At 69.0% G+C, this 41,607-nt stretch carries 40 protein-coding genes (1 of these 40 running past the window's edge); 28 read left to right on the top strand and 12 right to left on the bottom strand.

What is annotated here, in order from left to right; translation table 11 throughout:
- Positions 1–620: 620 nt before the first annotated feature.
- The 5 genes from mihF (at position 621) to metK (ending at position 4,593) form a co-directional block, all read left to right on the top strand.
- Complete coding sequence (gene mihF, locus A5744_RS17210) at positions 621–935, top strand: integration host factor, actinobacterial type (RefSeq protein ID WP_076063029.1); 315 nt, start codon at positions 621–623, stop codon at positions 933–935.
- Between the two features lie 56 nt (positions 936–991).
- Positions 992–1,618, top strand: a complete 627-nt coding sequence (gene gmk / locus A5744_RS17205; protein WP_076063027.1) for a guanylate kinase — start codon at positions 992–994, stop codon at positions 1,616–1,618.
- A gap of 79 nt (positions 1,619–1,697) precedes the next feature.
- Positions 1,698–2,030 (top strand): DNA-directed RNA polymerase subunit omega, encoded by a 333-nt coding sequence (gene rpoZ, locus A5744_RS17200; RefSeq protein WP_076063025.1) that lies wholly within the window; start codon positions 1,698–1,700, stop codon positions 2,028–2,030.
- 15 nt (positions 2,031–2,045) lie between these two features.
- A complete protein-coding gene (coaBC, locus tag A5744_RS17195) occupies positions 2,046–3,284 on the top strand; it encodes a bifunctional phosphopantothenoylcysteine decarboxylase/phosphopantothenate--cysteine ligase CoaBC (protein ID WP_076063023.1) in 1,239 nt (412 codons plus the stop codon).
- Between the two features lie 97 nt (positions 3,285–3,381).
- Positions 3,382–4,593, top strand: a complete 1,212-nt coding sequence (gene metK / locus A5744_RS17190) for a methionine adenosyltransferase (RefSeq protein ID WP_076063021.1) — start codon at positions 3,382–3,384, stop codon at positions 4,591–4,593.
- On the opposite strand, the gene A5744_RS17185 is transcribed toward metK, so the two are convergent.
- Genes A5744_RS17185 through A5744_RS17175 form a run of 3 tightly spaced genes read right to left on the bottom strand, consistent with a single transcriptional unit; the run spans position 4,586 to position 8,050 of the window.
- Positions 4,586–5,149 (bottom strand): pyridoxamine 5'-phosphate oxidase family protein, encoded by a 564-nt coding sequence (locus A5744_RS17185; RefSeq protein ID WP_076063019.1) that lies wholly within the window; start codon positions 5,147–5,149, stop codon positions 4,586–4,588. The two genes, metK and A5744_RS17185, sit on opposite strands and share 8 nt — an antisense overlap.
- A gap of 40 nt (positions 5,150–5,189) precedes the next feature.
- The gene (locus A5744_RS17180; RefSeq protein ID WP_076063018.1) at positions 5,190–6,668 is read right to left on the bottom strand and encodes an NAD(P)/FAD-dependent oxidoreductase; all 1,479 of its coding nucleotides are present in this window, start codon (positions 6,666–6,668) and stop codon (positions 5,190–5,192) included.
- Positions 6,665–8,050, bottom strand: coding sequence for a cytochrome P450 (locus A5744_RS17175; RefSeq protein WP_076063016.1), 1,386 nt, complete (start codon positions 8,048–8,050; stop codon positions 6,665–6,667). The genes A5744_RS17180 and A5744_RS17175 overlap by 4 nt, the downstream gene beginning before the upstream one ends.
- Before the next feature lie 75 nt (positions 8,051–8,125).
- On the opposite strand from A5744_RS17175, the gene A5744_RS17170 reads away from it, so the two are divergent.
- Entirely contained in the window at positions 8,126–9,160 is a 1,035-nt protein-coding gene (locus tag A5744_RS17170; protein ID WP_076063014.1) for an AraC family transcriptional regulator, read from the top strand.
- On the opposite strand, the gene A5744_RS17165 is transcribed toward A5744_RS17170, so the two are convergent.
- Positions 9,157–10,119, bottom strand: coding sequence for an alpha/beta hydrolase (locus tag A5744_RS17165; protein WP_076063012.1), 963 nt, complete (start codon positions 10,117–10,119; stop codon positions 9,157–9,159). The two genes, A5744_RS17170 and A5744_RS17165, sit on opposite strands and share 4 nt — an antisense overlap.
- A 22-nt stretch (positions 10,120–10,141) precedes the next feature.
- The gene (locus A5744_RS17160) at positions 10,142–11,110 is read right to left on the bottom strand and encodes an alpha/beta hydrolase (RefSeq protein ID WP_076063009.1); all 969 of its coding nucleotides are present in this window, start codon (positions 11,108–11,110) and stop codon (positions 10,142–10,144) included.
- On the opposite strand from A5744_RS17160, the gene A5744_RS17155 reads away from it, so the two are divergent.
- From A5744_RS17155 to A5744_RS17145, 3 genes are all read left to right on the top strand, one after another.
- Positions 11,109–11,843, top strand: a complete 735-nt coding sequence (locus A5744_RS17155) for a lysoplasmalogenase (protein ID WP_076063007.1) — start codon at positions 11,109–11,111, stop codon at positions 11,841–11,843. The genes A5744_RS17160 and A5744_RS17155 overlap by 2 nt on opposite strands.
- A 21-nt stretch (positions 11,844–11,864) precedes the next feature.
- Complete coding sequence (locus A5744_RS17150) at positions 11,865–13,868, top strand: primosomal protein N' (RefSeq protein ID WP_240563075.1); 2,004 nt, start codon at positions 11,865–11,867, stop codon at positions 13,866–13,868.
- 108 nt (positions 13,869–13,976) lie between these two features.
- Positions 13,977–14,459, top strand: a complete 483-nt coding sequence (locus A5744_RS17145; RefSeq protein WP_076063005.1) for a MarR family transcriptional regulator — start codon at positions 13,977–13,979, stop codon at positions 14,457–14,459.
- A gap of 10 nt (positions 14,460–14,469) precedes the next feature.
- Here A5744_RS17145 and A5744_RS17140 read toward each other — a convergent pair whose 3' ends face one another.
- Positions 14,470–15,285 (bottom strand): class I SAM-dependent methyltransferase, encoded by an 816-nt coding sequence (locus A5744_RS17140; RefSeq protein WP_076063003.1) that lies wholly within the window; start codon positions 15,283–15,285, stop codon positions 14,470–14,472.
- A 118-nt stretch (positions 15,286–15,403) separates the two neighbouring features.
- Here A5744_RS17140 and fmt point away from each other — a divergent pair, with 118 nt between their 5' ends.
- Genes fmt through ribD form a run of 4 tightly spaced genes read left to right on the top strand, consistent with a single transcriptional unit; the run spans position 15,404 to position 19,447 of the window.
- Positions 15,404–16,333 (top strand): methionyl-tRNA formyltransferase, encoded by a 930-nt coding sequence (gene fmt / locus A5744_RS17135; RefSeq protein WP_076063051.1) that lies wholly within the window; start codon positions 15,404–15,406, stop codon positions 16,331–16,333.
- Positions 16,330–17,694, top strand: coding sequence for an rRNA small subunit methyltransferase B (locus A5744_RS17130; RefSeq protein WP_076063001.1), 1,365 nt, complete (start codon positions 16,330–16,332; stop codon positions 17,692–17,694). The genes fmt and A5744_RS17130 overlap by 4 nt, the downstream gene beginning before the upstream one ends.
- A gap of 32 nt (positions 17,695–17,726) precedes the next feature.
- Positions 17,727–18,425 carry a ribulose-phosphate 3-epimerase gene (gene rpe, locus A5744_RS17125; RefSeq protein ID WP_076062999.1) on the top strand — a complete coding sequence of 233 codons (699 nt, stop codon included), beginning with the start codon at positions 17,727–17,729 and terminating at the stop codon, positions 18,423–18,425.
- The gene (ribD, locus tag A5744_RS17120; protein WP_076062997.1) at positions 18,422–19,447 is read left to right on the top strand and encodes a bifunctional diaminohydroxyphosphoribosylaminopyrimidine deaminase/5-amino-6-(5-phosphoribosylamino)uracil reductase RibD; all 1,026 of its coding nucleotides are present in this window, start codon (positions 18,422–18,424) and stop codon (positions 19,445–19,447) included. Before rpe ends, ribD begins: the two co-directional genes overlap by 4 nt.
- Here the strand turns inward: ribD and A5744_RS17115 are convergent.
- On the bottom strand, positions 19,444–20,994 hold the full coding sequence (locus tag A5744_RS17115) for an MFS transporter (protein WP_139331393.1): 1,551 nt from the start codon (positions 20,992–20,994) through the stop codon (positions 19,444–19,446). The genes ribD and A5744_RS17115 overlap by 4 nt on opposite strands.
- A 5-nt stretch (positions 20,995–20,999) precedes the next feature.
- Positions 21,000–21,713 carry an LppX_LprAFG lipoprotein gene (locus A5744_RS17110; protein WP_240563074.1) on the bottom strand — a complete coding sequence of 238 codons (714 nt, stop codon included), beginning with the start codon at positions 21,711–21,713 and terminating at the stop codon, positions 21,000–21,002.
- Positions 21,714–21,776: 63 nt separating this feature from the next.
- Here A5744_RS17110 and A5744_RS17105 point away from each other — a divergent pair, with 63 nt between their 5' ends.
- Positions 21,777–22,385 (top strand): riboflavin synthase, encoded by a 609-nt coding sequence (locus A5744_RS17105; protein ID WP_076062992.1) that lies wholly within the window; start codon positions 21,777–21,779, stop codon positions 22,383–22,385.
- 74 nt (positions 22,386–22,459) lie between these two features.
- Here A5744_RS17105 and A5744_RS17100 read toward each other — a convergent pair whose 3' ends face one another.
- The gene (locus A5744_RS17100) at positions 22,460–22,741 is read right to left on the bottom strand and encodes a hypothetical protein (RefSeq protein ID WP_240563073.1); all 282 of its coding nucleotides are present in this window, start codon (positions 22,739–22,741) and stop codon (positions 22,460–22,462) included.
- A gap of 427 nt (positions 22,742–23,168) precedes the next feature.
- Here A5744_RS17100 and A5744_RS17095 point away from each other — a divergent pair, with 427 nt between their 5' ends.
- Genes A5744_RS17095 through A5744_RS17050 form a run of 10 tightly spaced genes read left to right on the top strand, consistent with a single transcriptional unit; the run spans position 23,169 to position 33,818 of the window.
- Positions 23,169–24,446, top strand: a complete 1,278-nt coding sequence (locus A5744_RS17095; protein ID WP_076062989.1) for a bifunctional 3,4-dihydroxy-2-butanone-4-phosphate synthase/GTP cyclohydrolase II — start codon at positions 23,169–23,171, stop codon at positions 24,444–24,446.
- On the top strand, positions 24,443–24,925 hold the full coding sequence (gene ribH, locus A5744_RS17090) for a 6,7-dimethyl-8-ribityllumazine synthase (RefSeq protein ID WP_076062988.1): 483 nt from the start codon (positions 24,443–24,445) through the stop codon (positions 24,923–24,925). Before A5744_RS17095 ends, ribH begins: the two co-directional genes overlap by 4 nt.
- Positions 24,922–25,383 carry a PH domain-containing protein gene (locus A5744_RS17085; RefSeq protein ID WP_076062985.1) on the top strand — a complete coding sequence of 154 codons (462 nt, stop codon included), beginning with the start codon at positions 24,922–24,924 and terminating at the stop codon, positions 25,381–25,383. The genes ribH and A5744_RS17085 overlap by 4 nt, the downstream gene beginning before the upstream one ends.
- A gap of 18 nt (positions 25,384–25,401) precedes the next feature.
- Positions 25,402–26,070 carry a sensor domain-containing protein gene (locus tag A5744_RS17080; RefSeq protein ID WP_076062983.1) on the top strand — a complete coding sequence of 223 codons (669 nt, stop codon included), beginning with the start codon at positions 25,402–25,404 and terminating at the stop codon, positions 26,068–26,070.
- Between the two features lie 32 nt (positions 26,071–26,102).
- Positions 26,103–27,542, top strand: a complete 1,440-nt coding sequence (locus A5744_RS17075) for an HNH endonuclease signature motif containing protein (protein ID WP_076062981.1) — start codon at positions 26,103–26,105, stop codon at positions 27,540–27,542.
- Between the two features lie 19 nt (positions 27,543–27,561).
- Positions 27,562–29,490, top strand: a complete 1,929-nt coding sequence (uvrC, locus tag A5744_RS17070; RefSeq protein WP_076062980.1) for an excinuclease ABC subunit UvrC — start codon at positions 27,562–27,564, stop codon at positions 29,488–29,490.
- Between the two features lie 3 nt (positions 29,491–29,493).
- Positions 29,494–30,369, top strand: coding sequence for an RNase adapter RapZ (gene rapZ / locus A5744_RS17065; protein ID WP_076062978.1), 876 nt, complete (start codon positions 29,494–29,496; stop codon positions 30,367–30,369).
- Positions 30,366–31,403, top strand: a complete 1,038-nt coding sequence (locus A5744_RS17060; protein ID WP_076062976.1) for a YvcK family protein — start codon at positions 30,366–30,368, stop codon at positions 31,401–31,403. Before rapZ ends, A5744_RS17060 begins: the two co-directional genes overlap by 4 nt.
- Complete coding sequence (whiA, locus tag A5744_RS17055; RefSeq protein ID WP_076063049.1) at positions 31,400–32,377, top strand: DNA-binding protein WhiA; 978 nt, start codon at positions 31,400–31,402, stop codon at positions 32,375–32,377. Before A5744_RS17060 ends, whiA begins: the two co-directional genes overlap by 4 nt.
- 52 nt (positions 32,378–32,429) lie before the next feature.
- Positions 32,430–33,818, top strand: a complete 1,389-nt coding sequence (locus tag A5744_RS17050; protein ID WP_076063048.1) for a wax ester/triacylglycerol synthase family O-acyltransferase — start codon at positions 32,430–32,432, stop codon at positions 33,816–33,818.
- Here the strand turns inward: A5744_RS17050 and A5744_RS17045 are convergent.
- Genes A5744_RS17045 through A5744_RS17035 form a run of 3 tightly spaced genes read right to left on the bottom strand, consistent with a single transcriptional unit; the run spans position 33,815 to position 37,446 of the window.
- Positions 33,815–35,080 (bottom strand): alpha/beta hydrolase, encoded by a 1,266-nt coding sequence (locus A5744_RS17045; RefSeq protein WP_076062973.1) that lies wholly within the window; start codon positions 35,078–35,080, stop codon positions 33,815–33,817. The genes A5744_RS17050 and A5744_RS17045 overlap by 4 nt on opposite strands.
- Positions 35,080–36,702, bottom strand: a complete 1,623-nt coding sequence (gene fadD12, locus A5744_RS17040) for an acyl-CoA ligase FadD12 (RefSeq protein ID WP_076062972.1) — start codon at positions 36,700–36,702, stop codon at positions 35,080–35,082. Before fadD12 ends, A5744_RS17045 begins: the two co-directional genes overlap by 1 nt.
- Before the next feature lie 3 nt (positions 36,703–36,705).
- A complete protein-coding gene (locus A5744_RS17035) occupies positions 36,706–37,446 on the bottom strand; it encodes a 1-acyl-sn-glycerol-3-phosphate acyltransferase (protein WP_139331395.1) in 741 nt (246 codons plus the stop codon).
- A gap of 164 nt (positions 37,447–37,610) precedes the next feature.
- Here A5744_RS17035 and A5744_RS17030 point away from each other — a divergent pair, with 164 nt between their 5' ends.
- The 4 genes from A5744_RS17030 to gap all read left to right on the top strand — a co-directional run.
- Positions 37,611–38,015, top strand: a complete 405-nt coding sequence (locus tag A5744_RS17030) for a hypothetical protein (protein WP_139331392.1) — start codon at positions 37,611–37,613, stop codon at positions 38,013–38,015.
- 44 nt (positions 38,016–38,059) lie between these two features.
- A complete protein-coding gene (locus A5744_RS17025) occupies positions 38,060–39,817 on the top strand; it encodes a DUF3556 domain-containing protein (RefSeq protein ID WP_076062966.1) in 1,758 nt (585 codons plus the stop codon).
- Positions 39,814–41,229 carry an NAD(P)/FAD-dependent oxidoreductase gene (locus A5744_RS17020; protein WP_076062964.1) on the top strand — a complete coding sequence of 472 codons (1,416 nt, stop codon included), beginning with the start codon at positions 39,814–39,816 and terminating at the stop codon, positions 41,227–41,229. The genes A5744_RS17025 and A5744_RS17020 overlap by 4 nt, the downstream gene beginning before the upstream one ends.
- A gap of 98 nt (positions 41,230–41,327) precedes the next feature.
- Positions 41,328–41,607: the 5' portion of a type I glyceraldehyde-3-phosphate dehydrogenase gene (gap, locus tag A5744_RS17015; protein ID WP_076062963.1), read on the top strand. The gene runs 740 nt beyond the window's last position; the window shows 280 of its 1,020 coding nt (coding positions 1–280); the start codon lies at positions 41,328–41,330; the stop codon falls past the right edge of the window.

The following is a 41,607-nucleotide window of genomic DNA, read 5'->3' as shown; positions in this document are numbered from 1 at the left end:
CCCCCCCGCCGCGGCCCGGCCCCGTCGCCGGCGACGAATTCGGCGGCCATCGCGGCCGCCCCTCGGGCCCGGCGCGTGGCAGCCCGCCCGCGCGGTCGGGCGGGTCGGGGTGCGCCGACTCGTCCGGGAAGGCGGGCGGCGGCGCGCGAAATCTGCGATTCCCGGCCGCGGCGCGGGTGCTTCGGCGGGCTGAAACGCGTCCGAAATCGCCGTCGCGGGGTCGCCGACCTGCCGCTGACCACCGCGCGACACGCGCGACACGCCACGCGAAATTGTGTGAACCGCGGGACGAGTTCTCGCGACGGTCCGTGCCGCCGGCCGCGGGGCCCGACGGTTCGGCACCCGACGGCGGCGCCGCACCATAAAGCCCCAGGTAGAGGGCCGGAAACGGCGCAAAATCGGCGGGTTGGGGGCCCGCAAATGGCGCCTCGTCCAGTCGGTTTCGGGCCGCCGAACGCACCCCCGGTCTGACCCGCGCGGTGGGTCGACCTGCCTATTTACCCCAATAACCAGGGGGGTCGGGTTAGATTTCGTCAGGAAGCCTGAGTACGGTCGTCTCCGCTGGCTGAAGTACCCGGCAGAGACACAAGATCGAGAGATTGATCAGATACGGAGGAATCGTGGCCCTTCCCCAGTTGACCGACGAGCAGCGCGCGGCCGCGTTGGAGAAGGCGGCTGCCGCACGTCGAGCGCGAGCAGAGCTCAAGGACCGGCTGAAGCGCGGTGGCACCAGCCTGACCCAGGTGCTCAAGGACGCCGAGACCAACGAAGTCTTGGGCAAGATGAAGGTTTCTGCGCTGTTGGAGGCTTTGCCGAAGGTGGGCAAGGTCAAGGCGCAGGAAATCATGACCGAGCTGGAAATCGCGCCGACTCGCCGTCTGCGTGGTCTCGGCGACCGTCAGCGCAAGGCCCTGCTGGAAAAGTTCGGCTCCTAACCCGGCCGCGCGATGCAGGCCGAACGGCCTGTGCGGGCACCGACCCAGGAGCGCCGATGAGCGCGAGCGGGGGACCGGACGTCGAGTGCGGAGCGCGTCCCGAGCCGATCGGCAACGGACGCGTGGTCGTGCTGTCCGGTCCCTCCGCGGTCGGCAAGTCCACGGTGGTCCGCTGCTTGCGCGAGCGGATCCCCAACCTGCATTTCAGCGTTTCCGCCACGACGCGGGCGCCGCGGCCCGGGGAGGTCGACGGCGTCGACTACCACTTCGTGAGCCCCGCCCGCTTTCAGGAACTGATCGACGAGGGCGCCCTGCTGGAGTGGGCCGAGATCCACGGCGGGCTGCACCGATCGGGCACATTGGCCGAGCCGGTGCGCGCCGCCGCGGCGGCCGGGCGCCCGGTGCTCATCGAGGTCGATCTGGCCGGGGCCAGGGCCGTCAAGCGGGCGATGCCCGAGGCCATCGCGGTGTTTCTGGCGCCGCCCAGCTGGGAGGACCTGGAGGCCAGGCTGGTGGGCCGCGGCACCGAGACGCCCGAGGTGATCCAGCGCCGGCTGGACACCGCCCGCGTCGAGCTGGCGGCGCAGGACGACTTCGACGAGGTCGTGGTCAACAGTCGATTGGAGTCTGCGTGCGCGGAATTGGTATCCTTGCTGGTGGAAACCGCGCCTGGCTCGGATTGAGTCGCCTGGTCAGAGCCGGACCCAGACCGATCAAGCATCGACTTTCCCACCGCTCTACGCCGCCAGGAGATTTTCTTAAGTGAGCAATTCGCAGTCCGACGCGTCGCTAGCCGCCGTCCCCGCCCTGGATCAGTTCGATCCGTCGTCACCTGGGCAGGGTGCCTACGACACCCCGCTGGGAATCACCAACCCGCCCATCGACGAATTGCTGGACCGCGTCTCGAGCAAGTACGCGCTGGTGATCTACGCGGCCAAGCGGGCCCGGCAGATCAACGACTACTACAACCAGCTCGGCGAGGGCATCCTCGAGTACGTGGGTCCGCTGGTCGAGCCCGGGCTGCAGGAGAAGCCGCTGTCCATCGCTATGCGCGAGATCCACGCCGACCTGCTCGAACACACCGAGGGCGAGTAACAGGCCGGGCGCGCTGTGGACCGCAAGCGGATCGTCGTCGGCGTCTCCGGTGGCATCGCCGCCTACAAGGCGTGCACCGTCGTTCGTCAGCTCGCCGAGGCCGGCCATGAGGTCCGCGTCATCCCCACCGAATCCGCGTTGCGCTTCGTCGGGGCGGCCACTTTCGAGGCGCTTTCCGGACAGCCGGTCCACACCGGCGTCTTCTCCGACGTTCCCGAGGTGCCGCATGTGCGGCTGGGTCAGCAGGCCGACCTGGTCGTCGTGGCGCCCGCAACCGCCGACCTGCTGGCGCGTGCCGTGCACGGCCGCGCCGACGACCTGCTGACCGCGACGCTGCTCACGGCGCGATGTCCGGTGCTGTTCGCGCCGGCGATGCACACCGAGATGTGGTTGCACCCGGCCACCGTCGACAACGTGGCGACGTTGCGCCGCCGCGGGGCCGTTGTGCTGGAACCCGCATCCGGGCGCCTCACCGGCGCCGACAGCGGGGCCGGACGGCTGCCCGAGGCCGAAGAGATCACCACGCTCGCCCACCTGCTGCTGGAGCGACACGACGCCCTGCCCTACGACCTCGCCGGCTGCAAGCTGCTGGTGACCGCCGGCGGCACCCGCGAACCGATCGATCCCGTCCGCTTCGTCGGCAATCGCAGCTCCGGCAAGCAGGGCTACGCGGTCGCCCGGGTCGCCGCCCAGCGCGGCGCCGAGGTCACCCTGATCGCCGGGCACACCGCCGGACTCATCGACCCCGCCGGTGTCCACGTCGTCCACGTCAGCTCGGCGCAACAGCTCGGAGAGGCGGTGTCCAAGCACGCCCCCGACGCCGACGTGCTGGTGATGGCGGCCGCGGTGGCCGACTTCCGGCCCGCGCAGGTTGCCGCCGCCAAGATCAAAAAGGGTCCCGACGACCCGCCCACGATCGAGCTGGTGCGCAACGACGACGTGCTGGCCGGCGCGGTGCGGGCGCGCGCCCACGGCGAGCTGCCCAACATGCGGGCCATCGTGGGGTTCGCCGCCGAGACCGGCGACGCCAACGGCGATGTGCTCTTCCACGCCCGAGAGAAGTTGCGGCGCAAGGGCTGTGACCTGTTGGTCGTCAACGCCGTGGGCGACGGCAGGGCGTTCGAGGTGGACAGCAACGACGGCTGGCTGCTGGCGTCCGACGGCGCCGAGTCCGCGCTGCAGCACGGTTCCAAGACGCTGATGGCCAGCCGTATCGTTGATGCGATCGTGGCGTTTCTGCACCACACGGGCTAGCGATACTCTTGCATGCGCCCGGCTGGGCCGGTTGGGCCTAGGGCGTAAAATAATTTGTCTAACTAAGTTTTGGGTGAGGGACTGGAAGGATGACAGAGTGAGCGAGAAGGGTCGGCTGTTTACCAGTGAGTCGGTGACCGAGGGACATCCCGACAAAATCTGTGACGCGATCAGCGACTCGGTCCTCGACGCGCTTTTGGCGGAGGACCCCCGCTCACGTGTCGCGGTCGAGACTCTGGTGACCACCGGGCAGGTGCACGTCGTTGGCGAGGTGACGACGACGGCGAAAGAGGCGTTCGCCGACATCACCAACACGGTGCGCGCGCGCATCCTGGAGATCGGCTACGACTCGTCGGACAAGGGCTTCGACGGTGCGTCGTGCGGCGTGAACATCGGCATCGGCGCGCAGTCGCCCGACATCGCGCAGGGCGTCGACACCGCCTACGAGGCCCGCGTCGAGGGCGAGCAGGACCCGCTGGACGCCCAGGGGGCCGGCGACCAGGGCCTGATGTTCGGCTACGCGATCAACGACACCCCGGAGTTGATGCCGCTGCCCATCGCGCTGGCGCACCGGCTGTCGCGCAAGCTGACCGAGGTCCGCAAGAACGGCACGCTGCCGTACTTGCGGCCGGACGGCAAGACGCAGGTCACCATCGAGTACGAGGACGACGTCCCGGTCCGGCTGGACACCGTGGTCGTGTCCACCCAGCACGCCGACGGCATCGACCTGGCGAAGAAGCTGGATCCCGACATCCGGGAGCACGTGCTCAAGACCGTGCTCGACGAGCTGGCCCACGAGACCCTGGACTCGTCGTCGACCCGGGTGCTGGTCAACCCCACGGGGAAGTTCGTCCTCGGCGGCCCGATGGGGGACGCGGGCCTGACCGGCCGCAAGATCATCGTCGACACGTACGGCGGCTGGGCCCGCCACGGCGGCGGCGCCTTCTCCGGCAAGGATCCGTCCAAGGTGGACCGTTCGGCGGCGTACGCGATGCGCTGGGTGGCCAAGAACATCGTCGCCGCCGGGCTGGCGGAGCGGGTCGAGGTGCAGGTGGCCTACGCCATCGGCAAGGCCGCGCCGGTGGGATTGTTCATCGAGACGTTCGGTACCGCGATCGTCGACCCGGTCAAGATCGAGAAGATCGTGCCCGAGGTGTTCGACCTGCGGCCCGGCGCGATCATCCGCGACCTGGACCTGCTGCGCCCGATCTACGCGCAGACCGCCGCCTACGGGCACTTCGGCCGCACCGACGTCGAGCTGCCGTGGGAGCAGCTGAACATGGTCGACGAGCTCAAGCGCGCTATCTAGGCAGCGGGTGGTCGGGCTCTAGCGCGGGCAGGCCATCGATGCTGTGCCGATTGCGTTCGACCAGGCGGGCGTAGGCCTCGGCGGGCGCTTTGGCGTGATGCGCATCGAGCACCGGCCGTTCGTCGACGAGCTCGTAGTAGGGCACCGCGAACCCGCACGCGTCGGCGATGCGCTCGAGGTCGATCACGATGATGGCCCGCACGCCGGGATGTTCGCCACCGAAATGCGTTCGCAGGCCCTCGAATTCGGCGTCGTCGGGCCGGACCGCGCGGCCGGTGCCGAACAATCGCAGGATCCGCGAGTTGCGGGTGAATGAGCAGAACATGACGGTGATGCGGCCGTTGTCGCGCAGGTGGGCGATGGTTTCCACGCCGCTGCCGAACATGTCGAGATAGGCGACGGTGCGGTCGTCCAGCACCGCGAAGGTGTCCCGATACCCCTTGGGGGAGAGGTTGATTCGGCCGCCGTCGGACGGAGCGGTGGCCACGAAGAACACGGCCTGCTCGCCGATGAACTCGCGCAGCGACTCGTCGATACGCGAAAACTCTTTCGCCACGCGTCGAAGCCTAGTGCAAGGCCGCAACCGAATTTGCGGTCTAGCCGGTGAATCGGTAGTCGCCGAGGTCGAAACGCCGGCTGCGCCAGTAGGCCTCCACCGTGGTGGCGGGGCGCAGCGGCACGTCGCCGTTCTTGTCGAAGTAGTAGCTGTTGGCCAGCCGGCAGCTGTCCTGCCAGAAGACCTGACGATGCCGCTTGCGCATCATCTCGGCGAAGTAGCGGTCGTTGGCCTCCTCGGTGACCTCGACCCGCGTCGCACCCTTGCGCCGGGCCTGCTTCAGGCACCGCACGATGTGGTGGGTCTGGGTCTCGATCAGCGCGAAATACGACGAGCCGACGTAGCCGTAAGGCCCGAACACGGTGAACATATTGGGGAAACCGGGAATGCTGACGCCCTCGTAGGCCTGTAGCCGGTGTTCGTCCCAGAAGCGGCTCAGCGACCGGCCGCCGCTTCCGGTGACCGCGAAGGTCGGGACGTTGTCGGTGTCCATCACTTTGAAGCCGGTCGCCAGGATCAGCACGTCGACCTCGTGGTTTTCGCCGTCGGTGGTGGCTACGGCCGCGGGCGTGATCTTGTCGATCGGTTCGGTGACCAGCCGCACGTTGTCGCGGTTGAAGGTGGCCAGATACGTGTTGTGGAAGCCCGGCCGCTTGCAGCCCACGGCGTAGCGCGGCGTGAGTTGGTCGCGCACCGTCGGGTCGTGGACCTGCTGACGCAGATAGGAAAGCCCGGCCGACTGCATCCTCTTGGCCATCGGGAACACGGTGAAGTATTGCGCCGCAATCGGGAAGGTCAGCTCGACGAAAGCCTGGCTGAGCAGCCGCTGGACGGCTTTGCCGCCGGGGATGCGCATCGCCCAGCGCGCCGGCGCGGGCAGCGGGACGTCGAACTTCGGGAAGCACCAGATCGGGGTGCGTTGAAACACCGTGAGCTGCTTGACGATTGGGGCGATCTCGGGAATGACTTGCACTGCCGACGCGCCGGTGCCGATGATGGCGACGCGCTTACCCGTGAGGTCCTGGGTGTGGTCCCACCGGGCGGTGTGCATGGTGATGCCGGCGAAGGAGTCCACGCCGTCGATGTCGGGCAGGTTCGGCACGGTGAGCACGCCGCTGGCGCTGATCAGGAACCTGGCGGTGAGTTCGCCGCCGGGGTCGGTCTGCACCCGCCACAACGAGCGCTCGTCGTCGAACTCGGCGGAAAGCACCTTGGTGTTGAACCGGATTCGCGACCGGATGCCGTACTTGTCCACGCAGTGTTCGGCGTAGGCCTTCAGCTCGTGGCCGGGCGCGTAGGTCCGCGACCAGCGCGGGCTCTGTTCGAAGGAATACTGGTAGGAAAACGACGGAATGTCCACGGCGATACCGGGATAGGTGTTCCAGTGCCAGGTGCCGCCGACCCCGTCGCCGGCCTCGACCACGAGGTAGTTGGGCAGCCGTGCCTTGTCGAGCTTGATGGCGGCGCCGATACCGGAGAACCCGGCGCCGACGATCAGGGCATCGTAGTCGGGGTTCATGTGCGTGGCTTTCCGATCACGTGCACTCCGTTCTTCGGCCGTAGCGTCAGCGTCGCCTCGAGTTCGACGGGCGGGCCGGGCGCGAGGTCAAAGGTGAAGCGCTGACTCATGATCGCCGCCATCAGCACCATCTCCATCATGGCGAAACTCTGCCCGATGCAGATGCGCCGGCCGCCGCCGAACGGCAGGTACGCCGAGCGGGGCCGGTCGGATGGTGTGCAAAAACGGTTGGGGTCGAACGTCTCCGGGTCGGGCCACCAGCGCGGGTCGTGGTGAATGTGGTGGATCGGGATGAGGACGGTGGTGCCGCGACGGATGTGGTGGCCGCCGATCACGTCCTCCTCGATGGCCCGCCGCGAGATCGTCCACACGGCCGAGTAGTAGCGCTGCGATTCCTGCAGGCACGCGGTGGTCCACGGCAGCCTGCCCAGGTCGTCGGCGGTAGGTCGGCGAGCGCCGAGCACGTCGTCGATCTCGGCGAGCATCCGGTCGCGGGCGTCTTGGTGCTGCGCCATCAGATACCAGAACCAGGACATGGCGTTGGCGGTGGTCTCGTGGCCGGCGAGCATGAACGTCAGGGCCTCGTCGCGGATCCGCTGACGGGGCCAGCGCCCGCCGTCGGCGCGCAGCAGCACGTTGAGCAGGTCGGCGGAGTCGGTCGGGTGCAGCATCCGGTGATCGATCACGGCGTTGACGGCGCGGTCGAGGGTCAGCGTGATGTCCTGCATGTCGCGCAGCGGCGGCGGCATGCGGACGCCGGAGAAGGCCAGCCAGTGCAGTGCGTCGTAGACCGGGGGCGGCATCAGGCCCCACAGCCCGAGTCGTTGCAGCCGCTCCGCATGCCGCAGCCCGCGCGTCGCCAGGTCGTTCATGCTTTCCACCAGCGGCCCGAAGTCCTGGCTGAACAGAGAATTGGCGACCACGCGCAGTGTCGCCTCGACCATCGTCTGGTGGATGTCGAAGCGCGTGCCCGTCGGCAGCTCGTCGGTGACGGCCGCGATCGGGTCGATCATCAGGTCGACGATGCCGTTCAGGTGGCGCCGGGCGAAGGTCGGGTTCAGCTGGCCGCGGTGCGCCGCCCAGGAATCGCCCTCGTCGGTCAGCAGGTTGATGCCGGCGGTGGCGCGTATCGGCTCGTACTCGGATGACTTGACGTATTTCAGCCGCGCCTCGTGTAGCACGTGATCGACGTAGTCGGGATGACTGATCGAAACAAAACGCCTACTGGCGCAACGGAATCGGACGATATCGCTGCCGGATATCCGGCTCATGAATCCGTCGCCCACGTCGAATCCGACGGTGAGGGCCTCGCGTGTCATCGTCCAAAAGCTCAGGCGTCTGGCGGGGCCCGCCAGCGGCCGCTCAGCGGTGAGGGTCGCCATGACTCAACTGTAGGGGTGACGGCGGTGCGGAGTAATGAGATTATCGGACAAGGAGTTGGGAGTTTAGGACATCGTATGGACCAACCGCCGACGCTGAGTCACACCGTGCACGCGACCCGGGTGCTGTGCGAGGTGGCCAACGAACACGGGGTGCCGACGAGCGAGGTGCTGGCGGGCACCGCCATCGGCCCTGCCGACCTGAGCAATCCCGACACCATGGTCAGCGCCCTGGACGAGATCGAGGCGGTGCGCCGCGTGCTCGCGCGACTTCCGGGCGAGGCCGGCATCGGCGTCGACGTGGGCAGCCGGTCCACGCTTACCCATTTGGGATTGTTCGGGTTTGCCGTCATGTCGTGCGGCACCCTTCGGGAACTGTTTTCCATCGCGATGCGCTATTTCGCGCTGACCACCATGCAGATCAACCTCGCGTTGTTCGAAACCGCCGAGGACTGTGTCATCGAGCTCGACGCCGACCACCTGCCCGCGGATGTGCGGGCCTTCTTCATCGAGCGCGACATCGCTGGAATCCTAGCGACCACAAACACTTTCGTGCTGCCGGTCGCGGAGAAATACGCCGACCAGGTATCAGCCGAACTGGCGGTCGACGAGGAACTGCTGCGGCCGCTGCTCGACCTCGTCCCCGTGCATGACGTCGCGTTCGGCCGGGCGCACAACAGGGTGCGCATTCCGCGCGCCATGTTCGACGAGCCGCTGCCGCAGGCGGACCGGCACACGCTGGAAATCTGCATGGCGCAGTGCGACGTGCTGATGCAGAACAGCCAGGGCCGCCGAGGGATCACCGCGCTCGTGCGCAGCAAGCTGTTCCGCGATTCCGGTGTGTTCCCAACGCTTCCCGACATCGCCGCGGAACTCGACGTCCACCCGCGAACGCTGCGCCGGCGGCTCGCCGAGGAAGGAACGTCCTTCCGCGCGCTGCTCAACGAAGCGAGATCCACGGTGGCGGTGGACTTGTTACGTAATGTCGGGCTGACGGTGGAGGAGGTGTCCACGCGGCTGGGTTACACCGAAGTCTCGACGTTTTCGCATGCGTTCAAACGCTGGTACGGCGTGGCGCCCCGCGCGTATTCACGCCAGGGCGCCACGCCTTAGGGGTGCAGCGCCTTCTTCAGCGCCGCCAGCCCTCGGTTAGTGGCCTCGGCGGCCGCGGGGATCACGAGGGCGAAGCTGGCGTAGCCGTGCACCAGGGTCGGCTCGTTGCTCAATTCGGCGGGCACGCCCGCGGCGTTGAGCAGCTGGGCGTAGCGGGCCCCGTCGTCGCGCAGCGGATCGTGTTCGGCGGTCCCGATGTAGGCGGGCGGCAGACCGGACAGGTCGGGGGCGTTGGCCGGGGCGAGGGTGACCGGCAGCGTCGTGGGGTCGCTGATGTCGATGCCGGGCAGGTACCAGGTCAGGAAGGCGTCGATGACGTCGCGGTCCAGGATCGGCGCGGTGGCGTTCTCGGTATACGACGGCAGTGACAGATCGGCGGTGACGACCGGGTACCACAGCAGCTGGAACGCCAGCCCGGGCCCGCCGTTCTCGCGTGCCAGGTGCGCCATGACCGCGGCCAGGTTGCCGCCCGCCGAGTCGCCGGCGACGGCGATCCGGTCCGGGTCGCCGCCCAGCTCGGCGGCGTGCTCGGCGACCCACTGCAGCGCGGCCCAGGAGTCGTTGACGGCGGCGGGGAACGGGTGTTCCGGGGCGAGCCGATAGTCGACGGACACCACGATGGCGTGGGCGCCGACGGCGTGCGCGCGGGCGACGGGCTCGTGGGTGTCCAGGTCGCCCAGCGCGAAACCGCCGCCGTGATAGAAGACGACGACGGGCAACGGCGTATCCACCTCGGCCGGCCAGTAGATCCGCACGGGAATGTCGCTGAGCTCGCCGTGCCCGACCGTCCGCTCCTCGACCCGCAGCTGCGGAAGCATTTCCACCGGCACCTGGAGCTGCTTGAGCCGCGCGCGGGCGACCTCGACGCCGTCGGTTGCCTTGAAGGTCATCGGGTAGGCGTCGAGCAGCGTCTTGAACGTCGGATCGATGCCTGGTCGGGCGATGGTGGGCTCAATCATTGGTACAACATACGCCAGGGATTTACCTGTACAGCGCAGTGCGCAGCGCCGCCAGCCCGCGATCCAGCGCGGCGGTGGCGGCGGGCACCACACCGGCGTAGCCGAGGTAGCCGTGCACCATCGTCTCGGCGTTGTGCACCTCCACCGGCACACCGGCGGCGGCCAGCAGCTCGCCGTACCGGATGCCGTCGTCGCGCAGCGGATCGTGGCCGGCGACACCGATGTAGGCCGGCGCCACGCCGGCCAGGTCTTTCGCCCGGCCCGGCGCTACTCCGGGAGGCGGATCGGACAGGTCGATTTCGCCGGCGTACCACCGGGAGAACGCGGCGACGGCGCGGGTGTCGAGGATTGGCGCCGAGGCGTTTTCGGTGAACGACGGCAGCGACGGGTCCCACATCGCGGACGGATACCACAGCAGCTGAAACACCAACGCCGGTCCGCCGTTGCCGGCGCGGGCGCGCTGGGCCATCACCGCCGAGATCGTGCCGCCGGCCGAATCCCCGGCCACCGCCATGCGGCTGCTGTCGGCGCCGATCTCGGCGCCATGCTCGGCGACCCAAAGCGTTGCGGCCCAAGCGTCTTCGACCGCGGCCGGGTACGGGTGCTCGGGCGCCAACCGGTAGTCGACGGACACCACGATCGCGTGCGCGCCCACCGCGTGCTGGCGGCACGTCCCGTCGTGGGTGTCGAGGTCGCCGACGACGAAGCCGCCGCCATGGAAAAACACGACGACCGGCCAGCCGGCGTTCGGCGGAGTGGCTTCGGAATCGGTTGGCGGCCAATAGATCCGGATGCCGATGGGCCCCGCCGGGCCGTCGATGGTCCGGTCCTCAACCCGCAATTCGGGGTGCAAGGAGCGGCGCGGCAGGTCGCGGAACCGCTGGCGCGCAGCGTCGACGCCGTCGTCGGTCGATAGCCGGAACGGAACCGCATCCAGTACCTTCAGCAGGATGGGGTCGATCTCGTCGGCTTTTTTCTCCAAGTCGGGCATGGAGGTACCGTACGCATCCCGCCTGGTGGTCGGGTGTTGGGTGGTGGCCGGCTGGGCGGGACTCGGCTACGGCATCTACCTGACGGTGATCGCGTTGCGCTCGCCGCCGGGCATCGAGCTGACCGGCCATTGGGTTCTGCAGCCGCCGTTCAAGGCGTCGATGGCGCTTTTGCTGACGGCCGCCGCGGTGGCGCACGCCGTGGTGCGCGAGCGGCGCTGGCTGATGCCGGCGCTGCTGCTGTCGGCCGTCGGCGACTGGCTGCTGGCGATCCCGTGGTGGGGACCGTCGTTCGTCGGCGGGTTGGCCGCGTTCCTGTTGGCGCACCTGTGTTTTCTGGGCGCGCTGCTTCCCCTGGCGCGCGCACGGTCGCGTCCGCGGCTGGCCGCCGTCGCCGTGATGTGCGTGGCGACGACGTCGCTGCTGGCATGGCTGTGGCCGCATCTGGGCAAGGACAAGCTTTCGGTAACGGCCTACATCGTCGCGCTGACCGCCATGGTGTGTGCGGCGCTGTTGGCCGAGCTGCCGACGATCTGGACCGCGGTGGGGGCCGTGTGTTTCGCCGTGTCTGACGCGATGATCGGCATCGGGCGGTTCATCCTGGGCAACGAGGCACTCGCGGTGCCGATCTGGTGGACGTACGCCGCGGCCCAGATCTTGATCACCGCCGGTTTCTTTTTCGGCCGAGACCAACCCGCCGATGACACCGCCGACCGCATTGAAAGCCAAGGGTAGCAACACATCTCGCGAGGCAGCGTGACTCCCAAACCGCGCACACCCGTCGAGGTGGAGCCCATCGCCAGGGTGCTGCCGATGCTGTCGGTCCCGCACCTCGATCGGGAATTCGACTACCTGGTCTCGGCCGAGCAGTCCGACGATGCGCAGCCGGGGGTCCGGGTGCGGGTGCGTTTTCACGGCCGGCTGGTCGACGCATTCGTGCTCGAACGCCGCAACGACACCGATCACGTCGGCAAGCTGGGTTGGCTCGATCGCGTCGTGTCGCCCGAACCGGTACTTACCGCGGAGATCCGCCGCTTGGTCGACGCGGTGGCCGCGCGGTACGCCGGCACCCGGCCGGACGTGCTGCGCCTGGCGGTCCCGGCCAGGCACGCCAGGGTGGAGCGGGAAACCGCGGCGTCCGAGCCGGACCCGGCGCCGCCGGCACCGGTCGACCCGTCGGGTTGGGAGCTCTACGCCCGCGGCGGGCAGTTCCTTGCCGCCCTGGCCGAGTCGCGTGCGGCGCGCGCGGTGTGGCAGGCGCTGCCGGGCGAGTCGTGGGCGGACCGGTTCGCCGAGGCCGCCGCGCAGACCATCCGCGCCGGCCGCGCGGTGCTGGCGATCGTGCCCGATCAGCGCGATCTGGACGCGCTGTGTCGCTCCGCGACGGCCCGGATCGACGAACGCGGCGTGGTCGCGCTGTCGGCGGGCCTCGGGCCGGCCGCACGCTACCGGCGCTGGCTCGCCGCGCTGCGGGGCAGCGCCCGGCTGGTGATCGGCACCCGCAGCGCGGTGTTCGCGCCGATGTCCGACCTGGGCCTGGTCATGGTCTGGGCCGACGCCGACGACAGCCTGGCCGAGCCGCGGGCGCCGTACCCGCATGCCCGCGAGGTGGCGATGCTGCGCGCGCATCAGGCGCGGTGTGCGGCGCTGATCGGGGGCTATGCCCGCACCGCAGAGGCGCAGGCGTTGGTGCGCGGCGGATGGGCGCACGACATCGTGGCGGCCCGGCCGGTGGTGCGCGCCCGCACCCCGCGGGTGGTGGCCCTGGACGACACCGGTTACGCCGACGAACGCGACCCGGCGGCCCGGACCGCGCGCATACCGTCCATCGCGCTGCGCGCGGCCCGCGCGTCGCTGGAGGCCGGCGCCCCGGTGCTCGTTCAGGTGCCGCGGCGGGGGTATGTGCCCTCGCTGGCCTGCGGGCGCTGCCGCACCATCGCCCGTTGCCGGCACTGCACCGGGCCGCTGTCGCTGCAGGAAGGCGGGCTGGGTGCCGTCTGCCGCTGGTGTGGCCGCGCGGAACCGGCGTTGCGGTGCGCGCGGTGCGGATCCGACGCGGTGCGTGCGGTGGTCGTGGGGGCCCGGCGGACCGCCGAGGAACTCGGCCGGGCGTTCCCGGGCACGGCGGTCGTCACCTCGGCGGGCGATGCCGTCGTGACCGACGTCGCCGACCGGCCCGCCCTGGTGGTCGCCACCCCGGGTGCCGAGCCCCGCGCGCCGGGCGGGTACGGGTCGGCGCTGCTGCTGGATACCTGGGCGCTGCTGGGCCGGCAAGACCTGCGCGCGGCGGAGGACGCCCTGTGGCGCTGGATGAGCGCCGCCGCGCTGGTGCGTCCGCGCGGCGACGGGGGTGTGGTCACTGTGGTCGCCGAATCGTCAATTCCCACAGTGCAATCGCTGATCCGCTGGGACCCGGTGGGTCACGCCGACGCCGAGCTGACCGCGCGAACCGAAGTCGGCCTGCCGCCGAGCGTGCACATGGCCGCCATCGACGGGACGGCGGGCGCCGTGGCGGCGTTGCTGGACGAGGCCCGGTTGCCCGACGGGGCCGATCTGCTCGGACCGGTCGACCTGCCGGCGGGGGTGCGCCGTCCGGCCGGCAGCACCGCCGCCGCGGCGGTGACCCGGATGCTGGTCCGCGTCCCCCGTGAGCAGGGCCTGGCGCTGGCGGCCGGCCTGCGGCGCGCCGTCGGGGTGCTCAGCGCGCGGCAAAGCCATCAGCCGCTCCGGGTGCAGATGGACCCGCTGCACATCGGGTAGTGGCGAATCCCCGATGCCGAACCGGATCGACGCGCCCGATGGAGATAGTGTGCGTAGGAAATAATCCGTGCTTACGATATTGGACGCTGTTACCGGGAGAGGGGCACGATGGCACCCGACGCGACGGCGGCTGACGAGTCGCTGGATGTGATCACCGATGCGTTGCTGACCGCGTCCCGGCTACTGGTGGCCGTATCGGCCCGCTCCATCGGACAGGTCGACGAGTCCATCACCATTCCGCAGTTCCGAACGCTGGTCATCCTTTCCAATCGGGGCCCGGTCAACCTGGCCACGCTGGCCGGCCTGCTGGGGGTCCAGCCGTCGGCCACCGGGCGGATGGTCGACAGACTCGTCTCCGCCGGGCTGATCGATCGCCTGCCGCACCCGACGTCGCGGCGCGAATTGCTCGCCGCGCTGACCCCGCGCGGGCGCGAGGTCGTTCGGCGGGTCACCGCGTACCGCCGTTCCGAAATCGCGGCCATCGTGGAGAAAATGCCGCCGCCGGAGCGGCACGGGCTGGTGCGGGCCCTGACCGCGTTCACCGCCGCGGGCGGCGAGCCCGACGTGCACCTCGACGTCGACGTGGTGTAGGCGCGGGGGCTCAGCGCGCCTCCGCGACCAGCAGCAGATACTCCCATTCCATGGTGCCGTCGGTGAGGTATTGCTGTGCCAGTTCGATGAGTTGGGCGTCGAGCTCGGCGGTCAGCACGCGATTGTGGCCGATGTTCGCATAGGCCTCGATCGTCGGGCCGTAGTGATTCTTGAAGTAGTCGTGCACGGCCGCGGCGGTGTCGAACCGGTGCACGGCCAACATGCCCCGCCTGGTTTCGACGCCCCGGATTCGATCGCCCAGCAGCCCGGCGATGTACCCTTCGCGTCCCCATAGCGCCGCCGGGGGTACGGCCGGCGACAGACTGGGGCGATAGGGCCTGATGGTGGCCAGCATCCGGCCGAAGAATCCTTCCGCGGTCCAGCTGATCAGGCCAATCGTCCCGCCCGGCCGGCAGACTCGGACCAGCTCGCTGGCGGCGCGCCGGTGGTCTGGGGCGAACATCACGCCGATCGCCGAGAGCACGGTGTCGAATTCGCCGTCGCCGAACGGCAGCGCGTGCGCGTTGGCCTCCCGGTAATCGAGCCTCAATCCCGCGGCCGCGGCCCGCGCCCGGGACCGCGCGAGCAACTCCGGCGTCAGATCGGTGGACACGACGCTGGCCCCCGCCCGGGCGGCCGGCAGCGAGATATTGCCCGACCCGGCGGCGACGTCGAGCACCCGGTGGCCGGGCCCAATGCCAGTGGCGGCCACCAGGATTGGGCCGAGCGGGGCCATCACTTCCTCGGCCATCAGGGGGTAGTCGCCCAGCGCCCACATGGTGCGGTGCGCGGCGGCCACGTCGTCGGTCGTCGTATCGAGGGTCATCGGACCTCCTCAGATAGGAGCCACTGGAAATAGTAACTTAAAGAAACAATATACAGATGCAACTGTGTGAAACCTGAGTATGTCCTGCGCAGATCCCGTCATTCCTAGACTTGTGCGCGTGCGTCTCGTCTTCGCCGGTACTCCGGAGCCCGCGCTGCCCGCGCTGCGCGCCCTCGTCGACTCACCCCGCCACGAGGTGGTCGCGGTCCTGACCCGGCCCGACGCCGCCTCCGGCCGGCGGGGCACGCCACAGCCGTCGCCGGTGGCCCGCGAGGCGCTCGACCGAGGCATTCCGTTGCTGCGGCCGGCGCGGCCGAACTCGCCGGAATTCGTCGCGGAGCTCACGGAGTTCGGGCCCGAGTGCTGTGCGGTGGTGGCCTATGGCGCGCTGCTGCGCGACGCCCTGCTCGCGGTGCCCCCACGAGGGTGGATCAACCTGCACTTCTCGCTGCTGCCCGCCTGGCGAGGCGCGGCGCCGGTGCAGGCCGCGATCGCGGCGGGGGACACCATCACCGGGGCGACGACGTTTCGGATCGAACCGAGCCTGGACTCCGGACCGGTCTACGGCGTCGTCACCGAGACGATCCGGCCGACCGACACCGCGGGCGATCTGCTTGAGCGCCTTGCCCTTTCGGGGGCGGCGCTGCTGTCGACCACGCTGGACGGCATCGCCGACGAGACGCTGACGCCGCGGCCCCAGCCGGCCGACGGGGTCAGCGTCGCGCCGAAGATCACCGTCGAGGGGGCCCGGGTGCGCTGGGACCTGCCGGCACCGGTCGTCGAACGCAGCATCCGCGCGGTCACACCCAACCCCGGCGCCTGGACGCTCATCGGCGACCTGCGGGTCAAACTGGGGCCGGTGTACCTCGACGAGGCTCCAGAATCCTTGCCGCCCGGCGACATTCGCGTCGACCGAAAGAGTGTATGGATCGGCACCGGCTCGGACCCGGTGCGGCTGGGCCAAATTCAGCCGCCCGGAAAGAAACTCATGAACGCTGTCGACTGGGCGCGCGGCGCCAGGCTCGACCCCGCCGCGCGGGCGTCGTGAGTCCGCAACCGCGAAGGCGGCGGCGGCCGCTCGACCCGGCCCGCGCCGCCGCGTTCGAGGTGCTGCGCGCCGTCAGCGAGCGCGACGCGTACGCGAACCTCGCGCTGCCGGCGCGGCTGCGCGAACGCGGAATCAGCGGTCGCGACGCGGCTTTCGCCACCGAACTGACCTACGGAACCTGCCGCACCCGGGGCCTGCTCGACGCGATCATCGGTGCGGCGGCCGGAAGGTCGCCGGAAGCGATCAACCCGGTGTTGCTGGACCTGCTGCGGCTCGGCGCCTACCAATTGCTGCGCACCCGCGTCGACGCCCACGCGGCGGTATCCACCACGGTCGAACAGGCGGGCATCGAATTCGACTCGGCGCGAGCGGGTTTCGTCAACGCCGTACTGCGGACCATCGCGGGTCGGGACGAGAAGTCCTGGGTCGAGGAGTTGGCCCCGGATCCCGCGCGAGATCCGATCGGACACGCGGCGTTCGTGCGCGCACACCCGCGGTGGATAGCCCAGGCCTTCGCCGACGCGCTGGGTGCGGCGGCGACCGAACTCGACGCGCTGCTGGTCAGCGACGACGAACGGCCCCAGGTGCATTTGGCGGCCCGCCCGGGAGTCCTCACCGCCGCCGAACTGGCCGATGCGGTCGGCGGCAGCGTCGGTCGCTATTCGCCGTACGCGGTCTACCTGCCCGGCGGCGACCCCGGCCTGCTGGCGCCGGTGCGCGACGGCGACGCGCTGGTTCAAGACGAGGGCAGCCAGCTGGTGGCCCGCGCGCTGACGCTGGCCCCGGTCGACGACGACACAGGCCGGTGGCTGGACCTGTGCGCCGGGCCGGGCGGCAAGACCGCGCTGCTGGCGGGCCTGGCCGCCCCGTCCGGGGCCCGGGTCACGGCGGTCGAGCCGGCACCGCGCCGCGCGGAGCTGGTCGAGCAGAACACCCGCGGGCTCGGCGTTGACGTGCTGCGGGTCGACGGGCGGGAGACCGGCCTCGAGCCCGGTTTCGACCGCGTCCTGGTCGACGTGCCGTGTACCGGGCTGGGCGCGTTGCGCCGGCGGCCGGAGGCCCGCTGGCGGCGCCAGCCGGCCGACGTGCCGGCGCTGACCAAGCTGCAACGCGAGCTGGTGGCCGCCGCGATCGCGCTGACCCGGCCCGGCGGCGTGGTGCTGTATGCGACCTGTTCACCGCACCTGGCCGAAACCGTCGGCGTGGTCGCCGACGCGCTGCGCCGTCAGCCGGTGTGCGCGCTGGATACCCCGCCGCTGTTCGCACCCGCGCAGCTGGGCGAGGGCCCGTATGCGCAGCTTTGGCCGCACCGGCACGGCACCGACGCGATGTTCGCCGCCGCGCTGCGCCGCCTTGCGTGAGCTTCGGATCGCCGCTCAGTAGTCTTGCGCTCATGTCACGCAGCACGGGACCTGTGACGGGCCCCCTGATCGCACCGTCCATCCTGGCCGCCGACTTCGCCCGGCTCGCCGACGAAGCGGCCGCGGTGGAGGGCGCCGACTGGCTGCACGTCGACGTGATGGACGGCCACTTCGTGCCCAACCTGACGATCGGGCTGCCGGTTGTCGAGAGCCTGCTGACCCACACCGACATCCCGATGGATTGCCATTTGATGATCGACAATCCGGACCGGTGGGCACCCCCGTACGCGGAAGCGGGCGCGTACAACGTCACCTTCCACGCCGAGGCCACCGACAATCCCGTCGGCGTGGCCCGCGATATCCGGGCCGCCGGCGCCAAAGCCGGGCTCAGCATCAAGCCGAAGACTCCGCTGGATCCCTACCTCGAGATCCTGCCCCACTTCGACACCTTCCTGGTGATGTCGGTGGAGCCCGGCTTCGGCGGCCAGAGCTTCATCCCGGAGGTGCTCAGCAAGGTGCGCACGGTTCGCAAGATGGTCGACGCGGGCGAGCTGACGATCCTGGTCGAGATCGACGGCGGCATCAACGACGAGACCATCGAGCAAGCCGCCGAGGCCGGCGTCGACTGCTTTGTCGCCGGTTCGGCGGTATACGGCGCCCAGGATCCGGAGGCCGCGGTCCGGGCGTTGCGGCGTCAGGCCGGTGCCGCCTCACCGCACCTGAGCTTATGAGCCTCGAGCGGGTCGACAGCATCGAGTCGGCCATGCGCCTCGCCATCGAGCAGTCCTATCAGGTCAAGGGCGCCACCTACCCGAATCCGCCGGTCGGGGCCGTCATCCTCGATCCCGAGGGCCGGGTCGTCGGCGTCGGCGGCACCGCGCCGGCGGGCGGCGACCACGCCGAGGTGGTGGCCCTGCGCCGGGCCGGCGGCTTGGCGGCCGGCGGCGTCGCGGTGGTCACCCTGGAGCCCTGCAACCACTACGGCAAGACGCCGCCGTGCGTGAACGCCCTGATCGACGCCAAGGTGGCGACGGTGGTCTACGCCGTCGCGGATCCGAACGCGATCGCGGGCGGCGGGGCGGACCGGCTCTCGGCGGGAGGCGTCGAGGTGCGCTCCGGAGTGCTGGCCGACCAGGTGGCGGGCGGGCCGCTGCGTGAGTGGCTACACCGGCAACGGACCGGGCTGCCGCATGTGACGTGGAAGTACGCCAGCAGCATCGACGGGCGCAGCGCCGCCTCGGACGGATCGAGTAAGTGGATCTCCAGTGAGGCCTCGCGGCTGGATCTGCATCGGCGCCGCGCCATGGCCGACGCGATCGTCGTGGGCACCGGCACCGTGCTGGCCGACGATCCGGCACTGACGGCTCGGCTGCCCGACGGCTCGCTGGCGGACGAGCAACCGCTGCGCGTGGTGGTCGGGATGCGCGAAATACCTTCCGAGGCAAAGGTTCTCAACGACGATTCGCGCACCATGGTGATTCGCACCCACGATCCGGCCGAGGTGCTCAAGGCGCTCTCCGACCGCACCGACGTCCTACTGGAGGGCGGACCGACGCTCGCCGGTGCGTTCCTGCGGGCCGGCGCGATCAACCGCATCCTGGCCTACGTCGCGCCGATTCTGGTGGGTGGCCCCATCACGGCCGTCGACGACGTGGGGGTGTCCAGCATTTCCAAGGCGCTGCGCTGGCAGTTCGACGGCGTCGACCGGGCCGGCCCGGACCTAGTGATCAGCCTGGTGCCGCACAGCGGCTAGCGGTCGCCCAGCGCGACGGTCTCTTGCTCGGGGACTTCCGTTTCGTCGGCGTGCTCCTTGCGGCCGCCGACCAGCAGGCCCAGCAGCGCCCCCGCGATACAGATGCCAACGGTGATCAGGAAGATGTCGCCGAACATCTGGGCGAACGCCTTCAGGAAAAGGGTTGCCTGGGCGGCCACCCGTTCCATCAGGGTGGCGTTGGGCGGGATCTCGGCCGTCAGGTGGGCCAGCTTCCGGTTGAACGAGTAGAAGCCGAAGGCGCTCAGCGCGGCCATCCCGATCAGCATGCCGGTCATCCGGGCCACCACCACCGCGGCTGAGGCGATGCCGTGTTGGGCGGGCGGGACGACACGCAGGGCGGCCGACGACAGCGGCCCGATCACCAGGCCGAGTCCGAGGCCGGCCACCAGCAGGTCGGCGTGCATCGCGGGCAATGTGAGCAGGCCAAAGATGTTGTGGCGCTGCTCCAACAGATCCTCGCGCCAGTAATGGATCAGCCAATACCCGTAGGCCGCGATCAACAGGCCGATGAAGGTCATCGCACGATCGCCGATCCGGGTGGCGATCCAGCCGCCCAGCACCGCCCCGATCGGCAGCGCGATCAAGAACCACAGCAGCAGGCCGGCCGCTTGGTTCTGGTCCATCTGCAGCACGCCCTGGCCGAACAACTCGACGTCAACCAGGGTCACCATCAGCGCCGCACCCGCCGTCACCGACGCGCCCAAAGCGGCCAGGAAGGGCCGGAAATGCACACCCGCCGGTTCGATCAGCCGGGTGCGCGAGAAACGCTCCCAGATCACGAACACCACCGCGACCGCGATCGCCCCGATCACCAACGGCAACCCGTAGCTCGGCAGCAGCTGCTTGCCGTCGGGCTGCGGGTTGTACAGCCCGATGACCGCCAGGCCCAGCGCGATGGCCAGCAGCAGACCACCCACCAGGTCGATCTTCTCCGGCTTGTCGGCGCGGTCGTGCGACGGCAGGCTGAACTGAATCATCGCCATGGCGATCAAGGTCAGCGGGACGTTGATCCAGAACACGTAGCGCCAGTCGTGGGACAACCAGACGATGAAAATGCCGTACAGGGGACCCAGCACGCTGCCGAGTTCCTGCGCGGCGCCGATGCCGCCGAGCACGCCGGCGCGGTTGCGTTGGGCCCACAGGTCGGCGCCCAGCGCGAGGGTGACCGGCAACAAGGCGCCGCTGGCGATGCCCTGGACGGTGCGGCCGGCGACCAGCATGTGGAAATCGCCGAAATGCCCGGCCAGCGCGGTCACCACCGAACCGACAATGAACAGCGCCAGGGCGGTCTGCAGCAGCAGCTTGCGACCGAACCGGTCGGAGGCCCGGCCCAACAACGGCATCGCGGCGATGTAGCCCAGCAGGTACAGCGTGACGATCCAGGTGATGCGCTGCAGTTGGTTGAGCGGGATGTGAACGTCCCGCATGATGTCGCGCATGATCGTGACGACGACGTAGGTGTCCAGGGCGCCCAGCAGTACCGCCAGGCTGCCCGCACTGATCGCGACGCCGCGTCCCGCCCGCATGCCCATCAGCTGACCGGGGGCTTCGTGACGGTGACCGGCTGGTTCCAGTTGGACAGGGTCATCTGGACGGAATTGCCCTGGCTCTTCTGCAGGTTGACCTGGACCAGCTGGTGGTCGCCGCTTTCCTGGATCCAGACGGTGCTCGGCAGCGCCTGCGTCGCATTGAACGGCGGCGCAATCTTGTTCACCGCGTCGGCCGGGACGTTGCCGCTGATACGAATGGTGTTTTGGCCGTTGATCGTTTCGCGCCCCTCGGCCTTGGCGTCGCGGAAGTTCGCCAGCACGTTGGCCAGGCCGTTGTCGGGACTCAGGATCGCGGAGACGTCGTAGATGTCGGAGGCCTTGCCGAAATCGCTCCACTTGTTCGGGGTGAGCGTGGCGTACAGCACCGAGTCGTAGACGACGAAGTTCGCGTCGATGTCGGAGCCCGCCAACGTCAGCTGGACATTGCCCGACGCGGCGGTGGCGGGGGTGGTGGTGAGGTCGCCGTTGAGCACCTTGATGGGCAGGCCCTGGACCTTGCCCTGGACCGACAGCACCAGGTGCACGCTCTTGACGTTCTTGGTGGTGTCGGACGATTGCTTGACCAGTGTCGAGGCATCGGGCAGCGGTGCGCCGCTGGGTTTCGAGCCCGACGAACAACCGGCGATCAGGGCGGTGATGAGGCTTAGGGAAGCGAGGACGGCCAATACACGGTGGCGGGTCTGCATACTCTGCATCGTAGAGGGTGCCGCGGACCGGGTTCGAGAACGCCAGGGCCCGTGGCCAATTAGCCTGGTGCAATGTTCACCGGAATTGTCGAGGAACTCGGAGAGGTGACCAGCCGAGACGTCCTCGCCGATGCCGCGCGCCTGACCATTCGCGGACCCCTCGTCACCGCCGACGCCGGCCACGGCGATTCCATCGCCGTCAACGGCGTGTGCCTGACGGTCGCCGAATTGCTGGGCGATGGGCAATTCACCGCCGACGTGATGGCCGAGACCCTGAACCGGTCCAATCTGGGGGCGTTGGAGGTCGGCAGCCGGGTGAACCTGGAGCGCGCCGCGGCGGTGAACAGCCGGCTCGGCGGTCACATCGTCCAGGGCCACGTCGACGGCACCGGTCAGGTGGTCTCCCGGTCACCCTCGGAGAACTGGGAGGTGGTCCGGATCGAGGTCCCCGAGGCGGTGGCTCGCTATGTCGTCGAGAAGGGGTCGATCACCGTCGACGGCATTTCGCTGACGGTGTCAGGGCTCGGCGCCGCGCCGCGGGACTGGTTCGAGGTCTCGCTGATCCCGACGACCCGCGAGCTGACCACCCTGGGTCGCGCCCCGGTCGGCACGCGGGTGAACCTCGAAGCGGACGTCATCGCCAAATACGTCGAGCGGTTGATGAGCCGCGCTTCTCCCTAGCACCAGGCGCGCTCTTGACCGCAGCGCCTGTGTGGCGGCTGCGGTCAAGGCTTTATCGGTTGCTTATCGCTGGTTTACAGCCGGACGAAGGCGGGCCCGTTCCAGAATCCCCAGTCGTCTATGTCGGGATTCCACACGACCCGGGCCCAGGGCGCCCACGGCGGGGGCGGCGGCATCGGCCGCGCCCACGGCGGGGGAGCACCGTAACCGACCGGGCCGAAGTTGTCGTCCCAGTCACGGCAGTTATTCCAGTTCTGGTACGGGCCCCAGCCGTTGTCCCACTGGTCGCCAGGGCACCAGTGATGGTGATACATAGGAGCGGACGGAGGCACCGCCTGGGCAACGCCCGAGGTCACTCCGAGAGTGGACAACGCCACGCCACCGGCTGCGAGGGCGCCAGTACACAGGCGACGCCACGATTTGGTTTGCGTGTTGATAGTCATGACACTGCGATTCCCGACCGGAAGGGGCCCGAAACCGATTCCGGTATCTCGGCTCGATCTCACATCTGGCACTTAACTACGACTTACGGGGGACTTACGTCGCGCGCCCCGTGGTGACCACCTGGCTACCACGTCTTGCCTGGTCAGCGCGCATGGCGGCGAGCCCGGCGGGGCCCCTGATTTTGACGGAGGCGTCACTGTCAGGAGTTGCCCGGAGTCACCGGACGAGTGAACCCATCCCGCTGAAAAGCCGTGGCAATAACTGTGGGGCGGCGGTGGTTCATACTGAATGCAACGCCGGGCTCCTCATCTGGGCCCTGATGACAGCAAGGTAGCCAAGATGACGAGGTTGGACTCCGTCGAGAGGGCGGTTGCCGACATCGCGGCCGGTAAGGCCGTCATCGTCATCGACGACGAGGAGCGCGAGAACGAGGGCGACCTGATCTTCGCCGCCGAAAAGGCGACGCCGGAGATGGTGGCCTTCATGGTCCGCTACACCTCGGGCTATCTGTGTGTGCCGCTGGACGGCGCGATCTGCGACCGGCTCGGCCTGCTGCCGATGTATGCGGTGAACCAGGACAAGCACGGCACCGCCTACACCGTCACCGTCGACGCAAGAAAGGGTGTGGGCACCGGAATCTCGGCGTCCGACCGGGCCACCACGATGCGGCTACTGGCCGATCCCACCAGCCTGGCTGAAGATTTCACCCGCCCCGGTCACGTAGTTCCGTTGCGCGCCAAGGACGGCGGTGTGCTGCGCCGTCCCGGCCACACCGAGGCCGCGGTCGATCTGGCCCGCATGGCGGGCCTGCAACCCGCGGGCGCCATCTGCGAGATTGTCAGCCAGAAGGACGAAGGCGCGATGGCCCAGACCGACGAATTGCGGGTCTTCGCCGACGAGCACGACCTCGCGTTGATCACCATCGCCGACCTGATCGAGTGGCGGCGCAAGCACGAGAAGCACATCGAGCGGATCGCCGAAGCGCGAATCCCGACCCGCCATGGCGAGTTTCGCGCGATCGGATACGCCAGCATCTACGAGGACGTCGAACACGTCGCACTGGTCCGTGGCGATATCGCCGGGCCGAGCGGCGAGGGCGACGACGTGTTGGTGCGCGTGCACTCCGAATGCCTGACCGGTGACGTTTTCGGGTCACGCCGCTGCGACTGCGGGCCTCAGCTCGACGCGGCCATGGCGATGGTCGCGCGCGAGGGCCGCGGCGTCGTGCTCTACATGCGCGGCCACGAGGGTCGCGGGATCGGCCTGATGCACAAGCTGCAGGCCTACCAGTTGCAGGACGCCGGCGAGGACACCGTCGACGCCAACCTGAAGCTTGGATTACCGGCCGACGCAAGGGATTACGGCATCGGCGCGCAGATTCTCGTCGACTTGGGAGTCCGCTCGATGCGGTTGCTGACCAACAACCCGGCCAAGCGGGTGGGCCTGGATGGCTATGGCCTGCACATCATCGAGCGGGTGCCGCTTCCGGTGCGGGCCAACGCGGAGAACATCCGCTACCTGCTGACCAAGCGCGACAAGATGGGCCACGACCTGGCCGGCCTGGACGACTTCCACGAATCCGTCCATCTGCCAGGCGAATTCGGCGGTGCTTTGTGAGCGGTGGCGCCGGTGTGCCGGAGATTCCGGCGCTCGACGCGGCAGGCGTGCGCCTTGGGATCGTTGCGAGCACCTGGCACCGGGAAATCTGCGACGCGCTATTGGCCGGCGCGCTGAAAGTGGCGGCCGATTCGGGTGTCGGCAACCCGACGGTGGTCCGCGTGCTCGGCGCCATCGAGATTCCCGTCATTGCGCAGGAACTCGCCCGTAGCCATGACGCCGTCGTCGCTCTCGGTGTCGTGATCCGGGGCCAGACACCGCATTTCGACTATGTCTGCGATGCGGTGACCCAGGGCCTGACGCGGGTCTCGCTGGACGCTTCCACGCCCGTCGGCAACGGCGTGCTCACCACCAACAACGAGGAACAGGCGCGGGACCGGGCCGGCCTGCCGGAATCGGCCGAGGACAAGGGGGCCCAGGCGACCGGCGCGGCCCTGGCCGCCGCGCTCACCCTGCGTGACCTGCGCGCTGGGTCGTGACTCCGCCGAACAGCGACGCCTGGGATGTCGAGCTGCGGCCCCACCGGACACCGTTATTCGCTTACATCGCAGCGTTTCTGATCGCGGCCGTGCATATCGCGGTCGGCTTGCTGCTCAAGATGAAGTCCAGCGGGGTGATCTTCCAGACCTCCGACCAGGTGGCGATCGCCGTACTGGGCCTCATCATCGCGGGCGGCATACTCTTGTTTGCGCGGCCCCGGCTGCGGGTGGGACCGCCGGGCATTTCGGTGCGAAACCTGTTCGGCTACAGGCTGATTCCGTGGTCCGACGTGGTCGGTGTGTCGTTTCCCGCCGGCCACCGCTGGGCGCGAGTCGATTTGCCCGACGACGAGTACATCCCGGTGATGGCGATCCAGGCCGCGGACAAGGACCGCGCGGTGGAGGCCATGGACACCGTGCGGTCGCTGCTGGCGCGATATCGCCCGGCCGCCGGCTGAGCGCTGTACCATCGCCCGATGGCACGTCACGTGCGGGCGGCTGCCGCGCTAGTCATCGCCGCGGTGCTGGTGAGCGGTTGCGCGGCGTCGGTGGCGGGTAGAGCGGTGCGGGCTCCCGGCGAGCCGGGGGTCCCCGCGAATTCGCACCGCGCGACGTCCGCACACGAGTTCCTTCTGCCGGACGGGGATGCCACTCCGCTCGGACCGGCGGCCGCGATGGCCGTGGGCGCCAGCTACTTCACCGGCGCTCGGCCGCCGGAATGCACCGCGGCAATGTTGTTCAGGGGTTCGCCGCTGCGGCCCGGCGGATCATCAGACCACGCCGAATCGGCATACCGAGTCAGCGGTCAGGCGCTTTACGCCGAATCGGTCGACACCTATGACCGCTCCTTGAAGATCCGTGACGTCATCTCGAAAGGCTTTGGCGCCGTGTCGAAATGTCACGGCGAGGCCATCGGTGTGTCCCCCAGCGGCGCGTTTCGGCCGATGCGACTCAGCTTCTTCGGCACTACCGACGATGGCGTCCTGGTGTGGACCATGACCCGTCCGGACTGGACTTGTGACTATGGGCTCGCGGCGTTGTCGCGGGTCGTTTTGATGATGTCGGCCTGCGACGTCAAGCCGGGATTCCCGATGAGGGACTGGGCGTCGAAACGTCGTGCGCAGATCGACCGCCGCACCACCTGAGGTTGTCGTCGGGGCCTGCTACACTCGAACACATGTTCGAATACCTCGAGGCTTCGCGGGCGACGCCCGAGTCGGCGGCGCTGCTCGATCGGGTGCGCGAGGCGGGGCGCGCTGAGGCGCGGGCGGCCGGGGAGCGGCTGATGGCCGTGGGCGATTTGTTGGTGCTGCGCTGTCGCGCGACCGGAGAGCACGCCGACTGGGCCACCGATACCTGGGAGGCGGTGGCCGCGCAGGTGGCCGCGGCGCTGCGGTGCAGTGTGGCGATGGGTCATAGCTACCTGCGCTATGCGATGGCGCTGCGCGAGCGCCTGCCGCGAGTGGGCGAGCTGTTCTCCGCCGGGGAGATTGATTATCGGGCGTTCCAGACGATCGTGTTTCGCACCGACTTGATCACCGACGACAGGGTGCTGGCGATGGTGGATGCGCGGGTGGCGGCGCTGCTGGTGCGCCGCCCGTCGCTGACCCGCGGGGGATTGGCCGCCGCGGTGGATCAGGTGGTTGCCAGGGTGGATTGCGACGCGCTGCGCCGGGCGGTCAAGGCCGCCGAGGAGCGTCATGTCGATGTGCGGCCCAACGAGTCGGGGATGGCGTGGGTGGAAGCCAGCGTGTTCGCCACCACCGGCCAGGCGCTGGATCGGCGCCTGGATGAGTTGGCGGCCACGGTGTGTGAGGGTGATCCGCGCACCAAGGCCCAGCGGCGCGCCGATGCGCTGGAGGCGCTGGCGGCCGGGGCGGAGACGTTGGTGTGCGGCTGCGGGACCGGTTGCCGCCCGGGGCCGCAGCGCAGCAACGTCGTGATCCACGTGATCGCCGAGCAGGCCACCGTCGAGGGCCGCGGGACCACGCCCGGTGTGCTGCTGGGTGGTGAGGGGCTGATCCCGGCCGAGCTGATCACCGAGCTGGCCGCCTCCACCAAGCTGCGGCCGCTGATCGCTCCGGAGGGTGCCGAGCCGCAGTACACGCCGTCGGCCAAGCTGGCCGAGTTCGTCCGGTGCCGGGACCTGACGTGTCGGGCCCCGGGTTGTGATCGGCCGGCCACGCAATGCGATATCGACCACACCGTGCCCTACGCCGAGGGTGGGGCCACGCATCCGTCGAACCTGAAATGTGTGTGCCGGCTTCATCATTTGCTCAAAACGTTCTGGGGTTGGCGTGACCAACAACTGCCCGACGGCACGCTGATCTGGACGCTGCCCGACGGGGACACCTACGTCACCACCCCCGCCAGCGCCTTGCTATTCCCATCGCTGTGCGCACCCACCGGCGAGCCGCCCGCGCCCGAGGCGCCACCGGACATCCGCTGCGGGGAGCGCAGCGCGATGATGCCGAGGCGGCGCACCACCCGCGCCCAAAACCGGGCAGCGCGCATCAACACCGAACGCCACCACAACCGCGCGGCGCGGCTGGCCACCCAAACGGCACCCACCGGCCCCGCCCCACCCGCCGATCCCGACGAGCCGCCGCCCTTCTAGCGGCTACTAGCCTGGGTACGTGCCAGATCCCGCGACGTATCGCCCCGCGCCCGGGTCCATCCCGGTAGAGCCCGGCGTCTACCGATTCCGGGACCCGCACGGGCGAGTCATCTACGTCGGCAAGGCCAAGAGCCTGCGCAGCCGGCTGACGTCATACTTCGCCGACGTCGCCGGCTTGCACCCGCGCACCCGGCAGATGGTGACCACCGCGGCCAAGGTCGAGTGGACGGTGGTCAACACCGAAGTCGAGGCGCTGCAGCTGGAATACAACTGGATCAAGGAATTCGATCCGCGGTTCAACGTTCGCTACCGCGACGACAAGTCCTATCCGGTCCTGGCCGTCACCCTCAACGAGGAGTTTCCCCGGCTGATGGTTTATCGCGGCCCGCGGCGCAAGGGCGTGCGCTATTTCGGGCCGTACTCCCACGCATGGGCGATCCGGGAAACGCTGGACCTGCTCACCCGGGTGTTCCCGGCGCGAACATGCTCGGCCGGAGTATTCAAGCGGCACAAGCAGATCGACCGTCCGTGCCTGCTCGGCTACATCGACAAATGCTCGGCGCCGTGCGTCGGCAGGGTCAGCGCCGAACAGCATCGCCAAATCGTCGTGGACTTCTGCGATTTCCTGTCCGGCAAGACCGACCGTTTTGCCCGCGAGCTGGAGCAGCAGATGAACGCCGCGGCGGATCAACTCGATTTCGAACGGGCCGCGCGGCTTCGCGACGACCTGTCCGCGCTGAAGCGGGCGATGGAGAAGCAGGCCGTGGTGCTTGGCGACGGCACCGACGCCGACGTGGTCGCCTTCGCCGACGACGAACTCGAAGCGGCCGTGCAGGTGTTCCACGTCCGCGGCGGGCGGGTTCGCGGTCAGCGCGGCTGGATCGTCGAAAAGTCCGGGGACCCGGGCGAATCCGGCGAGGAGCGGTTGGTCGAACAATTTCTCACCCAGTTCTACGGCGAACAGGCCGAGCTGGACGGCGCCGCCGACGAATCCACCAACCCGGTTCCCCGCGAGGTGCTGGTGCCCTGCCTACCGTCGAACGCCGACGAGTTGGCCAGCTGGCTGTCCGGCCTGCGCGGTTCGCGCGTCACCCTAAGGGTGCCGCGCCGGGGGGATAAGCGCGCCCTGGCCGAAACCGTGCAGCGCAACGCGAAAGAGGCGCTGCAGCAACATAAGTTGAAGCGGGCCGGTGACTTCAACGCCAGATCCGCTGCGCTGCAGAATATTCAGGACGCCCTGGGCTTGGCCGACGCGCCGCTGCGGATCGAATGTATCGACATCAGCCACGTGCAGGGCACCGACGTGGTGGGCTCGTTGGTGGTGTTCGAGGACGGCATGCCGCGCAAATCCGACTATCGGCACTTCGGGATCCGGGAAGCCGCGGGGCAGGGACGCTCCGACGACGTCGCCTCCATCGCCGAGGTCACCCGGCGCCGGTTCGCGCGCCACCTGAGCGAGCAGAACGACCCGAATATGCTTTCGCCGGAAGGAAAATCGCGCCGGTTCGCCTACCCGCCCAACCTCTACGTCGTCGACGGCGGCGCCCCCCAGGTCAACGCGGCCAGCGCCGTGCTCGACGAGCTCGGCATCACCGACGTGGCGGTGATCGGCCTGGCCAAGAGGCTGGAAGAGGTGTGGGTGCCGTCCGAGCCGGATCCCGTCATCATGCCGCGCAACAGCGAGGGACTCTATTTGCTGCAGCGCGTGCGTGACGAGGCGCACCGGTTCGCCATCGCCTACCATCGCAGCAAGCGATCCAAGCGAATGACCGCCTCAGCGCTCGATTCGGTGCCAGGATTGGGAGAACATCGCCGTAAGGCACTGGTAACGCATTTCGGCTCGCTAGCCCGCCTCAAGGAGGCCACCGTCGACCAGATCACCGCCGTCCCGGGTATCGGCGTGGCGACCGCCACGGCCGTTCTCGAAGCGCTGCGACCCCAGGATTGACCGATGACGAACGCTCCAGGCATCGACGTCGTCCTGGTGACCGGGTTGTCCGGGGCCGGACGCGGCACCGCGGCGAAGGTGCTCGAGGACCTCGGCTGGTACGTCGCCGACAACCTGCCGCCCGAGTTGATCACCCGGATGGTGGACTTCGGGCTGGCCGCCGGGTCGCGGATCACCCAGCTCGCGGTGGTGATGGACGTTCGATCACGGGGATTCACCGGCGATTTGGACTCGGTGCGCACCGAACTGGCCACCCGCAACATCACCCCGCGCGTGGTGTTCATGGAGGCGTCCGACGACATGCTGGTCCGCCGCTACGAACAGAACCGCCGCAGCCATCCCTTGCAGGGCGAGCAGACCTTGGCCGAGGGTATCGCCGCCGAGCGCGCGATGTTGGCCCCGGTTCGCGCCACCGCCGACCTGATCATCGACACGTCGACATTGTCAGTGCGGGGCCTGAGGGAAAACATCGAGCGGGCCTTCGGTTCCGACGGCGCCGCGACCACCAGCGTCACCGTGGAGTCGTTCGGCTTCAAGTACGGCCTGCCGATGGATGCCGACATGGTCATGGACGTGCGATTCCTGCCCAACCCACACTGGGTCGACGAGCTGCGCCCGCTCACCGGCCAAGACCCGGCGGTGCGCGATTACGTGTTGAGCCAACCCGGCGCCGCCGAGTTTCTCGACGCCTACCATCGATTGCTATCTCTGGTCGTCGGCGGCTACCGCCGGGAGGGCAAGCGATACATGACGGTCGCCATTGGCTGCACCGGCGGTAAGCATCGCAGCGTCGCGATCGCCGAGGCCTTGATGCAGCTGCTGGGCGGCAATGCGCAGCTGTCGGTGCGGGTGCTGCACCGGGATCTGGGCCGCGAATGAGCTCACCGAATAGCGAGGGCATCGTTGCCCTCGGGGGCGGACACGGCTTGCATGCGACGCTGTCCGCGGCCCGCCGGCTGACCCCCTACGTCACCGCCGTGGTCACGGTTGCCGACGATGGTGGCTCGTCCGGCCGGTTGCGCAGCGAACTGGGTGTCATCCCGCCGGGCGATTTGCGAATGGCGTTGGCGGCGTTGGCATCCGACAGCCCGTATGGGCGACTGTGGGCGACCATCCTGCAGCACCGATTCGGCGGCAGCGGCGCGTTGGCGGGGCATCCGATCGGCAACCTGATGCTGGCCGGGCTCAACGAGGTGCTGGCCGATCCGGTCGCCGCACTCGACGAGCTCGGGCGCATCCTCGGGGTCAAGGGCAGGGTGTTGCCGATGTGCCCGATCGCGCTGGAGATCGAGGCCGACGTCTCTGGCCTGGAGTCCGACCCGCGGATGTTCCGGCTGATCCGCGGCCAGGTGGCGATCGCCACCACACCCGGCAAGGTGCGCCGCGTGCGGCTGCTTCCCGCCGACCCGCCGGCGACCCGGCAGGCGGTGGACGCCATCATGTCCGCCGACCTGGTGGTGCTGGGCCCCGGTTCCTGGTTCACCAGCGTGATCCCGCACGTGCTGGTGCCGGACCTGGCCGCCGCGCTGCGCAGGACCAGCGCGCGGCGTGCCCTGGTGCTCAACCTGGTCGCGGAGCCTGGGGAGACGGCCGGATTCTCGGTGGAGCGGCATCTGCACGTGCTCGCCCAGCATGCGCCCGGGTTCACCGTCCACGACATCATCATCGACGCCGAGCGGGTGCCGAGTGAGCGGGAACGCGAGCAGCTGCGCCGCACCGCGACGCTGCTGCAGGCCGAGGTCCACTTCGCCGACGTGGCCACACCTGGTAGACCTTTACATGACCCGGGCAAGCTCGCGGCGGCCCTGGACGGGGTCCGAGGGGGCCCCAGGGCCCCGGGAGTGCCTTCGTCGAGAACCACCGCGGAGATTCGGGTCGAGAGCGATACGAGGGGTGACGACGCGTGGCGATGACGACCGAAGTCAAGGACGAGCTGAGCCGCCTGGTCGTGAAATCGGTCAGCGCGCGTCGGGCGGAAGTCACCTCCCTGTTGCGGTTCGCCGGTGGGTTGCACATCGTTGGCGGGCGAGTCCTGGTCGAGGCCGAGGTGGATCTGGGCAACATCGCGCGGCGGCTGCGCAAGGACATCTTCGATCTTTACGGCTACAACGCCGTCGTACATGTGTTGTCGGCCAGCGGAATTCGCAAGAGCACGCGGTACGTGCTCCGGGTGGCCAACGACGGTGAGGCGCTCGCACGCCAGACGGGCCTGCTCGACATGCGGGGTCGTCCGGTGCGGGGTCTGCCCGCACAGGTGGTCGGCGGCAGCATCACCGACGCCGAAGCCGCGTGGCGGGGAGCCTTCCTGGCGCACGGCTCGTTGACCGAGCCCGGACGCTCGTCGGCGCTGGAGGTCAGCTGCCCCGGCCCGGAGGCCGCGCTGGCTTTGGTGGGCGCCGCCCGCCGGCTGGGCGTCAGCGCGAAGGCGCGCGAGGTGCGTGGCGCCGATCGGGTGGTGGTGCGCGACGGCGAGGCCATCGGCGCGCTGCTGACGCGGATGGGCGCCCAGGACACCCGGTTGATCTGGGAGGAGCGCAGGATGCGTCGCGAGGTGCGCGCGACGGCCAACCGCCTCGCCAACTTCGACGACGCCAACCTGCGCCGCTCGGCGCGGGCCGCGGTCGCGGCGGCGGCGCGGGTGGAGCGGGCACTGGAGATACTCGGCGACAGCGTCCCCGACCATCTGGCGTCGGCCGGCAAGCTGCGTGTCGAGCATCGGCAGGCTTCCCTCGAGGAGCTCGGCCGCCTGGCCGACCCTCCGATGACGAAAGACGCTGTGGCGGGCCGTATTCGGCGATTGCTCTCGATGGCCGACCGCAAGGCGAAGGTCGACGGCATCCCCGACACCGAGTCGGCGGTAACGCCAGACCTTTTGGAAGATGCCTAGCTAACCAGCGGATTGCTGGGCGCAAGGGGTGGGGGAGGGCTACGGTCATCGCATGAAGCGGCTATCGAGTGTTGATGCGGCGTTCTGGTCGGCCGAAACGTCGGGCTGGCATATGCATGTGGGCGCGCTGGCGATCTGCGATCCCAGCGATGCGCCGGACTACAGTTTTCAGCGCCTCCGCGAACTGCTCATCGAGCGGCTGCCCGAGATCCCGCAGTTGCGCTGGCGGGTCACCGGCGCGCCCCTCGGGTTGGACCGGCCCTGGTTCGTCGAGGATTCCGAACTCGACATCGACTTCCACGTGCGCCGGATCGGTGTGCCCGCTCCGGGGAGTCGGCGCGAGCTCGAGGAGCTGGTGGGCCGGCTGATGTCCTACAAGCTGGACCGCTCCCGGCCGCTGTGGGAACTGTGGGTCATCGAGGGTGTCGAAGGCGGCCGGATCGCCACGCTGACCAAGATGCACCACGCCATCGTCGACGGGGTGTCGGGTGCCGGGTTGGGTGAAATCCTTCTGGACGTCACGCCGGAACCCCGTCCGCCGCAACAGGAGACGGTCGGATCGCTGGTGGGCTTCCAGCTTCCCGGGCTGGAGCGGCGCGCGGTGGGTGCGCTCATCAACGTCGGCGTCAAGACGCCCTTCCGCATCGCCCGGCTGGTCGAGCAGACGGTGCGCCAGCAGGTCGCCGCGTTGGGTATCGCCAGCCGGCCGCCGCGCTACTTCGAGGCGCCCAAGACCCGGTTCAACGCGCCGGTGTCGCCGCACCGGCGGGTCACCGGCTGCCGCGTCGAGCTGGCCCGGGCCAAGGCCGTCAAGGACGCGTACGACGTCAAGCTCAACGATGTCGTGCTGGCCATGGTCGCCGGCGCCGCACGCGAATATTTGCAGAAACGTGGTGAGCTGCCCACCAAACCGCTGATCGCGCAGATCCCCGTCTCGACTCGAACCGACGAGAACAAGGACGAGATCGGCAACAAGATCAGCTCGATGACCGCATCCCTGGCCACCGACATCGACGACCCGGGCGAGCGGCTGCGCGCCATCCACGAAAGCACGCAAAGCGCCAAGGGGATGGCCAAGGCGCTGTCGGCGCATCAGATCATGGGGCTGACCGAGACCACCCCGCCGGGGCTGCTGCACCTGGCCGCGCGTGCCTACACGGCCACCGGCCTGTCGCGAAACCTGGCTCCGCTCAACCTGGTTGTGTCCAATGTCCCCGGGCCGCCGTTCCCGTTGTACATGGCGGGGGCCAAGCTCGACTCGCTGGTTCCGCTCGGCCCGCCGGTCATGGACATCGCCCTGAACGTCACCTGCTTCTCCTACACCGACTACCTGGACTTCGGCTTCGTGACCACGCCCGAGGTGGCCAACGACATCGACGATATGGCCGACGCGATCGAGCCGGCGCTGACCGAACTCGAGAAAGCGGCGGCGCTGGCTTAGTCGCGGCCCGGATAGGCGGTCGCGTACACCCAGGACAGAAACCGGGCCACCGCCTCGGCGGCTTGATGCGCCCGCGGCGAGCCGAAGATGTCGAAACCGTGTTGGGCGCCGGGCAATTCGGCGTAGGCCACCGGCGACTTCGACACCCCGCGCAGTTCCTCGGCGAATTCGCGTGCCTCGCCGACCGGAATGAGGGAGTCGTCGGCGCCGTGCAAGACGAAGAACGGCGGCGCGTCGGCCCGCAGCCGCCGGATCGGCGACGCGTCGACGTAGATATCGCGGTGGTCGGCGAATTTTCGCTTCACTACGAACTTTTCGAGCAATCGGACGAATTCGGGACGGCCCTCGCCCTCGGTGGAGAACCAGTCGTAGCGCCCGTACACCGGGACCGCGGCAACCACCGACGTGTCGGCGTCTTCGAAGCCCGGCTGGAATTTGGGGTCATTGGGCGTCAGCGCCGCGAGCGCGGCCAGGTGACCGCCGGCGGAGCCGCCGGTGATGGCGACGAAGTCGGGATCACCGCCGTATCGCGCGATGTTCTCCTTGACCCAGGCCAGCGCCCGCTTGACGTCGACGATGTGGTCGGGCCAGGTGTGCATCGGGGAAACCCGGTAGCCGACCGACACGCACACCCAGCCGCGGGCCGCCAGGTGGCTCATCAGGGGATAGGCCTGGGGACGGCGCATTCCGATCACCCAGGCGCCGCCGGGCACCTGCACCAGCACCGGCGCCTTGCCGTCGCGGGGCAGGTCGCGACGGCGCCAGATGTCGGCGAGGTTCGCCCGGCCGTGCGGCCCATAGGACACGACGTTCGTCTTCTCGACGTAGCGCCGCCGGGCCACGGTGTTGCCCAGCGGCAGGTTGCGCCGTCCGCGGCGCTTGGGCTCGGTCTGCGGGAGTTCGGCCAGCGCCTCGGCGTAGTCGGCTCCCAGTTGCTCGCGCAGCCCGGCCTCCAGCACCGGGCCCGGGGTGGTGACGCCGCGCCAGCGGATCACCCCCAGGATCGCCCAGGACGCGGCGGTCAGGGCCAGCGCCGCCTTCCCCCGCCGCCCGGCGAAGTCGCCGCGGCGGCCGCGGCGCAGCGCGTCGAGTAGCGACGCGGTGAAGTACACGCCCGGCACCTCCGACGTGGGCCAGCCGAACCAGAACACCGCGACGGTGGGGTAGCCCTTGCGGGCGAGCGGGCGTAATCCGTTGGCGGCGTTGATGAATTCGATGGCGGCGCGGGCCAGTGGCCGCGGCTTCTTCAGCATCGACCGCATCAGCCGCTGACCCGCGATTGCAATTCGGCCCGCAGGATCTTGCCCGTGCTGCCGCGGGGGAGCTCGTCGAGGACCGATATTTCGCGGGGCACCTTGTAGTTGGCCAGGTTCTCCCGCACGTGTTGCTTGAGCGTGTCCGCGGTGGCCTGCGCGCCCGGGCTCAGCACCACGAACGCCGCCAGCCGCTGGCCGTACTGCTCGTCGTCGACGCCGATCACCGCGGCCTCCGCCACGTCGGGGTGCGCCGCCAGCGTCTTCTCCACCTCGATCGGGTAGACGTTCTCGCCGCCGGAGACGATCATCTCGTCGTCGCGGCCGACGACGAACAGCCGTCCGGCCTCGTCGAGGTAGCCGACGTCTCCCGACGACATGAACCCGGCGTGGAAATCCTTGGTGGTGCCCGAGGTGTACCCCTCGAACTGGGTGTCGTTGCGGACGTAGATGCTGCCCACCTCGCCGGTGGGCACCTCGTTGAAATCCGGGTCCAGGATCCGGATTTCGGTCCCGCCCGCGGGCCGGCCCGCGGTGTCCGGCGCGGCGCGCAGGTCTTCCGGCGTGGCGGTGGCGATCATGCCGGCCTCGGTGGCGTTGTAGTTGTTGTAAATCACGTCGCCGAACTGGTCCATGAACGCGATCACCACATCCGGGCGCATCCGCGAACCGGATGCCGCCGCGAACCGTAATGACTTGCAGCTGTACCGGTTTCGTACCTCGTCGGGCAGGTCCATGATGCGGTCGAACATCACCGGGACCACCGCGAGGCCGGTCGCCCGGTGCCGGTCGATGAGATCCAGCGTGGCCTCCGGGTCGAATTTGCGCCGGGTGATCACGGTGCAGGCCATCGATGCGGCGAACACCAGCTGGGAAAAACCCCACGCGTGAAACATCGGCGCGACGATCACGATCGGCTCCTCGGCCCGCCACGGCGTGCGGTCCAGGATCGCCTTGAGCGTGCCGATCCCGGCGTTGCCGCCAGTCTGGTTGGCGCCCTTGGGTGTTCCGGTGGTTCCGGAGGTGAGCAAGATCATCCTGCCCTTGCGGCCGGTGCGCTCGGGCCGCTGCCCGGCGTGATCGGCGACGAGCTTCCCTAGTTTTATCAAGGCCGACTCGTGCTGGCCGTCGGTCCAGGCCAGGATCCGGGTGGCGTCCGGCTTGTCGGCCAGCGCGCGGTCCACCGTCTCGGTGAACTCCTCGTCGTAGATGACGGTGTCGACCCCTTCGCGGTTGACGACGTCGGCCAGCGCCGGCCCGGCGAACGACGTGTTGAGTAGCAGGATGTCGGAGCCGATCCGATTGCCGGCCACCAGCGATTCCACGAAGCCCCGGTGATTGCGGCACATGATCCCGATGACCCTGCCGCCGGGCAGCTTCTGCAGCGCCGCGGCCAGCGCGTCGATGTTTTCGTCGAGCTCGCGCCACGTCAGCGTGCCCAGCTCGTCGACCAGCCCGGGACGGTCCGGGCAGCGCTGCGCGGCGCTGGCGAAACCCACGGTGATGCCCAGGCCCTCGCGACGCATCGCGGCGGCGATCTTCAGGTAGCGGTCGGGCCGCATCGGCGCGATCATTCCGGCGCGCCTCAGTGTGGTGATGATGCCGAGGGCCTGGTTGAGACGAGATGCCATGGCTCAGCCCAGAATCGGGAAGCGGCGGCCGGACGCGAGCGTGGTCAGGCCGTCCTGCATGACCGACCGGACGTGCTCGTCGACCTCGTCGACGTCCGGGTCCTCGCCGAATTGCGCGGCGATGTCGATCGGTTCCAGCAGTTGCATCACGAGCTTGCTGGGCAGCGGCAGGTTGGGCGGGATCACGGCGCTGAACCCGAATGGGAAACCGAACGAAACCGGCATGATGGCGCTGCGCAGCAGCCGCTTGATACCCAGCCGTTCGGCCAGCCAGGTGCCGCGGGACAGATAGAGCTGGGTCTCCTGCCCGCCGATGGACACGGCCGGGACGATGGGCACGCCGGCCTCGATCGCCGTGCGGACGTAGCCCTTGCGGCCGTTGAAGTCGATGACGTTCTCCGCCAGCGTGGGCCGGTAGGCGTCGTAGTCGCCGCCGGGAAAAACGACCACCACGCCGCCGGCCCGCAGCGCCTTGGCCGCGTTCTCGGGGTTGGCCCGGATGTAGCCGGCGCGCCGGAACAGCGGCGCCGTCGGGCCCATGAACAGGATGTCGTGGCTGAGCGTGTAGACCGGCCGGTCGTAGCCGAACTTCTCGTAGAAGTCGACGCTGAAGATCGGGACGTCCATCGGGAACATGCCGCCGGAATGATTCGCGACGACCAGCGCCCCACCGGGCGGGAACGCGTCCAGCCCGTGCACCTCAGACCGGAAATATGTCTTCAAGAACGGGCGCATCGCGCTCATCAACCGCCGGGTGGTGCCAGGGTCGAATTTGCCGATGTCGTCGCTGTCGTTGTCGCTCACGGTTCTCCTTGAGGCTTCCTTGCCGCGCTGAGGTTCCTCGATGGTAGCGAGCCCGGTGTGAGCGGCCGGAATCCGCTTGTGGACCGGGCGGCACCGGGCAGGGTATGGTTACGCCCCGTCCCTTCGCCAACGTCCAGTTGAGAGAACAGATGGACTTCGCCGGTTCGCCCGACGAGCGCGCGTCGCGCTCGGTCGCTGCCCACAGGTCGGGCACCGCGCTGGACCGGCGGACACGTCCATCCCGGCGCGGAAGTCGCGATGCCGATTTTTCGGCGGCCGCGGCTGCGATGGCCGATCGCCGGCAGGCCGACTACTTCCTGCGCCTGCTCGCCCAGAGCCGGCGGCTCAGCCAGCATCGCATCGACCGATACCACCAGGCGATCGCCGTCTGCGAGTCCAACCGCGACGCCGAAGGCGCCGCCAACTTCCGGCACATGCTGCGCGGCGAAGAACAGGAACGGCAATCACTCGATGGGATGATCGAAGGGCTGCGCCAGCGGTTCGGGTGAAATAGCGCTTGCCGCAGCCGTTTTCGGCGACAGAGAGGCCAGCCATGGGATTCATGTCACCGGAGCTTCCGGACGTCGATCACGACACGTGGCCGACCCTGCCACGGGCAACGCGGCTGCAGGTCGTCACCCGGCATTGGGCGGAACACGGCTTCGGAACACCGTATGCGGTGTATCTGCTCTACCTGCTCAAGATCGCGGTGTATGTCGCCGCCCCGGCCGCGATCATCTCGCTGACCCCGGGCCTGGGCGGCCTGGGCCGCATCGGCGATTGGTGGACCCAACCGATCGTGTATCAGAAGGTGATCGTCTTCACGCTGCTGTTCGAGGTCCTGGGCCTGGGCTGCGGATCCGGCCCGCTGACCGGACGGTTCATGCCTCCCATCGGTGGAGTTCTGTATTGGTTGCGGCCCAACACGATTCGACTGCCGGCCTGGCCGGATAAGGTTCCGCTCACCCGCGGCGATTCCCGCACTCTCGTCGACGTCGCCCTCTATGCCATCGTGTTGATCGGCGCGGTGTGGGCGCTGCTGTCACCCGGGCACGGGGGGCCGGTCACGGGCGCCGGCGATGTCGGCCTGATCAACCCCGTCGTGGTGATCCCCACGATCGTCGCGCTGGCGCTGCTGGGCCTGCGCGACAAGACCATCTTCCTGGCCGCGCGCGGGGAACACTACTGGCTGAAACTGTTCGTGTTCTTTTTCCCGTTCACGGATCAAATCGCGGCGTTCAAGATCATCATGCTGCTGCTCTGGTGGGGGGCGGCGACCTCCAAGCTCAACCACCACTTCCCCTACGTCGTGTCGGTGATGACGAGCAACAACGCGCTGCTGCGGCCCAAGCTGTTCCTGCCGATCAAGCACCTGCTCTACCGCGACCACGTCAACGACCTACGGCCCAGCTTGCTTCCGAAACTCATGGCCCACGTCGGCGGCACCACGGCGGAGTTCATCGTCCCGACGGTCCTGGTGTTCGTCGCCGGCGATCAGCCGTGGCGGTGGTTTCTCATCGGGTTCATGGTGATCTTCCACCTCAACATCATTTCCAACCTCCCGATGGGAGTCCCGTTGGAGTGGAACGTGTTCTTCATCTTCTCGCTGTTCTACCTGTTCGGGCACTACGCCGCGATCCACGCCACCGACCTTTCCTCGCCGCTGCTGCTCGCGCTCATGGTCGTCGTGGTAGCCATCGTGATCGTGGGAAACATGTTCCCCGAGAAGGTTTCGTTCCTCCCCGCGATGCGCTACTACGCCGGCAACTGGGCCTGCAGCGTGTGGTGCTTCCGCGCGGGCATCGAGGAGAAGGTCGACGCCGAAGTCGTCAAGAGCTCTGCGCTCGTCGTCAACCAGCTGGCCAAGCTCTACGGCCCGGCGACCGCCGAAATCATGGCCGACAAGGTCGCGGCGTTCCGGGCGATGCACCTCCACGGCCGGGTGCTCAACGCGTTGTTACCCCGCGCGATCGACAACGAAGCCGACTACAAGATTCGTGAGGGCGAGGTGGTCGCCGGGCCGTTGGTCGGGTGGAACTTCGGTGAGGGTCATCTGCATAACGAGCAGTTGCTGGAAGCCGTACAGCGGCGCTGCCACCTCGAGGACGGCGACCTTCGCGTGATCGTCCTGGAGGGCCAACCGATCCACATCCAGAAACAGTGGTACCGCATCCTCGACGCCAAGACCGGACTGATCGAGGCGGGCTACGTCACCATCGAGGACATGCTGTCGCGTCAGCCGTGGGCCGAGCCGGGCGACGAGTTCCCGGTCCACGTCACCACGCAAAACGTGCTTCATCCGGAGTCATGACAAAGGCGGTGGTCGTCGGCGCCGGTCCTAACGGCCTGGCCGCCGCGATCCAACTCGCCCGCCACGGTGTCGACGTCCAGGTGCTGGAGGCCCGCGACACCATCGGCGGGGGAGCGCGCTCCAGCGAGCTGACGCTGCCCGGGGTGATTCACGACCACTGCTCGGCGTCTCACCCGTGGGCAGTCGGCTCACCGTTCTGGCAGGAGATCGACCTCCAAAGCCATGGACTGACCTTGAAGTGGCCGGAAATCGACTGCGCGCACCCGCTCGATGACGGCAGCGCGGGTGTGCTGTACCAGTCGATCGATCAGACCGTCGCCGGCATGGGACCCGACGGCACCCGGTGGCGCCGCGCCGTCGGCGATCTCGCGGCCGGGTTCGACCAGCTGGCCCAGGACTTGCTCCGCCCGGTGCTCAACATCCCGCGTCACCCGATCCGCCTCGCGGCGTTCGGTCCGCGCGCGGTGCTGCCGGCAACCGTGCTGGCGCGCTGGTTTCGCACCGAGCCGGCGCGCGCGTTGTTCGGCGGCGCCGCCGCGCACATGTTCACCCGGCTGGACCGGCCGCTCACCTCCGCGCTCGGGTTGATGTTTCTGGCCACCGCGCACCGCTACGGCTGGCCCGTCGCCGAGGGCGGATCCGGTTCGATCATCCGGGCGCTGGCCGCGGCTTTGGCCGCGCACGGCGGCGGCGTGACGACGGGGGTGACCGTGTCGAGCCGCAGGGACATCCCCGGCGCCGACATCGTCATGCTGGATCTCAGTCCCGCCGCGGTGCTGTCGATATACGGCGACGTGATGCCGGGCCGGATCAGGCGGTCCTACCGGCGCTACCGCCAGGGGTCCTCGGCGTTCAAGGTCGACTTCGCGATCGAGGGCGACATCCCGTGGACGAATCCCGACTGCGGCCGCGCCGGCACCGTTCACCTCGGCGGCACCTTCGCCGAGATCGCGGACACCGAACGTCAACGCGCGCAAGGCAAGATGGTGCGGCGGCCGTTCGTGCTCGTCGGGCAGCAGTACCTGGCCGACCCGTCCCGGTCGGCCGGCAACGTCAACCCGATCTGGGCCTACGCGCACGTGCCGTTCGGCTACACCGGCGACGCCACCGCCGCGGTCGTCGACCAGATCGAGCGGTTCGCCCCGGGATTCCGCGACCGCATCCTGGCGTCCGTCAGCAAGAGCGCCGCCGACCTGCAGGCCTACAACCCGAACTTCATCGGCGGCGACATCATCGGCGGCGCCAACGACGGCCTGCAGGTGGTCCTGCGCCCGCGCATCGCCGTCAACCCATACGCGACCGGCGTTCCCGGCGTCTACCTGTGCTCGCAGTCCGCGCCGCCGGGCGCCGGCATCCACGGACTGTGCGGCTATCACGCCGCCACCGCCGCGCTGCGGCGGCTGCGCGGGTAACGCAGGTCACCTCCGAGGGGGACGCCCAGCAACCGTCGTCGCTACTGATCTAGGCTGACGGCGAGCGGTTTCATCAGCGATCAGACAGGGAGAGACAAGTGACGGTCCGAGTAGGCATCAACGGCTTCGGTCGAATCGGACGCAACTTCTACCGGGCCCTACTGGCCCAACAGGAGCAGGGCATCGCCGACGTGGAGGTGATCGCCGTCAACGACATCACGGACAACAGCACGCTGGCGCACCTGCTCAAATTCGACTCGATCCTCGGCCGGCTGCCCCACGACGTCAGCCTCGAAGGCGACGACACCATCGTCGTGGGCCCCGCGAAAATCAAGGCGCTCGAGGTCCGGGAGGGCCCGGCGGCGCTGCCGTGGGGCG

Source organism: Mycobacterium sp. IS-1264, from assembly GCF_001954195.1.
In the GTDB taxonomy this organism is placed as follows: domain Bacteria; phylum Actinomycetota; class Actinomycetes; order Mycobacteriales; family Mycobacteriaceae; genus Mycobacterium.
The sequence above is the reverse complement of the archived record's forward strand: the minus strand, read 5'-3'. Positions and strand labels throughout refer to the sequence as shown.

Coding starts and splice junctions, on each gene's coding strand:
- A5744_RS17155 (WP_076063007.1), top strand. CDS start 11,109: ATGGAGGTACCGTACGCATCCCGCCTGGTGGTCGGGTGTTGGGTGGTG.
- ribD (WP_076062997.1), top strand. CDS start 18,422: ATGAGCCTCGAGCGGGTCGACAGCATCGAGTCGGCCATGCGCCTCGCC.
- A5744_RS17025 (WP_076062966.1), top strand. CDS start 38,060: ATGGGATTCATGTCACCGGAGCTTCCGGACGTCGATCACGACACGTGG.
- rapZ (WP_076062978.1), top strand. CDS start 29,494: ATGACGAACGCTCCAGGCATCGACGTCGTCCTGGTGACCGGGTTGTCC.
- A5744_RS17095 (WP_076062989.1), top strand. CDS start 23,169: ATGACGAGGTTGGACTCCGTCGAGAGGGCGGTTGCCGACATCGCGGCC.
- A5744_RS17030 (WP_139331392.1), top strand. CDS start 37,611: ATGGTTACGCCCCGTCCCTTCGCCAACGTCCAGTTGAGAGAACAGATG.
- A5744_RS17110 (WP_240563074.1), bottom strand. CDS start 21,713: ATGCAGAGTATGCAGACCCGCCACCGTGTATTGGCCGTCCTCGCTTCC.
- A5744_RS17035 (WP_139331395.1), bottom strand. CDS start 37,446: ATGAGCGCGATGCGCCCGTTCTTGAAGACATATTTCCGGTCTGAGGTG.
- A5744_RS17145 (WP_076063005.1), top strand. CDS start 13,977: ATGGCACCCGACGCGACGGCGGCTGACGAGTCGCTGGATGTGATCACC.
- A5744_RS17050 (WP_076063048.1), top strand. CDS start 32,430: ATGAAGCGGCTATCGAGTGTTGATGCGGCGTTCTGGTCGGCCGAAACG.
- A5744_RS17105 (WP_076062992.1), top strand. CDS start 21,777: ATGTTCACCGGAATTGTCGAGGAACTCGGAGAGGTGACCAGCCGAGAC.
- fadD12 (WP_076062972.1), bottom strand. CDS start 36,702: ATGGCATCTCGTCTCAACCAGGCCCTCGGCATCATCACCACACTGAGG.
- A5744_RS17140 (WP_076063003.1), bottom strand. CDS start 15,285: ATGACCCTCGATACGACGACCGACGACGTGGCCGCCGCGCACCGCACC.
- A5744_RS17075 (WP_076062981.1), top strand. CDS start 26,103: ATGTTCGAATACCTCGAGGCTTCGCGGGCGACGCCCGAGTCGGCGGCG.
- A5744_RS17180 (WP_076063018.1), bottom strand. CDS start 6,668: ATGAACCCCGACTACGATGCCCTGATCGTCGGCGCCGGGTTCTCCGGT.
- A5744_RS17165 (WP_076063012.1), bottom strand. CDS start 10,119: ATGATTGAGCCCACCATCGCCCGACCAGGCATCGATCCGACGTTCAAG.
- A5744_RS17170 (WP_076063014.1), top strand. CDS start 8,126: ATGGACCAACCGCCGACGCTGAGTCACACCGTGCACGCGACCCGGGTG.
- A5744_RS17020 (WP_076062964.1), top strand. CDS start 39,814: ATGACAAAGGCGGTGGTCGTCGGCGCCGGTCCTAACGGCCTGGCCGCC.
- A5744_RS17115 (WP_139331393.1), bottom strand. CDS start 20,994: ATGCGGGCGGGACGCGGCGTCGCGATCAGTGCGGGCAGCCTGGCGGTA.
- gmk (WP_076063027.1), top strand. CDS start 992: ATGAGCGCGAGCGGGGGACCGGACGTCGAGTGCGGAGCGCGTCCCGAG.
- A5744_RS17175 (WP_076063016.1), bottom strand. CDS start 8,050: ATGGCGACCCTCACCGCTGAGCGGCCGCTGGCGGGCCCCGCCAGACGC.
- rpe (WP_076062999.1), top strand. CDS start 17,727: ATGTCACGCAGCACGGGACCTGTGACGGGCCCCCTGATCGCACCGTCC.
- A5744_RS17060 (WP_076062976.1), top strand. CDS start 30,366: ATGAGCTCACCGAATAGCGAGGGCATCGTTGCCCTCGGGGGCGGACAC.
- whiA (WP_076063049.1), top strand. CDS start 31,400: ATGACGACCGAAGTCAAGGACGAGCTGAGCCGCCTGGTCGTGAAATCG.
- A5744_RS17080 (WP_076062983.1), top strand. CDS start 25,402: ATGGCACGTCACGTGCGGGCGGCTGCCGCGCTAGTCATCGCCGCGGTG.
- A5744_RS17045 (WP_076062973.1), bottom strand. CDS start 35,080: ATGCGGTCGATGCTGAAGAAGCCGCGGCCACTGGCCCGCGCCGCCATC.
- A5744_RS17160 (WP_076063009.1), bottom strand. CDS start 11,110: ATGCCCGACTTGGAGAAAAAAGCCGACGAGATCGACCCCATCCTGCTG.